This window comes from Acinetobacter sp. B51(2017) (genome assembly GCF_003711395.1).
GTDB lineage: Bacteria > Pseudomonadota > Gammaproteobacteria > Pseudomonadales > Moraxellaceae > Acinetobacter.
The window spans coordinates 111827-169080 of the sequence record NZ_PJRJ01000001.1 but is presented as its reverse complement, the minus strand read 5'-3'; the positions used below and the strand labels follow the sequence as shown (position 1 = coordinate 169080).

Annotated in this window: 61 protein-coding genes (2 of these 61 running past the window's edge); 48 read left to right on the top strand and 13 right to left on the bottom strand. The window is 41.7% G+C overall.

Annotation, left to right across the window (positions count from 1 at the left end; all coding sequences use genetic code 11):
• The 3 genes from CYK47_RS00945 to CYK47_RS00935 all read left to right on the top strand — a co-directional run.
• A protein-coding gene (locus CYK47_RS00945) for a DEAD/DEAH box helicase (RefSeq protein ID WP_122898021.1) crosses the window boundary here: on the top strand, window positions 1–228 show its final stretch. 1485 nt of this gene lie to the left of the window's left edge; 228 of the gene's 1713 nt are visible here — the last part of the coding sequence; the start codon falls outside the window, past its left edge; it ends in the stop codon at window positions 226–228.
• Between the two features lie 117 nt (window positions 229–345).
• The gene (locus CYK47_RS00940; protein WP_122898019.1) at window positions 346–1263 is read left to right on the top strand and encodes a LysR family transcriptional regulator; all 918 of its coding nucleotides are present in this window, start codon (window positions 346–348) and stop codon (window positions 1261–1263) included.
• Window positions 1264–1361: 98 nt separating this feature from the next.
• Window positions 1362–2537 carry an MFS transporter gene (locus tag CYK47_RS00935; protein WP_122898017.1) on the top strand — a complete coding sequence of 392 codons (1176 nt, stop codon included), beginning with the start codon at window positions 1362–1364 and terminating at the stop codon, window positions 2535–2537.
• Here the strand turns inward: CYK47_RS00935 and CYK47_RS00930 are convergent.
• On the bottom strand, window positions 2517–2972 hold the full coding sequence (locus CYK47_RS00930; protein ID WP_122898015.1) for a DUF441 domain-containing protein: 456 nt from the start codon (window positions 2970–2972) through the stop codon (window positions 2517–2519). The genes CYK47_RS00935 and CYK47_RS00930 overlap by 21 nt on opposite strands.
• 102 nt (window positions 2973–3074) lie before the next feature.
• Between CYK47_RS00930 and CYK47_RS00925 the strand changes: the two genes are divergently transcribed.
• Window positions 3075–3791 (top strand): pseudouridine synthase, encoded by a 717-nt coding sequence (locus tag CYK47_RS00925; RefSeq protein ID WP_122898013.1) that lies wholly within the window; start codon window positions 3075–3077, stop codon window positions 3789–3791.
• Here the strand turns inward: CYK47_RS00925 and CYK47_RS00920 are convergent.
• The 3 genes from CYK47_RS00920 to CYK47_RS00910 form a co-directional block, all read right to left on the bottom strand.
• Window positions 3783–4226 carry a GNAT family N-acetyltransferase gene (locus CYK47_RS00920; RefSeq protein ID WP_122898011.1) on the bottom strand — a complete coding sequence of 148 codons (444 nt, stop codon included), beginning with the start codon at window positions 4224–4226 and terminating at the stop codon, window positions 3783–3785. The two genes, CYK47_RS00925 and CYK47_RS00920, sit on opposite strands and share 9 nt — an antisense overlap.
• Before the next feature lie 74 nt (window positions 4227–4300).
• Window positions 4301–4600: a type II toxin-antitoxin system RelB/DinJ family antitoxin gene (locus tag CYK47_RS00915; RefSeq protein ID WP_122898009.1), complete on the bottom strand. Its 300-nt coding sequence runs from the start codon at window positions 4598–4600 to the stop codon at window positions 4301–4303.
• A 29-nt stretch (window positions 4601–4629) separates the two neighbouring features.
• The gene (locus CYK47_RS00910; protein ID WP_122898007.1) at window positions 4630–5556 is read right to left on the bottom strand and encodes a pseudouridine synthase; all 927 of its coding nucleotides are present in this window, start codon (window positions 5554–5556) and stop codon (window positions 4630–4632) included.
• Between the two features lie 101 nt (window positions 5557–5657).
• Between CYK47_RS00910 and tsaE the strand changes: the two genes are divergently transcribed.
• The 4 genes from tsaE (at window position 5658) to hfq (ending at window position 9641) form a co-directional block, all read left to right on the top strand.
• A complete protein-coding gene (tsaE, locus tag CYK47_RS00905) occupies window positions 5658–6134 on the top strand; it encodes a tRNA (adenosine(37)-N6)-threonylcarbamoyltransferase complex ATPase subunit type 1 TsaE (protein ID WP_122898142.1) in 477 nt (158 codons plus the stop codon).
• Entirely contained in the window at window positions 6127–8079 is a 1953-nt protein-coding gene (gene mutL, locus CYK47_RS00900) for a DNA mismatch repair endonuclease MutL (RefSeq protein ID WP_122898005.1), read from the top strand. Before tsaE ends, mutL begins: the two co-directional genes overlap by 8 nt.
• Before the next feature lie 5 nt (window positions 8080–8084).
• On the top strand, window positions 8085–9029 hold the full coding sequence (gene miaA / locus CYK47_RS00895; protein WP_122898003.1) for a tRNA (adenosine(37)-N6)-dimethylallyltransferase MiaA: 945 nt from the start codon (window positions 8085–8087) through the stop codon (window positions 9027–9029).
• A 96-nt stretch (window positions 9030–9125) separates the two neighbouring features.
• A complete protein-coding gene (gene hfq, locus CYK47_RS00890; RefSeq protein WP_122898001.1) occupies window positions 9126–9641 on the top strand; it encodes an RNA chaperone Hfq in 516 nt (171 codons plus the stop codon).
• An 86-nt stretch (window positions 9642–9727) separates the two neighbouring features.
• On the opposite strand, the gene CYK47_RS00885 is transcribed toward hfq, so the two are convergent.
• Complete coding sequence (locus tag CYK47_RS00885) at window positions 9728–11032, bottom strand: peptidylprolyl isomerase (protein ID WP_122897999.1); 1305 nt, start codon at window positions 11030–11032, stop codon at window positions 9728–9730.
• On the bottom strand, window positions 11032–13491 hold the full coding sequence (locus CYK47_RS00880; RefSeq protein WP_122898140.1) for an LPS-assembly protein LptD: 2460 nt from the start codon (window positions 13489–13491) through the stop codon (window positions 11032–11034). The genes CYK47_RS00885 and CYK47_RS00880 overlap by 1 nt, the downstream gene beginning before the upstream one ends.
• Window positions 13492–13611: 120 nt before the next feature.
• Between CYK47_RS00880 and CYK47_RS00875 the strand changes: the two genes are divergently transcribed.
• From CYK47_RS00875 to pyrF, 27 genes are all read left to right on the top strand, one after another.
• Entirely contained in the window at window positions 13612–14625 is a 1014-nt protein-coding gene (locus CYK47_RS00875) for an aminoglycoside phosphotransferase family protein (protein WP_122897997.1), read from the top strand.
• Window positions 14626–15315 (top strand): N-acetylmuramate alpha-1-phosphate uridylyltransferase MurU, encoded by a 690-nt coding sequence (murU, locus tag CYK47_RS00870; RefSeq protein WP_122897995.1) that lies wholly within the window; start codon window positions 14626–14628, stop codon window positions 15313–15315.
• 81 nt (window positions 15316–15396) lie between these two features.
• A complete protein-coding gene (rsmG, locus tag CYK47_RS00865; RefSeq protein WP_122897993.1) occupies window positions 15397–16029 on the top strand; it encodes a 16S rRNA (guanine(527)-N(7))-methyltransferase RsmG in 633 nt (210 codons plus the stop codon).
• A 25-nt stretch (window positions 16030–16054) separates the two neighbouring features.
• Window positions 16055–16831: a ParA family protein gene (locus tag CYK47_RS00860; RefSeq protein WP_122897991.1), complete on the top strand. Its 777-nt coding sequence runs from the start codon at window positions 16055–16057 to the stop codon at window positions 16829–16831.
• The gene (locus tag CYK47_RS00855; protein ID WP_122897990.1) at window positions 16828–17718 is read left to right on the top strand and encodes a ParB/RepB/Spo0J family partition protein; all 891 of its coding nucleotides are present in this window, start codon (window positions 16828–16830) and stop codon (window positions 17716–17718) included. The genes CYK47_RS00860 and CYK47_RS00855 overlap by 4 nt, the downstream gene beginning before the upstream one ends.
• A gap of 15 nt (window positions 17719–17733) precedes the next feature.
• On the top strand, window positions 17734–18342 hold the full coding sequence (locus CYK47_RS00850) for a MotA/TolQ/ExbB proton channel family protein (protein WP_122897988.1): 609 nt from the start codon (window positions 17734–17736) through the stop codon (window positions 18340–18342).
• Window positions 18342–18770 carry an ExbD/TolR family protein gene (locus CYK47_RS00845; protein WP_122897986.1) on the top strand — a complete coding sequence of 143 codons (429 nt, stop codon included), beginning with the start codon at window positions 18342–18344 and terminating at the stop codon, window positions 18768–18770. Before CYK47_RS00850 ends, CYK47_RS00845 begins: the two co-directional genes overlap by 1 nt.
• On the top strand, window positions 18767–20494 hold the full coding sequence (gene msbA / locus CYK47_RS00840; protein WP_122897984.1) for a lipid A export permease/ATP-binding protein MsbA: 1728 nt from the start codon (window positions 18767–18769) through the stop codon (window positions 20492–20494). Before CYK47_RS00845 ends, msbA begins: the two co-directional genes overlap by 4 nt.
• 3 nt (window positions 20495–20497) lie before the next feature.
• Window positions 20498–21505: a tetraacyldisaccharide 4'-kinase gene (gene lpxK / locus CYK47_RS00835; protein WP_122897982.1), complete on the top strand. Its 1008-nt coding sequence runs from the start codon at window positions 20498–20500 to the stop codon at window positions 21503–21505.
• Between the two features lie 3 nt (window positions 21506–21508).
• A complete protein-coding gene (gene kdsB, locus CYK47_RS00830) occupies window positions 21509–22267 on the top strand; it encodes a 3-deoxy-manno-octulosonate cytidylyltransferase (protein WP_122897980.1) in 759 nt (252 codons plus the stop codon).
• 10 nt (window positions 22268–22277) lie between these two features.
• Complete coding sequence (locus CYK47_RS00825; protein ID WP_122897979.1) at window positions 22278–23255, top strand: DNA polymerase III delta subunit-related protein; 978 nt, start codon at window positions 22278–22280, stop codon at window positions 23253–23255.
• An 11-nt stretch (window positions 23256–23266) separates the two neighbouring features.
• Entirely contained in the window at window positions 23267–23608 is a 342-nt protein-coding gene (locus tag CYK47_RS00820; RefSeq protein WP_122897977.1) for a PilZ domain-containing protein, read from the top strand.
• Between the two features lie 27 nt (window positions 23609–23635).
• Entirely contained in the window at window positions 23636–24409 is a 774-nt protein-coding gene (locus CYK47_RS00815; protein ID WP_122897975.1) for a TatD family hydrolase, read from the top strand.
• 34 nt (window positions 24410–24443) lie between these two features.
• Window positions 24444–25052: a TetR/AcrR family transcriptional regulator gene (locus CYK47_RS00810; protein WP_122897973.1), complete on the top strand. Its 609-nt coding sequence runs from the start codon at window positions 24444–24446 to the stop codon at window positions 25050–25052.
• Window positions 25052–25564: a prepilin-type N-terminal cleavage/methylation domain-containing protein gene (locus CYK47_RS00805; protein WP_122897971.1), complete on the top strand. Its 513-nt coding sequence runs from the start codon at window positions 25052–25054 to the stop codon at window positions 25562–25564. Before CYK47_RS00810 ends, CYK47_RS00805 begins: the two co-directional genes overlap by 1 nt.
• Entirely contained in the window at window positions 25554–25943 is a 390-nt protein-coding gene (gspI, locus tag CYK47_RS00800) for a type II secretion system minor pseudopilin GspI (protein ID WP_122897969.1), read from the top strand. The genes CYK47_RS00805 and gspI overlap by 11 nt, the downstream gene beginning before the upstream one ends.
• Window positions 25930–26523 (top strand): type II secretion system minor pseudopilin GspJ, encoded by a 594-nt coding sequence (gene gspJ / locus CYK47_RS00795; protein ID WP_122897967.1) that lies wholly within the window; start codon window positions 25930–25932, stop codon window positions 26521–26523. Before gspI ends, gspJ begins: the two co-directional genes overlap by 14 nt.
• Window positions 26523–27470: a type II secretion system minor pseudopilin GspK gene (gene gspK / locus CYK47_RS00790; protein ID WP_122897965.1), complete on the top strand. Its 948-nt coding sequence runs from the start codon at window positions 26523–26525 to the stop codon at window positions 27468–27470. Before gspJ ends, gspK begins: the two co-directional genes overlap by 1 nt.
• Window positions 27471–27572: 102 nt before the next feature.
• Window positions 27573–28169 (top strand): 6-pyruvoyl trahydropterin synthase family protein, encoded by a 597-nt coding sequence (locus CYK47_RS00785; protein WP_122897963.1) that lies wholly within the window; start codon window positions 27573–27575, stop codon window positions 28167–28169.
• A 27-nt stretch (window positions 28170–28196) separates the two neighbouring features.
• A complete protein-coding gene (ung, locus tag CYK47_RS00780) occupies window positions 28197–28910 on the top strand; it encodes a uracil-DNA glycosylase (RefSeq protein ID WP_122897961.1) in 714 nt (237 codons plus the stop codon).
• Entirely contained in the window at window positions 28907–30031 is a 1125-nt protein-coding gene (locus CYK47_RS00775) for an enoyl-CoA hydratase/isomerase family protein (protein ID WP_122897959.1), read from the top strand. Before ung ends, CYK47_RS00775 begins: the two co-directional genes overlap by 4 nt.
• Before the next feature lie 3 nt (window positions 30032–30034).
• Window positions 30035–30550: a tRNA adenosine(34) deaminase TadA gene (gene tadA / locus CYK47_RS00770; protein ID WP_122897957.1), complete on the top strand. Its 516-nt coding sequence runs from the start codon at window positions 30035–30037 to the stop codon at window positions 30548–30550.
• A gap of 86 nt (window positions 30551–30636) precedes the next feature.
• A complete protein-coding gene (gene cmk / locus CYK47_RS00765) occupies window positions 30637–31320 on the top strand; it encodes a (d)CMP kinase (RefSeq protein ID WP_122897955.1) in 684 nt (227 codons plus the stop codon).
• A gap of 109 nt (window positions 31321–31429) precedes the next feature.
• Complete coding sequence (gene rpsA / locus CYK47_RS00760) at window positions 31430–33106, top strand: 30S ribosomal protein S1 (protein ID WP_122897953.1); 1677 nt, start codon at window positions 31430–31432, stop codon at window positions 33104–33106.
• Between the two features lie 162 nt (window positions 33107–33268).
• On the top strand, window positions 33269–33574 hold the full coding sequence (locus CYK47_RS00755; protein ID WP_122897951.1) for an integration host factor subunit beta: 306 nt from the start codon (window positions 33269–33271) through the stop codon (window positions 33572–33574).
• Window positions 33575–33592: 18 nt separating this feature from the next.
• Window positions 33593–33952, top strand: a complete 360-nt coding sequence (locus tag CYK47_RS00750) for a lipopolysaccharide assembly protein LapA domain-containing protein (RefSeq protein WP_122897949.1) — start codon at window positions 33593–33595, stop codon at window positions 33950–33952.
• Between the two features lie 192 nt (window positions 33953–34144).
• On the top strand, window positions 34145–34825 hold the full coding sequence (gene pyrF / locus CYK47_RS00745; protein ID WP_122897947.1) for an orotidine-5'-phosphate decarboxylase: 681 nt from the start codon (window positions 34145–34147) through the stop codon (window positions 34823–34825).
• 74 nt (window positions 34826–34899) lie between these two features.
• Here pyrF and CYK47_RS00740 read toward each other — a convergent pair whose 3' ends face one another.
• On the bottom strand, window positions 34900–35808 hold the full coding sequence (locus tag CYK47_RS00740; protein ID WP_122897945.1) for a LysO family transporter: 909 nt from the start codon (window positions 35806–35808) through the stop codon (window positions 34900–34902).
• Window positions 35809–35976: 168 nt separating this feature from the next.
• On the opposite strand from CYK47_RS00740, the gene CYK47_RS00735 reads away from it, so the two are divergent.
• From CYK47_RS00735 to CYK47_RS00715, 5 genes are all read left to right on the top strand, one after another.
• Window positions 35977–36984, top strand: a complete 1008-nt coding sequence (locus CYK47_RS00735) for an AraC family transcriptional regulator (protein ID WP_122897943.1) — start codon at window positions 35977–35979, stop codon at window positions 36982–36984.
• A 69-nt stretch (window positions 36985–37053) separates the two neighbouring features.
• The gene (gene zapE, locus CYK47_RS00730) at window positions 37054–38190 is read left to right on the top strand and encodes a cell division protein ZapE (RefSeq protein ID WP_122897941.1); all 1137 of its coding nucleotides are present in this window, start codon (window positions 37054–37056) and stop codon (window positions 38188–38190) included.
• 284 nt (window positions 38191–38474) lie between these two features.
• On the top strand, window positions 38475–40640 hold the full coding sequence (locus CYK47_RS00725; protein WP_122897939.1) for a malate synthase G: 2166 nt from the start codon (window positions 38475–38477) through the stop codon (window positions 40638–40640).
• Between the two features lie 158 nt (window positions 40641–40798).
• Window positions 40799–42241, top strand: coding sequence for an aldehyde dehydrogenase family protein (locus CYK47_RS00720; protein ID WP_122897937.1), 1443 nt, complete (start codon window positions 40799–40801; stop codon window positions 42239–42241).
• A gap of 64 nt (window positions 42242–42305) precedes the next feature.
• Window positions 42306–42971, top strand: a complete 666-nt coding sequence (locus CYK47_RS00715) for an SOS response-associated peptidase family protein (protein ID WP_122897935.1) — start codon at window positions 42306–42308, stop codon at window positions 42969–42971.
• A gap of 10 nt (window positions 42972–42981) precedes the next feature.
• On the opposite strand, the gene CYK47_RS00710 is transcribed toward CYK47_RS00715, so the two are convergent.
• Window positions 42982–43446 (bottom strand): MarR family winged helix-turn-helix transcriptional regulator, encoded by a 465-nt coding sequence (locus CYK47_RS00710; protein WP_122897933.1) that lies wholly within the window; start codon window positions 43444–43446, stop codon window positions 42982–42984.
• A 428-nt stretch (window positions 43447–43874) separates the two neighbouring features.
• Between CYK47_RS00710 and CYK47_RS00705 the strand changes: the two genes are divergently transcribed.
• Window positions 43875–45398, top strand: a complete 1524-nt coding sequence (locus CYK47_RS00705; RefSeq protein ID WP_122897931.1) for a TerC family protein — start codon at window positions 43875–43877, stop codon at window positions 45396–45398.
• Between the two features lie 326 nt (window positions 45399–45724).
• Here CYK47_RS00705 and CYK47_RS00700 read toward each other — a convergent pair whose 3' ends face one another.
• Together CYK47_RS00700 and brnQ are read right to left on the bottom strand one after the other, a co-directional pair.
• The gene (locus CYK47_RS00700; protein WP_122897929.1) at window positions 45725–45952 is read right to left on the bottom strand and encodes a hypothetical protein; all 228 of its coding nucleotides are present in this window, start codon (window positions 45950–45952) and stop codon (window positions 45725–45727) included.
• A gap of 308 nt (window positions 45953–46260) precedes the next feature.
• Complete coding sequence (brnQ, locus tag CYK47_RS00695; protein WP_122897926.1) at window positions 46261–47553, bottom strand: branched-chain amino acid transport system II carrier protein; 1293 nt, start codon at window positions 47551–47553, stop codon at window positions 46261–46263.
• Between the two features lie 365 nt (window positions 47554–47918).
• On the opposite strand from brnQ, the gene map reads away from it, so the two are divergent.
• On the top strand, window positions 47919–48725 hold the full coding sequence (gene map / locus CYK47_RS00690; protein WP_122897924.1) for a type I methionyl aminopeptidase: 807 nt from the start codon (window positions 47919–47921) through the stop codon (window positions 48723–48725).
• 13 nt (window positions 48726–48738) lie between these two features.
• Here map and CYK47_RS00685 read toward each other — a convergent pair whose 3' ends face one another.
• Entirely contained in the window at window positions 48739–49650 is a 912-nt protein-coding gene (locus CYK47_RS00685) for a LysR family transcriptional regulator (RefSeq protein WP_122897922.1), read from the bottom strand.
• 191 nt (window positions 49651–49841) lie between these two features.
• Here CYK47_RS00685 and CYK47_RS00680 point away from each other — a divergent pair, with 191 nt between their 5' ends.
• Window positions 49842–50168, top strand: coding sequence for a hypothetical protein (locus CYK47_RS00680; protein ID WP_122897920.1), 327 nt, complete (start codon window positions 49842–49844; stop codon window positions 50166–50168).
• Between the two features lie 32 nt (window positions 50169–50200).
• Here CYK47_RS00680 and glnG read toward each other — a convergent pair whose 3' ends face one another.
• On the bottom strand, window positions 50201–51670 hold the full coding sequence (glnG, locus tag CYK47_RS00675) for a nitrogen regulation protein NR(I) (protein ID WP_122897918.1): 1470 nt from the start codon (window positions 51668–51670) through the stop codon (window positions 50201–50203).
• Window positions 51657–52766, bottom strand: coding sequence for a nitrogen regulation protein NR(II) (gene glnL / locus CYK47_RS00670; RefSeq protein WP_122897916.1), 1110 nt, complete (start codon window positions 52764–52766; stop codon window positions 51657–51659). The genes glnG and glnL overlap by 14 nt, the downstream gene beginning before the upstream one ends.
• A gap of 352 nt (window positions 52767–53118) precedes the next feature.
• On the opposite strand from glnL, the gene rimO reads away from it, so the two are divergent.
• The 5 genes from rimO to CYK47_RS00645 form a co-directional block, all read left to right on the top strand.
• Window positions 53119–54459, top strand: a complete 1341-nt coding sequence (rimO, locus tag CYK47_RS00665) for a 30S ribosomal protein S12 methylthiotransferase RimO (RefSeq protein WP_122897914.1) — start codon at window positions 53119–53121, stop codon at window positions 54457–54459.
• A 39-nt stretch (window positions 54460–54498) separates the two neighbouring features.
• A complete protein-coding gene (pyrH, locus tag CYK47_RS00660) occupies window positions 54499–55230 on the top strand; it encodes a UMP kinase (RefSeq protein WP_122897912.1) in 732 nt (243 codons plus the stop codon).
• A gap of 62 nt (window positions 55231–55292) precedes the next feature.
• Window positions 55293–55847: a ribosome recycling factor gene (gene frr / locus CYK47_RS00655; RefSeq protein ID WP_122897910.1), complete on the top strand. Its 555-nt coding sequence runs from the start codon at window positions 55293–55295 to the stop codon at window positions 55845–55847.
• A gap of 3 nt (window positions 55848–55850) precedes the next feature.
• Window positions 55851–56600 carry a polyprenyl diphosphate synthase gene (gene uppS / locus CYK47_RS00650; protein ID WP_122897908.1) on the top strand — a complete coding sequence of 250 codons (750 nt, stop codon included), beginning with the start codon at window positions 55851–55853 and terminating at the stop codon, window positions 56598–56600.
• Window positions 56601–56603: 3 nt separating this feature from the next.
• Window positions 56604–57254, top strand: partial view of a phosphatidate cytidylyltransferase gene (locus CYK47_RS00645; protein WP_122897906.1) — the 5' portion only. 177 nt of this gene lie beyond the right edge of the window; 651 of the gene's 828 nt are visible here — the first part of the coding sequence; the start codon lies at window positions 56604–56606; the stop codon falls past the right edge of the window.

Genomic DNA, 57254 nt, shown 5'->3' with positions numbered 1-57254 from the left:
ATTAATCATTTAGCCAAATTGCAAAAAGAAGGTTTGGATATTTCTGAGGCACATCCCGGAGATGATGTGGTTGAACAAGTCCGTAAAATCTATAAACGTTTAATCAAACGCCAAAATCCTGAACATTTTAGTGATGATGGCACAATTAAATTACGTCCTATTGTAGAAGCCACCAGTCCACGTTTGGGCTATGACCAAGTACGTTTGGCCTTATTATTTGTTGAATAGGGCTAATCCTTAGGCTGAATATGAATTTGTTTAAAATTTAAGCGATTGGCTTGTGCTGAATTTTAATCAATAATTTTTATGTTAAATTGAATTAAATTCACTGCTTGGTGGTCTGCTATGTTAGAAATTCGGCATTTAAAAACCTTATTGGCCTTACGTGAACATGGTTCATTGGTCGCTGCTGCCAATGATTTGTGTTTAACGCCTTCGGCGATTTCGCATCAGCTCAAAGAACTTGATCACTGGTATGGGGTCGAGGTGGTGAATCGTCGTAGCCGACCAGTTAGTTTTTCTAATGTAGGACAGCGTTTATTGAAACTGGCAGATGATGTCATTCCACAGATTCAAATTGCGCAAACTGATATTACCCGTATTGTCTATGGGCAAACTGGGCGGATTATTTTTTCCTCAGAATGTCATAGCTGTTTTGATTGGTTAATGCCTTTGCTGAATCAATATCGGCAGCAATATCCCGATGTTGACCTTGATTTTGCCTCGGGTTTTGAAGCCAATCCACATGAATTATTACAAAATTCAGAATTTGATTTATTGATTACCGCAGATCCAATTGCGTTAAAAGGGATCGAATACTTTCCCATCTTTGAATATGAATCACGTTTAGTCTTGGCGATTACCCATCCTTTGGCGCGCACCGAGCATATTACGGTGCAAGAGTTGGCTGAAGAAACCTTAATTACCTATCCTGTAGATAAACATCGTTTGGATATTATGTCCAAGTTATTTATTCCCGCCAATATTCAGCCCAAAAGCATCCGCACCACAGATTTAACCCAAATGCTGATTCAATTGGTGGCCAGTGGGCGTGGCGTGGCGGCGTTGCCTGATTGGGTGGTGAATGAATATGAGCAAAAAGGTTGGGTGACTTCACGTCGTTTAGATTGTGTGGCTAAGCAAGGTTTAAGACGTACCCTATATGCGGGCTACCGCAGCGATGATAAAGAAAAAAGTTATTTTGAAGGCTTTTTAAAACAACTCGAGAAATTCTCACAAAAACGTCAGCACTATTATCCTTAATCGTGTCTGCCTTAAGCTGGGTGGGATATAAGTTTGTCGCATAGAGCAAGCTTGAAAAATATGCTATACCCCTTGCCAGTCATGCAGAGGAGGACATTATGCAGCGTGATGGATGGATTATTGTCGCTGGATTTATGGCAGCAATTCATGTGGGAAAATTACCGCCCGCAGTTCCTGTATTACAACGAGAGCTAGGCATCTCTTTGGTTGAAGCGGGGATTTTATTGTCCTTAGTGCAAGGTGCAGGGATGTTGTTGGCACTGTTGTTGGGCAGTTATAGTGAAAAAATTGGCTTAAAACGTTGTATGCTGTTGGGCTTACTGCTGTTAGGCAGTGCCAGTAGTTTGGCAGCTTTCTCTTTGAACTTTAAGCTGTTATTGCTGCTGCGCGGCTTAGAGGGATTAGGCTTTTTATGTATTACCTTAACGGGTGCAGCTTATTTACGCCATTTGGTCGCAGCCGAACACTTACAAAAAAAGTTAGGGCTATGGAGTGCCTATATGGGCGGTGGGATGGGCATCGCTTTACTGATTACGCCATTTTTATTTACCTTGCTAAGTTGGCAACAGGTTTGGCTGTGCTATGGCGCACTGAGCTTTGCCCTCGCTCTGATTTTAAGCGTGTATCTTCCTGCACCACCGCCCCCATCAAACTGTACTAAGGTATTGAATGTATTGGTGCAAGTCTTAAAATATCCACCTGCATGGTTATTGGCGGTTATTTTTGCCTTATATGCGGGGCAATGGTTAGTGTTGGTGGGCTTTTTACCGACCATTTATCAGCAAAACCAAATTTCTTTAACCTTGGCTGGTAGTCTCACTGCATTGGTCGCCATCAGTAATGCAATAGGTACAGCGATTTGCGGACGTTTATTACAACGTGGCATTGCAGCATCTAGGCTGATACGTGTTGGCTTTGTGGTTATGCTTATCACGGCACTGAGTTTTTATAGCTTTTCTAGCAATTTACCTTTTATGTTGCAGTATGCTTGTGTCGTGGCATTTTCATTATTGGGCGGTTTAGTGCCTGCCAGTGTCTTTTCTCAAGCGATGCATGTCGCACCCCAACCGCAGTGTATTCCAGCCACCATTGGTTTAACTTTACAATGTTCAGCGTGTTTGCAATTTTTATTGCCACCTTTGGCAGCCACTTTAGTGGCATGGACGCACACATGGTTATGGTTAGGGGGAGCTATGTTGATCCTGTCACTGCTGGCTTTGCTGTTGGTACAATGGCTATTTCAATTGCAGCGTTTAAGATTGACCAATCAGTAAGGATAAAATCCCTGCGGCAATCAGTGGGCCAACAGGTACGCCACGCAGCACAGCGACGCCTGCCACTGTGCCAATCAATAAACCCGCCACAATATTGGGCTGATTGCTCATTAGACTCACGCCACGCGCACCCAGCCATGCCACAAACATGCCTACTGCGATCGCCATTAACGACTTCCAATGCAAAAATGATTTTAAAATGGCATCACCTGGGATTTTGCCACTCGCAATTGGCGTCAGTACGCCAATGGTTAAAATAATAATGCCAATATTTAAGCCATGCTGTTGTAGCAATGGAAAAAACTCTGACAGCGGTGTAATTTTAAATACAATTAAAACAGCCGCGGCAATGGTCACTGCGCTATTGTGACTAAAAATTCCTACCACAAGTAAGAGCAGCAAGACAATTAAATTTACATCAAGATGGGAAAGCATACTCAGACCACAATAAAAAGCGCAGGGCATTGTAAGCTGATCAGACAATTTCTACAATTTCAGTATAAAATGCGCCTTTACCGTGTAAGAAGTTTAAGCTGAATGTTGTTAGAAAAAATGTTGCAGTCGCAAGGCTTTGGTTCGCGTAAAGCCTGCCAACAGCTGATTAAAAATGGCGCTATTGCGATTCAAGGCGAAGTGCAAACCGACCCCAAATATAAACTCGATTTAAATGACTTAAACTTCTCGGTATATGGCGATGATTATCAATATCGTGAAAAAGTTTATATTGCGCTAAATAAACCGCAAGGCTATGAATGCTCGCATCAAGCCACACATCATTTTAGTGTTTTTGATTTATTTGATCCTGTGCTGTTAAATCGTGGTATTCAATGTGTAGGTCGTTTGGATCAAGACACCACCGGTTTATTATTACTTACCGATGATGGACAATTTTTACAAGCTTTAACTCACCCTAAAAAGCATGTGCCTAAAATCTATCAAATGCATACCGCTGATCCTGTGACCGACGAGCAGATTGAAGCTTTAAGCCAAGGCGTTGAGCTACGTAATGAAAAAGGCATTTTTGCTGCCACCGAAGTCATGCGTTTAGCGCCTCAATATTTACAAATGACGGTGCATCAGGGGGTTTATCACCAAGTCAAACGCATGTTGGCTGCGGTGGGCAATAAAGTCGAACGCTTGCATCGTCAGCAAATTGGCGCTTTTGCCTTACCGCAACATTTAGCCCAAGGTGAATGGATGTATCTGGATGCTGCGCAAATTGAACAAGCCAAACTGCGCAATGACTCACTTTAAAAAACAATGATAGGTTTGAAACTCATCATCTTTAACAAATCCCATGCTTTCATACAAGGTATGGGATTGGTAATTGGTTTTTTGAGTTTCTAAACTTAAACGTAAAGCATTTTCATGTTGGGCAAATAAAATAGCGGTATCAATCAGTTGCCGTGCCGACCCTTGCCGACGGTATAAAGGCGTCACATAGACATCATCTAAAATATAGTAGGTTGAGCAGGCCACCGAGGAAAAGCCTAAATAAAGCAAAATAAAACCTGTAATAACCTCATCTTTAACATGAATAAAAATCACACTTTCTTGATTTTCAAAACGTTGTTTTAGAAAATCATAGGATAATTCGAGCTGTGAAGAAGCACCGTAAAATTGACGGTATTCGTCAAAAAGCACAGCCAATTGTTGTAAATCGTCGGGTGTAGCGCGTCGTACAATCATGTGCTGTTCCTTATTATTTTTATCGCGTTTTAGCATACGAAATATTCAGCGCCATAGGGTGATCTTTTTGTGACTTAAGGTTGTTTACTTTGCGCCAGTAGAGCATTTAAAGTGGCAAAAAGTTCTGCATCTTGTTGTTCTAAGCGGTTTTCAGCCTGATCATTGCTAGAGGTTACAATGGCTGTAGAATTTTGTAACGATTTTTTAGCCCTTGGCTGTTCAATATGAAATGGGATAGATTGGGTAAGCACCACTTGCTTAAAGAATAAGCGAATCGCCTGGGCAGGGCTAATCCCCAGTTGTTCAAAGACTGCAAAGGCTTGTTGCTTTTCTTCACTGCCAATTCGAATTTGATAGACTTCCGTTTTGCGCATCAGGATATTACCGTTGTTAATACTAAGTTTTAAATGACATTGTCATTACAAGGTAATTGCAAGTCAAGCGTTGAACTGAATTGCATTCGCTTGCCGGTGATTGGATCTGTAAAACTGATCTCTTTTGCGAGTAGCTGTAATGGTGCACTAAAATCATCATCGGCTTTATGACACACCGTAGGATACAAAGAGTCATTTAAGATCGGAATGCCTAAATGATGCAGATGCACACGTAATTGATGTTGTTTACCGGTTTTTGGTTTTAGCTCATATTTAGCAAATGCATCATTACATTCAAGTACATGAATCAGCGTTTCGCTATTGGCGGGTCCTGCCATAACTTGCATGGTATAAAACGGCTGTCCTTTTTGCATATTGAGTTGTACAGTCTGTGGAAAATTTAACTCAGCATGATAAGGGGCAATAGCATGGTAAGTTTTTTGCACCACGCGTTCGGCAAACATTTGCTGATAAGCACCACGACTTGAAGATTTCTTGGAAAATAACACCACACCCGCAGTTTCACGGTCAAGGCGATGAATAGGGGTTAAATCTGGATTTTGCGTGCGTTTTTTAAGGCGTACCAGTAGAGTTTCTTGGACATAATTGCCGCTTGGACTCATCGTTAAAAAATGCGGTTTATCGACCACCAAGAGGTGTTCGTTTTCAAATAAAATCTGTTCTTGAAACGGCACATGAATTTCATGCGCTAAAAAACGATAATAAAATACATGCTGATTGGCACGATAGGCGCTGTGTTGGGTTAACTTTTCACCTGTTTGGCTGTACACCAAACCGTCATCAAAACGTTGCTGCCATTCTTGTACTGCAATATGGGCAAAATTTTCGCTTAAATAAGCAAAGATGCTGCGAGGTACAGGTTGAATGGACGGTAAAAACACTTTACTGGCGCTAACGCCATCGAGCATGGGAGGAGTAAATGCTGAGTCAATCATGCCAAGCCTTGCTAAAAAATATACAATTCCACTGCTGAACATGGGCATTGCAACAGGGCAATGTTATGATATTCGATCTTTCCCATCCTGTCGTGAGTATTATGCAGTATTCCTTCCAACTTCAATTGAATAATGAAAACGATACCCAAGCATTAGCAGAGGTGTTAGCTGCTCACTTTAAGCAAGGGATTGTCTATTTAATTGGTGATCTTGGGGCAGGTAAAACCACGCTCAGCCGTTATTTTTTACATAGTTTAGGTCATCAAGGTGCGGTGAAAAGCCCAACTTATACTTTGGTAGAGCCGTATCAAATCAAAGGGCAAGATGTTTTTCATTTTGACTTATATCGTTTAAGTGACCCCTATGAACTTGAACTGATGGGCATTCGTGACTATTTAGATACCCCAAATGCGCTATTTTTATTTGAATGGCCGTCTAAAGGTGGTGACGAAATTCCAGCTGCTGAACTGATCATCAATATTGAAAAATCAGCCGATGAAATGACCCGTATCGCTACTTTAAGCAGTAATCATGCCCCATTACAACACGCTTTGGAGACACGTTTTAACCATGAATAATGCTGTCAGTGTACGCCGTATTCAAACCTTAAATGCAGCACTTGCTAACCAAATTGCCGCAGGGGAAGTCATTGAACGCCCTGCATCCGTGGTCAAAGAACTACTGGAAAATGCCATTGATGCTGGGGCAACAGAGATTAGCATTCGTGTGGCACAAGGGGGCAGTACACTGATTGAACTGATTGACAATGGGCGTGGCATCCATCCTGATGATCTACCACTGGCGGTGATGCGTCATGCCACCAGTAAAATTTATCATGCCGATGAATTACACGCGATTGTTAGTTTAGGTTTTCGTGGTGAGGCTTTAGCCTCTATTGCTGCCGTGTCACGCTTAAGTCTGACCAGTAGCCAAGATGATCAAGGCATTGGTTATAGAGTCGAAGTCAATGGTACAGCATTTAATGGCGATGAGATACAAGCCGTTGCTGCGCAAAAAGGCACCCATATTCGGGTTCAAGACTTATTCTTTAATGTGCCAGCAAGACGTAAATTTTTAAAAAAGCCGGGCACAGAATTTGCGCATATTGAAGAAGTGGTGCGCCGCTTGGCGCTGATTCATTTTGATATTCGTTTTGTCTTAGAACATAACGAGCAAATACGTTTAAATCTACCTATTGCCGACAGCGGTGAATTGCGGATGCAGCGCGTGCAGCAGCTTTTGGGGAAACAGTTTAGTCAAAATGCCTATTGGATGGATGCTCAAGGGCAGCATCTACGTTTGTCGGGTTGGTTGGGGCATCCCTCAGATGCAAGATCACAAGCAGACTTGCAGTATGTATATGTCAATGGGCGAATTGTCAAAGACAAGACCATTAGCCATGCGTTAAAAATGGCCTACGAAGGCATTTTACATGGGCATCAATATGCTGGTTATTTATTATTTTTAGAAGTTGATCCACATGAAGTGGATGTCAATGTACATCCGACTAAACATGAGATCCGTTTTTTAAATCAACGTGAAGTGCATGAGTTTGTGCGTCATCATGCCAAAGCGACATTGGCACAATTTCAAACGGCAACAGCAGATTTGTCCGAGGCGATGAAGCCAGAGCCTATCGGTGTGGCATCTTTTGCAGCTCCACAGCCCACCCAGCAAGAACAATTGGCATTACATCGCCCAACAACCGCTGTGGTGGCGGACGCTGCGCCAGAGTATAGCGATAAGCCAAATTTTAGATCAGGGCAAAGCGTTGCTTATCAGCCACGTAGTCAGTATCAACCGTCACAGCAGCTTAATAACGCTATACAAAGCTATTTAGCGCCATTACGTGATGATCCACAACCTAATATGGCCACGCAAGACATCATTACTGAGTCTATGCCTGCTGCACCAATCCCTCAAGCTGTGGTCGATGAATTTCCTTTAGGTACAGCCATTGCTCAATTGCATGGCATTTACATTTTGGCGCAAAACCATGAAGGCTTGATTATTGTGGATATGCATGCCGCACATGAACGTATTGTATTGCAAAAAATGAAAGCCGCATGGGATCAGCCAGAGTTTTGGACTTCACAACAATTGTTAATTCCAAAAGTGGTGAGTATTAGTCGTATGCAAGCCTTGCGCGTCAATGAGTTAAAGCCACAGCTCATGCGTTTAGGTTTAGAGATTGACCAATATGGTGAAGACCAAGTCATTGTGCGCGGGGTGCCGGCGATTTTACAAAAAGCCGATTTTGCAGCCTTAGTGCCTGAATTGCTCAATGATTTAGATCCCAATGACCAAGCTGCGGCTTTATTACAAAAGCGTGATGAAATTTTAGCAGGCATGGCCTGTCACGGTGCCGTGCGTGCGCACCGTATGTTAAGTTTATCTGAAATGAATGCCTTATTGCGTCAGATGGAACACACTGAATTTGCCAGCCAATGTAACCACGGTCGCCCAACATGGCGCGCCTTTCCATTGGCACAGCTCGATAAACTTTTTGCTCGAGGAGAGTAGTTTTCATGTCAACACAACTGCCGGTCATCAATTTAATGGGACCTACTGCAAGTGGTAAAACCGCTTTGGCATGTGAACTGTATGAACAAGGTGGTTTTGAACTGATTTCAGTGGATTCTGCTTTAGTATTTAAAGATATGGATATTGGCACAGCCAAGCCCACCCAAGCTGAGCAGGCTCAATATCCGCATCATTTAATAGATATTATTAGCCCATGTGAAGTGTATTCCGCAGCCGAATTTGTCAGTGACGCCAGTTGTTTAATTGATGAGATTCATGCGCGTGGTAAAACCCCGATTTTGGTGGGGGGCACTATGCTGTATTTTAAAGCTCTACTTGAAGGTCTGGCCGATCATTTACCGAATGCTGACTATGATATTCGCCGTGCCATTGAAGCGAAAGGCGATACACAAGGTTGGGATACAGTATATGCAGAGCTGTGTGCGGTTGATCCTAAAGCGGGTGAAAAGTTTAAGCCGAGCGATAAACAGCGTATTATTCGCGCGCTCGAAGTTTATCAGTTAACAGGTAAGCCAATTAGCCAATTGCAAGCAGAACAGCCAAAAAACCTACCATATCGCTACAACTTTCATAATTTTGCTTTAATGCCAGATCGTGCAGAATTACATCAAAGAATCGCAAAACGCCTTGATATAATGTGGGAGATCGGATTTTTGCATGAGGTGGTTTCACTTATGGAAAAATACGATTTAAGTCCTGAAATGCCATCTATGCGCTGTGTTGGCTACCGTCAAGTATTAGATTTTCTACAAAAAGGTGATACAAGTCGCGAAAGTTTACAGGAAATGCAGGATAAAGCCCTATTTGCAACACGACAACTGGCCAAACGTCAATATACTTGGTTACGTTCTTTGCAAGAAGCGCATCAATTTCAAACATATTTAACCATAAAGCAAGCGCAAGAAGACTTGCGAAACCGTTACAGATAAAGCAAAATTTAATAGCTATCTTTTTTATAAATTTTAATTGAAAAATAAAGATAGATTTTTTGCGCTGATTTTTAAATTATTTTTTGGAGTTATAACATGTCTAAAGGTCAAACTTTACAAGATCCGTTCTTAAATTCTCTCCGTAAAGAACGTATTCCAGTGTCTATTTTCCTTGTGAATGGTATTAAATTACAAGGTCACATCGAATCTTTTGACCAATACGTTGTTCTATTAAAAAATACAGTAAGCCAAATGGTTTACAAACATGCAATTTCTACAGTAGTTCCTGCACGTAATCCACGTCCTGCGGGTGCGCCTGCGGGTGGCCAAGCTGCGGGTGGCTTTGGCGGTCAAGCTGCGGGTGGCTTCGGTGGTCAAGGTGGCTTCGGCGGTCAAGGCGGCTTCGGTGGTCAAGGTGGCTTCGGTGGTCAAGGTGGCTTCGGCGGTCAAGGTGGCTTTGGCGGTCAACCGAGTGGCGGTTTTGGCGGTCAAGGTGGTTTTGGTGGTCAAGGTGCTGGTGGCTTCGGTGGTCAAGGCGGTTTCGGTGGTCAAGGTGGCTTTGACAACGATGCAAAATTTGACGATGCACAAGAAGACGATAACAATCGTTAATTAGGCATAAAAAGAAAGCCTCGCATTTGCGAGGCTTTTTTTATGGCGCTTTATGAGCAAGTACTGATCACAGCCAGTGGCTAATTTTAAGATGGGTTTTTCTTGCTGTCTAAACGTGGATCTTTAATTTCGACATAAGCATTGTTACGCACTTCACGTAGCCAATTGTCGAGTTCGGTATTAAATTGACGTTCGGCCAGAATTTGGCGTGCCACACGTTGTTGGTATTCTTCGGTCATATCATGCTGACGTGTATCTGTTACTTGCAGGATATGCCAGCCAAATTGGCTTTCAAACGGTTGACTAATCTGACCGACTTGAGCGGCTTTCATTTGACTTTCAAACTCTGGCACCATCATGCCCAAATTCACCCAGCCTAAGCGCCCACCGTCACGTGCTGAGCCCGGATCATTCGAGAAGGTGGCGGCCAAAGTGGCAAAGTCTTCGCCATTTTTTAAGCGGCTATATAAATTGTCAATCATTTGCTTAGCCATATCTGGACTCACCACTTCTGAGGTTTTAATCAAAATGTGGCGGGTTTGGTACTGTGGCACAATGACTTTTTTCTCAGTCGACTTACGCTCAAGTAGTTTCATGACATGAATACCATCAGTGGATGGAATCAGCTCCGAAACTTGACCTGACGCAAGTGGGGCAATACGTGCCGAGAGTTCGGCAGGAATGTCGGATAAGGCACGAAACCCCATATCAGCACCTTGCACATCGCTACCATTTTGGCTAAAGCGTTTGGCAATCTCATTAACATCATTGCTGTTTTGTAAGGCAGCTTTCACTTGTTCTGCCACTGCTTGTGCATTTTGACCTGAGATACGCATATGTAAAACATGTGCTTGTGTGCCGAGTGCTGCTTGCCCTTGTGGAGTTTTTAAGAAGTTTGCCACGTCTTGATCACTAATTTTGATACGTGAGTTGACTTGTTGTTGACGTACGCGTTCTAAGCTTAAATCAGCGGCAATATTGGCACGTAAATTGGCATAGCTACCTTTTTGTTTGCTATCAATGCTTTTTTGGAAACTTTCTAAATCTTTAAAGCCATTTTGTTTAGCAATGGCCAAAGTTGCTTCATTTAAGGTTTTTTCATCTAAAGGCACGTTGTAGCGTTTGACTTGCTCAAGCTGTGCTTGACGATCAATAAGTTGTTCCAATGCCATTTGGGCGAAATACGGCTGTGGTGGTACTTCACGTTTTTGCGCAGCAAATTGTTGTTGCATTTGTGCCATGGCTTGCATGACATCACTGGCCAAAATCACGCTATTATCCACTACAGCCACAATTTCATTATTGCTTTGGGCAAAAGTTGGGATGCTGGTTGACATCAGCACAGCCAATGCAGTTGCTTTCATTAAATGTTTTAACTGTTTCGTCTTCATTAACGCTGTGTCCAAGATTGCTGAGTTTTATCAAAACCTAAAATACGGTTTTGCATTAAAGATACAAGTTTATTATTGAAACCGCCTAAGCCTTTTAAGCTAAATTCTGCCATTACGGCACGTTTGGCTTTGCTATCTGGTGAATTGACATCGTCTAGATCGTTATAATAAGAACGACCATAGACCGACACACCCCAACAGCACGATTCGTAGTTAATCCCGAGTAAGTATTCACGGCCAACATTGTTGTCAATGTCATATTGGGCATGACCTAAAATACGCCATTGCTCAGAGATTGGTTGGATAAACGATGCCACCACTTGATCATAGCTGTCTTGACGGTTGGCTAAGTTCTGACGATAGAAATAACCGACGTTATACAGTTGACCAAGGTCATTGGTGTAGAACATCTGTAGATCGCGCTGTGCGTTATCGCCATTTGACATCCATGCGCTATTGGCACTCACTAACACATTTTCTGACAATTGACTCGCCAAACTCAATACAGGTCCTGTACGACTTTCACGGTCAAATTCATCACTTTGGTTGTTTAATGTTACGCGGCGATCTTCAAAGAAAAAGCTTTGTCCAACGCTGGCTTTTAAACGCTCTAAACCGACATCATCAAATAAGCTGTAGCTTAAACCCAGCGATGCAAAGTTATTGTCTTCTAAACGGTCGTTGCCATAGAAGCGACGCGGACTAAACAATTGGTCATAGCTAATCGATGCATTCACCGAGTCAAAGTTTGGATAGCCTTGTTGTTCTTCATAAGGTGCATAGGCATAGAACACGCGCGGCGTTAAGGTCTGTAAGAAATGACCTTCTTTTTCAAAGGTTAAACCTGCATCTACACTGAACTGCGGTACAGTCACCGACTTATTTTTGCTGGATGAGTTGGTTTGGTTTTGCGCGTCGCGGGTATCTTGGTCAAAGAAGGTATTGACGTTACGTACCGATACTTCAGGCAAGATATATGACCATGGGGTACGGTAGTTATAACGCACTGCAAAATCATTATACAAACGTGTACCGCTTGGTTGCAGTGAGTCAGGATTATTGCTACTGAATAGATTTACATCTTTTTTAAAGTAAGCGGTGTCGTTGTTATATTCGTATTGTAAGCCTTGTGGATCACCGCCTTTATAGTTGAGTAAGAACTGCGGTAAACGCGCATAAGGACGGTCGACATCTGGAATGCTTTTATCTAGAGTTTGGAAATCTTCAACTTTGAGCTGCGCTTTTAAGCCAGGTACACCATTACGGTAATTGAGTTCCCAAGCGCGACGTAAATTCAGATCAGTTTTTGAGTTCGGGTTGTTGTCTAAATCAGTAAAGACATCTTTATCCGACGCATAGTTGTAATCTAGGCGGGTATTTAATTGATCGTTGATTTGCCAATCATGGTTAAAACGTAAGTGCTTACGATCTTCACCAGCATAGTCATCATCAGATGGTAAATAACCACCAAAGAGTTCACCTTGACCAAAGTTTTCGGTTAAGTAGCGGAATTCACCTTCTAACATCGCACCACGGCTGCCTAAGTAGCGTGGTGTCACGGTCGCATCAAAATTAGGTGCAAGGTTTAAGTAAATCGGCAGCGAAATTTCAGGGCCACCATCACTGGTATAACCAAAACTTGGCGTGAGTAAACCCGTGGTACGGCGATCATCAATTGGGAAGTTAAAGTACGGTACCGCTAAAACAGGGGTGTCTTTAATATACAGCTTGGTACCACGCGTTTCACCGCGACCCGTGTCACGATTCAGCTCAATTTCATCTGCCTGAATTTTCCAGGTTGGTTTTTGCTGCGGCGGACAGGTGCTGTAGGTGGCGTTATTTAACACCACCACATTGTCAGAGGTCTTGGCTATTTTTTCGGCATAACCATAAGCATGCTGCTGCTCTGCAATGTAATAGCTATTATTTAAATCGCCTTGTTGGGTTTTTAAATTGTAATTAATTTGGTCACTTTGTGACAGTAAACCGGCTTGCGACATTTGCACCCGACCTTCGGCGCTGGCGAAGGTTTGAGTTTGGTCAATGGTAATTTTATCGGCACGGATTTCACGCCCTGGCTGGCTAATCACCACGTTGCCTTCTAAAACAGAATCACCGCTTGGATTGTAGTGACCATAGTCTGCAGTTAAGGTTGACGTGGCATCGTTTGGGTCAACGGCTTTGACATCTGCCCCAATTGGAGTCACCCATGCACCTTGGCAATACGCAGCAGTTAAGGCTTGACCATGACGTTGCTGTGCCTCTGGACTGGATTTATCAACATAATACTGCTCAAAAAATGCCTGCCCTGGGTAGGTATCATTTAAACTTTGTTTTAGTTGTTGATTATCAAGCGCTGATGGCCCATCCATAGAATCAGCATAACTGGAAATTGAGCTACCACATAAAAGGGTAAAAATCGCAGTCGCTAAAGGATTAAATTTAAACTGATGCTTCATTTGTCTCATTAACCAAGAGTGCTTAATCGCAATTAATTATGGTTGCATCATAGAGAAAAAGTTGATAAGTAGCTACACTTAGCACTTTAAAAACTCAGCCTGTTTTAGAATTTATCGCAAATGAATACACAACGTGAACAATTGATACAAACATGGATTCAATCCGTACTCGGTTCAGATCAATTTGAAATTAATTTTCTGGCAGGCGATGCGAGCTTTCGGCGTTACGCACGAATTGGCTTTGATCATAAAACATTTATGTTGATGGATGCACCGCCTGAGAAAGAAGATTGTGCACCATTTATTAAAATTGACGAATTTTTTGCCGAAAATGGCGTGCGTGTGCCGCAAATTATTGCCAAAGACCTGACACAAGGCTTATTACTCTTAGAAGATTTTGGTGATGTGCTGCTTTCGACTTTATTAAACGATGACACCGTCGATGCATACTATGCACAAAGCTTTAAACAACTAGTTCAATTACAAAGCATTGATGGCACAGATGAGTTTCCTGAATACAGTTATGAAAAACTGATTTCTGAGATGGAGTTACTCACTGATTGGATGTTGCCATCACTCAATATTCAGCCAACTCAAGAACAAAGCGCCTTAATTAAACGCAGCTTTGCGATTTTAGCCAATGCAGCGTTGGCACAGCCACAAGTGATTGTGCATCGTGATTTCCATAGCCGTAATTTAATGCAAATTACCGGTGAAACGGATTTAGGCGTCATTGACTTCCAAGACGCCGTGATTGGTGCGGATACTTACGATTTAATTTCGATTACCCGTGATGCTTATGTGCAATGGAATCCTGAGCGTGTCTATACATGGTTTAAAGTGTTCTATGACTTGTTACCTGAAGCACAAAAACAAGATCGTGATTTTGCCCAATTTAAAAAAGATGCCGATATGATGGCGATTCAACGTCATATTAAAATCTTAGGGATCTTTGTGCGCTTATTTGAACGTGATGGTAAATCGGGTTACTTAAAAGATTTACCGCGTGTGATGTGGTATTTACGAGAAGAAAGTAAGCCGTATCCTGAACTTGAGTCATTGATGCAGTTTATCAATGATGTGGTCATGCCAAAATTTGCGGAAAAATATGGCACTTACGAGGTAGTTGCTTAAATGAAAGCCATGATTTTAGCAGCAGGTTTAGGCAATCGTATGCGTCCTTTGACGCTGCATACGCCTAAGCCTTTGCTGAGCGTTGCTGATAAGCCCTTAATTGTTTGGCACATCGAAAAGCTCAAACACATCGGCATTACACAGATCGTAATTAATACCGCATGGTTGGCTGATAAATTGGTAGAGGCTTTAGGCGATGGTGCTGCGCTTGGTGTGAACATTTTATGGTCACACGAAGGTGAGGGTTTAGAAACCGCAGGTGGCATTATCAATGCTTTGCCATTACTTGGTGATGAGCCGTTTATTTTAGTCAATGGTGATGTTTGGACCACGATGGACTTTGCGCCACTTTTAGATGTGCAGTTAAACGAAAATCTAGCGCATTTGGTCTTGGTGGAAAATCCAATCCAACATCCAAATGGCGATTTTACCTTAAGTGCAGGTCGTGCTTATACCTTTGAACAAGGTGTAGGTGGCGAGAATCTTACCTTTAGCGGTGTTTCTGTCATTCACCCTAAAATGTTTAGCGGTTTAGACGCAGGTAAACGCGCTTTGGCACCTTTACTTAAAGCGGCCATGTTAGACGGCAAGATTGCGGCATCAAAACTACAAGGGGATTGGGTAGATGTGGGTACGCCTGAACGTTTAACGCAATTAGATCAGCAAATTCGTGCCGGACACTACGCTTAATTGTGTGTTTGCTAAACAGTATTGAGCTGTGAGTTGATTGATAAATCGGTATACTGCCACTAATTTTTTTGGGATAACGTTATGCATCCGTTTTTTAAAGACCTGCAACAAGGCGCACAAGCATTAGGCTTAAACTTAAGCGAAGAGGCTTTAAATTTACTGCTCAAATATCAAGATGCACTGGTGCTTTGGAACAAAGCCTATAACTTAACGGCAATTCGTGAACCTAAAGAAATGCTAGTGAAGCATCTACTCGATAGTTTGAGTATTTTAAATGACTTACCTGAAGGTCGTTTGCTTGACATTGGTACAGGTGGCGGTATGCCGGGTATGATCATTGCGCTATGTCAACCTGAGCGCCAATGTGTATTACTGGATGCCAACGGCAAAAAAATTCGTTTCTTAAAACAATTTATTGCTGACTTAAAATTACAAAACGTCATTGCGGTACAAACGCGTGTCGAAAACACCGACAGTATTAACGAATTGGGTCAATTTGATGTAATTACCAGTCGTGCTTTTGCGTCATTAACAGACTTTGTGAATGCATCAAAACCGTATATGCATCAAGACAGTATTATTGCATCAATGAAAGGCTTGATTCCTGAAGAAGAAGTCGAAGCATTTAAAACCCAGTTTAAGATTGATATTGTGGCCTTAAAAGTGCCACGTCTTGATGAACAACGTCATCTCATTTTAATGAAACAACTTTAATTTTTTCTAAGGATTAGGATTTACCATGGCACACATTATTGCGATTGCGAACCAAAAAGGTGGCGTAGGTAAAACCACAACCGCAGTAAATTTGGCTGCCTCGCTTGCAGTATTAAAAAAACGCGTGTTATTGGTTGATATGGACTCTCAGGGCAACGCCACCATGGGTTCTGGGGTACAAAAAAACGATCTACTTTACTCTGTCACTGATGTGCTACTGGGTGAGGTGCCGATTGAAACCGCGATTACTAAAGCAGAAGTGGGCTATAAAGTTTTAGGGTCTAACCGTGATTTAGCTGGCGTTGAGCTGGCGATTGCTGAGCAAGACGGACGTGAGTTTATTTTGCGCGAAGCCTTAAAACAAGTAGAGCACAGTTATGATTTTATTATTATTGACTGCGCACCGAGTTTAAGCTTAATTACTATTAATGCCTTGGCTGCGGTCGAAGGGGTGATTATTCCGATGCAGTGTGAATATTATGCCTTAGAGGGTTTGGCTGATCTCACCCAAACCATTGATCGTATTCAACAAGCGGTAAATCCAAATCTAGAAATTATTGGTGTATTACGTACTATGTATGATGCACGTAATGCCTTGACCCGTGACGTTGCTGAAGAATTGCAACAATACTTTGGCAAAAAACTCTATGATACTGTGATTCCACGTAATGTGCGCTTAGCTGAAGCCCCTGCACATGGTTTACCTGTGATCTATTTTGAAAAGAGTTCAAAAGGTGCAGTAGCATACTTAAATTTTGCTGCTGAAGTCATTAAAAAAATTAAAACAGGAGCTAAAGCATGACCATTAAAAAACGCGGACTAGCTAAAGGTCGTGGTTTAGATGCCTTATTGGGTTCGATTCAAAAAGAAAAACTACAACTTGAAGCACAAAGCTTAGACCACGGTCAACTCAAACAGCTCAACGTGCATTTACTCAAACGTGGTGAATATCAGCCACGTCGTTCTATTAATGAACAAGACTTGCAAGAGCTTGCAGCATCCATTGAAAAACATGGCGTCATGCAACCGATTGTGGTACGCCCTGTAGAGGGTGATGAGCAGCGCCCGTATGAGATTATTGCTGGTGAACGTCGTTGGCGTGCAGCGCAATTGGCAGGTTTAACTGAAATTCCTGCGATTGTGCGCGATTTACCCGATCAAGTGGCCATTGCTTTAGCTTTAATTGAAAACATCCAACGTCAAGACTTAAATCCAATCGACCAAGCGATGGCGCTACAGCGTTTTCATGATGAATTTGGTTTAAGCCATCAAGAAATTGCCGAAACGGTCGGTAAAGCGCGTACCACTGTCAGTAACTTATTGCGTTTACTGACTTTAGCGGAACCCGTTAAAGATTTAATGCAGCAAGATTTATTGGATATGGGTCATGCACGCGCAATTTTGACGCTTAAGCCGAAAGAGCAAGTCAAGATTGCTGAATTAGTCATTGAAAAAAGTTTGTCTGTACGTCAAACCGAACAATTGGTACGCGATTTAAATACCCCAAAACAAGATCGTGTTAAACCTGAGCTTGCAGCAGATATTCAGCAATTAACCCAGCGTTTATCAGAACGCTTTAGTGCCGATGTCAAAATTGATTATAACAAGCATGGCAAAGGTAAATTGGTCATCCATTATCATTCTTTAGATGAATTAGATGGCATTTTAGATATCTGTTTAGCAGATTAAGAGGGAATTATAGGCATGTGGGAGTTGGTAAAAGCAGGCGGTTGGCTGATGTTGCCGTTAATGCTATGTTCTATCTTTATGTTGGCGATTAGCTTAGAACGCTTAATTCGCTTAAAACGTCAAACCATTCTCCCAAGTGCCTTATTGTTGCGCGGTGATGAAAATCCGCAAGTGGTCATGGATGCCTTGCATCAAAATGCCCAGCTGAAAGATTCAACTTTGGGTCGGATTTTTATGGCAGGCGAGCTTAGCCGTTTGCAAAGCCCTGAATATGCACGGGCGCAAATGGAAGCGGTGGCCTCAGAGGAAATTGGCTATCTAGAAAAAAATATTAATTTTCTAGGCACCTTAAGTGCAGTTGCACCGCTATTGGGTTTGTTGGGAACGGTACTTGGGATTATTGAATCTTTTTTAATTTTAGATTTAAGTAACCATAGTAATCCTACGTTAATGATTCCAGGGATTTCTAAAGCCTTAATTACGACTGCGGTGGGTATGTTGATTGCCGTGCCTGCCTTATTTGCCTATCGTTATTTTCAACGTTTAGTGCAAGAATATGTAGCTGTGCTTGAACAACAAGCCACGCTGTTTCATGCTGCTTACTTTTATCAAAAAGGTCAGTGATGAAGTTTCAGCGTCGCCAAATGACCGATGATATTCATATCAATCTCACCCCGATGATTGATTGCTTGTTGTTTATCTTAATTTTTTTACTGCTCTCGACCAGTTTTAATCAATATAGTCGTATGAATTTGACGTTGCCAGATGCCCAAGGCGTGCCGAGCAAGCAGTATGAACATAAAATTGAAGTGGTGGTCGATGCTAAAGGGCAATACACTTTAAATGGTCAAAGCTTAAATAGTCAGCATAGCCAAGATTTAAGTCATGCCATACAACATATTGCCAATCAACGCCGTGACTTGATGTTGATTATTGCCGCAGATGCCAAAGCCTCCCATCAAGATGTGATCCGTGTCATGGATGTCGCCGGTCAGCTGGGTTTTGTTAATATTAATATCAGTACCAAAGTGCCTGCTCGAGGTGATGAGTGAATCAAGATTTAAAGATCTATATGCGTTTGCTGGGTTATTTAAAACAGTATTGGGGCATAGCGATCTTAGTAGTGTTGGGTTTTACCATCAACGCCGCAACTGAAGTGTCTGTTGCAAAACTACTGGAATACATTATTACGGCCATCCAAGGCAAAGACCAAAGTTTTACCACCTTATTTCCAATTTTGGTGGTCTTGCTCATGTTTTTCCGTGGTTTAGGAACCTTTATGGGTGGTTATTTTACCGCGGTGATTTCACGTAATCTGATTTTTAATGTACGCCAAGAAGTGTTTGCTAAATTGCTGCGTTTACCGTCGCAATATTATTTAGACAATACCAGTGGGCATATTACTGCCAAAATCATGTATAACGTGGAGCAGCTCACGGCTGCCTCTACCGAATCTTTAAAAACCATTTTGCAACAAGGTTTGATTGCTTTAGGGTTAATGGGCTATTTGATTTACAGTAACTGGCGTTTGACCATCTGTATTTTAATTTTTGGGCCACTCATTGGGGTGATTATTCGCCAAGCTTCAAAGCGTATGCGTAAGTTGTCTAAGCAAGTGCAAAATACCATGGGTGATGTCAATCATGTGGTACAAGAAACCGTCAATGGGCATTTGGTGGTGAAAGGCTTTGGTGGTCAGACTTACGAGCAAGCACGTTTTCGTGACAGCTCTTTGGAAAACTTACGCCGTGGTTTAAAAATGGTGGCGGTGCAGCAGCTCAATAGCCCTGTAGTGCAGTTTATTATGTCACTGGCGATGAGTATTATTATTTGGATTGCGCTACGTCCAGAAATATTACGTGAAACTACGGCAGGTGAATTTGTGGCGTATATTACCGCCGCGGGTATGTTAGCAAAACCAATCAAAGCCTTAACCGATGTCAATGAAAAATTACAGCGTGGTATGGCAGCAGCGCATTCAGTGTTTGAATTATTAGATTTACCCGAAGAGCAAAATACAGGCACGCAAACCCCAGTCTTAAAAGGTCAGTTAAGCTTACAAAATGTCAATTTAGTTTATAGTGATGGCCATCATGCGATTCATGACTTTAATTTAGAGGTCAAAGCGGGACAAACTGTTGCATTGGTGGGGCGCAGCGGTGCGGGTAAAACCTCGTTGGTCAATTTATTGGTGCGCTATCAAGAACTCAGCAGTGGGCAAATTTTATTTGATCAATATCCAATTCAAGACATTGAAATGAATAGTTTGCGTACTCAAATCGCAATGGTCAATCAACAAGTGGTGCTGTTTAACCGCACGGTGCGCGAAAATATTGCCTATGGTCAGCTTGAAGGTGCAACTGATGATGAAATTATTGCCGCTGCCAAAGCCGCCTATGCACATGACTTTATTATGCAATTGCCACAAGGCTACGACACGGTGCTTGGGGCACAGGGTCTTAATCTGTCAGGTGGTCAACGCCAACGTATTGCGATTGCCCGTGCCATCTTAAAAAATGCACCGATTTTGATTTTAGATGAAGCCACCAGTGCCTTAGATAACGAATCAGAATACTTTATTCAACAGGCCTTTGATGCTGCGATGCAAGATCGTACCACGATTGTGATTGCGCATCGTTTATCGACCATTGAAAATGCTGATATTATTGTGGTGATGGATCAAGGGCGTATTGTTGAGCAAGGTACGCATGCAGCATTACTGGCCAAGCAAGGCGCGTATTATCAATTGCATCAACGCAATTTTGAGGAGCATTGATCGATGGCATTGGCACAGTTCATCCAACAGGCTTGGCAGACACAGGCAAAATGGCTTGTTGTTCTTCGACCATTGTCATGGCTGTACCGTGGCGGATTTTTGCTTAATCAAAGCTTGTATCAAAAAGGAATTAAAACGGCTTATCGCGCGCCAGTGCCAGTGATGGTGATTGGGAATATTACCGTGGGTGGTAGTGGTAAAACGCCATTGCTGATTCAATTGGTGAGTTATTTACAAAGCCAAGGCATCCGTGTTGGGGTGATTAGTCGTGGTTATGGTGGCCGTGGGCCATTTCCTGCGCTAGTCGACTTAGATTCAACGCCTGAATATGTGGGTGATGAACCATGTTTAATTGTGCAATCGACAGACGCACCGATGGCGGTCGGCCCTAATCGCCGTGAAAGTATTGAGCTGTTATTAAGCCGTTATGAACTGGATTTAATTATTAGTGATGATGGCTTACAGCACTTGGCTTTGGCGCGTGACATTGAATGGATTGTGTTGGATCAAAATCGAGGGCTGGGCAATGAGAAAATTTTGCCAGAGGGCTACTTACGCGAACCTAAAACACGTTTAGACACCGCCACTGTGATTGAACATAGCAGTCAGCCCACACGGCCAATGCATATGCATTTACACGCGGCAAAGCCCTATTTATTGCATGCTGCTACAGCAGAGCTATTTGATCCGAAACAAAATTTTTATGCGGTGGTCGGGATAGGTTTTCCACAGCGTTTTTACCAAACCTTAGAGTCGATGGGGATTTTACATTTCCAATGTCATGAATTTCCCGATCATTACGACTATGAATTGTCAGATTTAAGCTTTGACGATCATCAGCCGATTATTACCACCGAAAAAGACGCGGTCAAACTGCTGCCTTTACTTAAGCAACAGCCCAATTTTAAAAATAATATTTGGGTGGTGCCTGTTGAGGCAGTTTTATCTGATGTTTGTTACTCCACCTTAATGCAACAACTCAAGTTGTTGGGTGTTTCTTCAAAAGGTTAAGACATGAAACATATTGTGATTCCTGCACGCTTTGCCAGCTCACGTTTACCTGGTAAACCGCTGCTTGAGATTCATGGTCGCGCCATGATTTTACGTGTCGTCGATCAGGCTAAAAAAGTACAAGGCTTTGATGATGTCTGCGTGGCAACCGATGATGCACGTATCGCGCAAATTTGTCAGGCCGAAGGCATTGATGTGGTGATGACCTCGCCTAATCATCCATCGGGTACTGACCGCTTAAGCGAAGTGGCGCGTATTAAGGGTTGGGACAGTCAAGATATTATTGTCAATGTACAAGGTGATGAACCTTTATTGCCAGCTAAATTGGTGCAGCAAGTGGCTGATTTATTAGAAGCCAAACCAGATTGTTCGATGTCAACCTTATGCGAACCGATTCAAGCCTTAGGTGAATTTCAGCGTGATAGCATCGTTAAAGTGGTGATGTCAAAATTTAATCAAGCATTATATTTTAGCCGTGCCACGATTCCTTATGACCGTGATGGGTCAAAACTGTCTGAAAAACTACACGCTGCTGCGTACCGTCATTTAGGTTTATATGCGTATCGCGTGCAATTACTACAAGAATATGTAACTTGGGATATGGGCGTTTTAGAACAGCTCGAATCGTTAGAGCAATTACGGGTGCTCGAAAATGGGCATCGTATTGCCATTAGCATTGCTGAGGCAAACCTACCGCCTGGTGTCGATACGCAAGCAGACTTAGACCGTTTAAACGCCATGCCTATAGCTGCGTTTGAATAAAGGGACATATATGCAAGATGTCGCGCCGCAGGTGTATCCTTGGCAACAAGCACTTTGGCAGAATTTAACCAGCCGTTTTCCCAATATTGGGCACGGCTTATTGTTTTATGGTAAAACAGGTTCAGGTAAAGAAGCTTTTGCCAAACAATTTGTCGCTTGGGTGTTATGCCAAGCGCGACAACCGCAAGCAGCCTGTGGGCAATGCAGTAGCTGTCAATGGCTGGCTGCCAACACCCATCCCAACTATGTCTATGTGAGTACTGATGAAGAAAATAAGAAGCAAAACGCGCAAATTAAGATTGAAAAGATCCGCGACCTACTACCATTTGTACAACAAACCGGCGAAGGTTGGCGGGTTATTGTTATTCAGCCGGCTGAAGCGTTAAATCAGGCCTCAAGTAATGCTTTGCTTAAAACTTTAGAAGAACCTGGTGAGCAGGTTTTAATTATTCTGTTGGCACAGCATTACTTAAAATTACCCGCCACAATTCGTAGTCGTTTACAACATTTCGCTTTAGATCGGATTAATTCTGATCAAGCGCAAGACTATTTGAAGCAGCATTTACCCCAAGCCGGACAAAGCCAATATGATTTACTCATGAATTTGGCCAATCAAATGCCGATTCAAGCATTGGAATTGGCAGGCAATGAATGGTTAGGGCGCCGCGCGGAATTTGTACACGACTGGCTAAAATTGGTCAGTCAAAAAAATATGCCGCTGCAAATGGCCAACAAATGGAATAAAACCTTAGTGTTTGCCGACTTTTTAATGATGTTTGAATATTTATTGGCAGATTTAACCGCTTATAAATTGGGTCAAAACATTAAAAATATTGATTTGGATTTTAGTGCACTTGCACAACATTATCATTTAGAGTATCTATTTCAACTATATAGCGATTTACAACAAGCCAAACTATTGCTTAAACAAAATGTGCAAAGTCAGTTACTTGTCGATCAGCTATGTATCAAACTCATGCATGTTTAAAGGGGAAAATCATGCACGCACGTATGGGCGGGATTATTCAAGCCAACATTTCAGATAAAGAAACACTCTATGCCAGCTATATGCCATTTGTGGCAGGTGGTGGTTTATTTATTCCCTCTAAACTCCCAGTGAAATTGGGAGAAGAAGTGTTTGTGATTGCCACATTGCCAGATAACCCACAAAAAGTCCCATTAACGGGTAAAGTGGTGTGGATTTCACAGCGCCAGAACGGGATTAGCGTGCCAGGCTTTGGCATTCAATTGAGTGGTGAAAAAGGACTTTATTACAAATCCGAGGCAGAAAAACTGCTGGCAGGTATTAAGTCTGAAGGCAGGACTAGTTACACTATGTAATTGTTGATCATTACATAGGATAAGATTGTGTTTGTCGATACTCACTGTCATTTAACGCTGTTAGATTTAACACCATACCATGGTGATTTAGATGCAGCATTGGCCCAAGCGCGTGCTGCGGGCGTATCTAAATTTATGAGTATCTCAGTAGATCTTGATGATCATATTGCCCTAGCAGCGATTGCCGCACGTCATCCTGATGTCGGCTATACCGTTGGGGTACATCCCTGCGAAGACCCAAGCGTCATGGCGCGTGCCACCACTGAGCATTTAATAGAACTTGCCTCTAACGACAAAGTTTGGGCTTTAGGTGAAACAGGTTTAGATTATTTTCATAGCACTGACTTTATTGCAGAGCAAAAAGCCTGTTTCGCGCGGCATATTCATGCCTCACAAGCGCTGAAAAAACCCGTAGTCGTACATACCCGTTCAGCAAAGCATGACACAGTAGATATTATTCGTGCCGAAAAATCCACGCATGGTATTTTGCACTGCTTTACCGAAGATTGGGAAACAGCCAAAGCGGTTCTAGATTGCGGTTACTATGTGTCTTTCTCAGGGATTGTATCGTTTAAAAATGCGCAAGATTTACGTGACGTAGCAAAACAAGTCCCATTGGATCGTGTTTTAATTGAAACTGACAGTCCATATTTAGCACCTGTACCTTATCGTGGTAAAACAAATGAGCCCAAATATGTACCATTTGTAGCCAAAGCTCTAAGTGATGTATATGATAAATCGCTAGAGGAGATGGCAGAAATTACCATGCAGAACTTCAATAATCTCCTCGCGCAAAAGTAAATAAAAATTAACGAAAGAGAGAATCGCGGTGAAGATGGATCGTCAGGCACAATTTCGAGCACGTGAAGCGCTTATTTTTCAAGTCGCCGAGCAATTATTGCTCGAAAATGGCGAAGCAGGTATGACCTTAGATGCGTTGGCGGCAGAACTAGATTTGGCCAAAGGCACTTTATATAAGCATTTTCAAAGTAAAGATGAATTATATATGTTGCTGATTATTCGTAATGAACGTATGTTATTTGACATGATTCTTACGCCTCATCGGCAATTCCCTGAGCATCTGGGTTATTTTATGCTGCATCATCTTCACCATCCTGAACGCACGGTCTTGTTTCATCACATTGAAGAACGTCTATCCATGACTGGACAAGGCATTCAAAATTTATTTAGTGAATTGTATAAAATCCGTCGTCAGCGTTTACGCATTATTATTCCGATGACTGAGCAATATTTGCATGATGTCAGCAGTCGGATGTCGGGACGTGACTATTTGTCTGCAATTTGGGCCCTTACCCACGGTACAGCAGCCATTTTAAACTCAAGTTTTTATCAACGTTATTTGGGTTCACGCGATAGCCTGCGTATTGCCACGATTGAGCAGGCCTTACATTTACCGCAGCAAGTTGCAAGTGTGGTGCCTTAATGTCTGAACGTGGTTTTACCTTGATTGAAGTCATGGTGGTGATTGTAGTGATGGGCATTGTGGCGTCTTTAGTGGTGATGAATTTTTCAGGCTTAGATCGCCGTAAAGCCATGCAAGCACGTGAAGTGCTGATCTTAGATTTAAAACACATCCATCGACTGGCCAATGAGCAAGCCCAAGTGTTGGCTTTAGATTTTAAAGTGCAGCAGCAGGGCACTGTGTATCAAGTCTTGCAATATCAACCTGAAGCGAGTGAGCTTAAGGCAAAATGGCAACCTATGCAGGTCTTTCAGGCCAAAACTTTGCCTGATGCTGTGCGGGTTAAAGTCACGCCTATCGAGCAGTCCTACCAAAATGCGGGTAATTTAGAATTACTTGATGCAAAAGCACCTCAACTGATGTGGCTTGGGAATGGTGAAGTTAAGCCAGTACGCATACAACTGTATTTTGAAGAGCAGCCTTTAGGTCAAGAAATCGAAATTGATTATTTAGGAAAAGTGCATGAAAGTTAGGGGCTTTACCTTACTTGAGGTGATGGTGGCATTAGCGATCTTTGCCATTGCTGCCATGGCGCTGAGCAAGGTGGCCATGCAATATACGCAAGCCACCAGTCATGCCATCTTACGTAGCAAAGCTCAATTTGTCGCCATGAATGAAATTGCTCGCATGGAAATACAACGAGAGTGGTTAAGCGGCACTGCGTCTAATCAAATTCAGGAACAAGGCGAAACATGGCAAATTGACAAAAGCAGTCAAAGCACCATAAGCCCCAATGTACAGCGCATAGAAGTAAAGGTCAGTTTATATGACCCAGAAGCAGGCAAAGTCACTGGTCAAATTAGTCAGTTAAGTTTTTTTAATTATAGGCAAGGGCAAAATGGCAACTCGTAATGGTTTTACTTTGGTTGAGTTGTTACTTGCCATTGCAATTTTTGCGCTGCTCTCGGCATTAGGTTGGCAAGTCTTTGATTATTTAAATAAAGTAAAAACACGTAATGTCTCACATGAGGCAGCGTTAGAACAATTACAAGCTAGCTATCAACAGATCTTAAAAGACAGCACTCAAATTGTGCCTATTCCTGCCCATGTACAAGGTGAAATTCAACCTGCGCTGGTGTTGCAAAATGGTCGCTTTAATTTTAGTAAAACGGGGGTGACGGATCCGCTACAGCAGGGCATTGCCGCTCAAGAGCGCGTTGAATATCGCTTTGATGCCACAGAAAAAAAATTATATCGTTTAAAGTATCAGCATTTACATCAAGATGGTCAGTTACAACCCATTTCTAGTGAACTACTCGATCAAGTTGAAAGTTTTGAACTGCTGGTGCTTAATCCAGAGCCACTCAACACATGGCCACCAAGCCCCAACCAAAATGCTGAGTTGCCTCGCGGCATGGAAGTGCGCTTAAAGGTTCAAGGTACAGACTATTTGTGGCGATTTAGCCTTATGCCAAGCAAAGGAACAAGTTAATGCAACAGCAGCGTGGAATTGCTTTAATCACCATTTTAATGATGGTGGCCTTGGCAACAATTTTGGCCGCAGCAATTGCAAAGCAACAAGAAAACACGGCACAGGGCACGCAAATTTTGATGCAGCAAAATCAAGCCCTGCTGTATGCCAAAAGTGCCGAAGCGTTTTTTTCTGAATTATTGATTGACGATGATAAAAATGCCAGCCAAGTGGATCACTTACAAGAGACATGGGCGCAGCCGATGCCTCCATTTCCCGTTGAAGGGGGGATGGTTATGGGGCGTTTAGAGGATCAAAATGCCAAATTTAATCTCAATAGCCTGCTGCAAGCCAATGGCGATCAGGTCAATCCTGCTGCGCAAGCATGGTTGATGCGTATTTTACAACGGGCAAATTTGTCGCCAGAACTGGTGGAAGCACTCATCGATTGGCAAGATCAAGATGACCAAGTCAGCGGCACCATGGGTGCAGAAAGCCAGTATTATCAAAGTTTAGGGCAAGCGTATCTAGCCCCCAATCAGGCTTTAACAGATGTTGCTGAGCTAAAACAAATCCGTGGCTTTGATGCCAAGAGTTACCAATTGCTTAAACCCTATATTGCCGCCTATTCACGCGAACAGAAGGTGAATATCAATACTGCCTCTGCATGGTTACTCAGTACGCTTGACCCCACATTAAAACTCAGTGAAGTAGAAAACCTCTTAACTCAGCGTCGTGGTCAGTTGCAACATTGGCAAAACTTAAATGAATTTTGGCAAACGCCGCCTTTTGATCAAGTTGATCCTGCGATACAAACGCAAATGAACAGCTTACTTGCTGTGCAATCGAATAGCTTTTTAAGTCTGGTTGAAATTGAGTTTTCCGGCTATAAACGTTATATGCAAAGTCAACTGCAACGTGAGGGGCAACGTATTCACGTTGTATCGCGTAGTCTAGCGCCGTTTTAATAGCCTTTCCCGATGCAGGCGAACAGGAAAATAAATGCCCAGTGTGGTGGTTTTGCTTTATAATCTAAATAAATTCACAAATTTTGGATCCCATTACGACATATGTTAATTCGTAAATTATTTAAGTTCGAAAATGCCCATATTGTCCGTAATTGCACCTCGGATCGTTGCAAACGTTCAATTCATGGACATAGCTATAAAGTCGAATTATTGCTAAAAGCCTCGAAGCTCGACCATGGTCAAATGGTGTATGATTTTGGCTTACTTAAAGGCGTGATTAAAGACCTCTATGATGCTTTCGATCATGCCATTTGTTTTTGGCAACATGATGATGCCGAGTATATTCAAGCCTGCAAAACCTTTAGCGCACGTTGGGTGGCTTTACCTGTATCGCCATCAGCGGAACAGTTTTCCCGTATTTTCTTCTATTTAGCCCAGCAAGTACTGGCGTCAACCATTACCCAAAATGGTGAAGGAGATGTTGAAGTGTATTCGGTGATTGTGCATGAAACCGAAACTGGTTATGCACAAAGCTTTTTAGAAGATATTGAAAATGCACAAATGGGTGAATTACGTTTAGAAGATATTATTTTTTCTGAACAAATTCAAAGTGAATGGCATGACCCTGAGATGTATGAAAAACTCAAAGCAGGGCAACGCTTCGCCAACCCAACTGTTGAACTTCAAGTTAAACTTTAATTTTCCTGCCGATATATGGATAGCATCATGCCTTTGACTGAGCAACAACAAGCAAAATTGGACAAAGTTCAGTTAGATCAAAGCTGGAAAGCAGCACTGAGTGATTTTTTACTCAGTGCTAAAATGGATGAATTAAAACAATTTTTATTGCAGGAAAAACAGGCGGAAAAAACTATTTATCCACCTAGTTCACTGATTTTTAATGCATTAAATAGCACACCACTGGATCAAGTGAAAGTGGTGATTTTAGGACAAGATCCTTATCATGGCCCAAATCAAGCGCATGGTTTAAGTTTTTCTGTGCAAAGAGGGGTTGCAATACCGCCATCTTTGCGTAATATTTTCCATGAGTTACATGCAGATTTAGGAGTGGATATTCCTAAACATGGCAATTTAACTCAATGGGCTGAGCAAGGGGTATTGTTGTTAAATGCAGTACTTACCGTCGAGGCAGGACAGCCGACATCTCATCAAAAACGCGGTTGGGAAGATTTTACCGACCATGTGATTGATGTCTTGAATCAGCAGCGCGAGCATATTGTGTTTATTCTTTGGGGCGCATATGCACAGCGTAAGGGACAACGCATTCATTCTGATAAACATTTGGTGTTAAAAGCGGCACATCCGTCGCCATTAGCAGCCAACCGTGGTGGTTTTTTTGGATGTAAAGCGTTTTCAAAAACAAATAATTATTTAACACGACATGGCATTAAGCCGATCAATTGGCAGCTGGACGCATGACATATTCTCCCGTAACAAAAGATTATCATCCTGATTTAATTGTAGAACAGGCCGCAAATGGCTGGCGCATTGTACGTTTAAATCGTCCTAAATCCTTACATGCTTTGGATGAAAGCATTGCTTCAGCTTTATTGGCTGTATTTCAAGATTTACATCATGACAATAACGTTAAAGCCATTTGGTTAGATTCTACGACGCCAAAAGCATTTTGCGCTGGTGGTGACGTGCGTAAACTACGTCAGTTGGTCATTAATGATGAAGTTGAAGTTGCCAATAAATTCTTTGAACAAGAATACGCACTGGATGCTTTATTACATAACTATGCTAAACCCGTTTTGGTTTGGGGCGAAGGCTATGTCATGGGTGGTGGGTTAGGCTTATTTATGGCGGCGCCTTTTCGTTTGGTGACCCCGTATTCACGTCTTGCAATGCCTGAAATTAATATTGGTTTATATCCTGATGTTGGAGCAACACGCTTCTTGGCAGACCGTGGTGCGATTGGTCTATTCACTGGTTTAACGGGTTCAATCATGACTTCAGCAGGTGCCTATGGTATTGGCTGGGCAACGCATATTTGTGATGCGCATCGTGATAAAGTCTTAGATAAAATGGTCAATATTGACTGGGATCATTATCCAGCAGGTGACTTCCGTGCCATTGATGACACGTTAAATAGTATGCATCGTCCGGTCGGACCTGGACCATTACAAAATTCTTTAGATGTCATTCAAAGCGTCTGTCGCGGTGTGAACTTCGAGCATGACTATGAATCTATTATTGGATTAAGTGATGCGCGCAGCGATTGGTTGCGTCAAGCCAGCGAAAACCTACAAAAAGGCTCACCAGCCACCGCTGCATTAACATGGTTGTTATGGCAATGGGGTAAACAAGACCATTCTTGGACAGAAGTTTTTGAACTTGAACGTCAAATCTCAGCTTGGAAGATTCGTCATCCTGACTTTGTGGAAGGGGTGCGCGCGCGCCTAGTCGATAAAGACTTAGCACCAGAATGGAAAAAAGGCAGTGATTTATCACTCAAAGGTATTTTAAGTGATGATCCACCACTGACAGATATTCAAAGTTGGAATGATTTACTCAAACAATATGCTGTTATTGCCTAATTTATGTGTGATGTCATAAAAAGTGATGAAGATTGGATGCAGCTGGCTTACGAGCAGGCTGCCCATGCTGCAAGTATAGGGGAAATTCCAGTCGGTGCGGTTTTAGTGAGTCAAAACCAAGTTATTGGCTCAGGCTATAACACACCGATTGCAGCCAATGATCCCACCGCGCATGCTGAAATTCAGGCCCTTCGTATGGCTTGCCACAATATTCAAAATTATCGCTTACCCGAAGATGCGGTACTGTATGTGACATTAGAGCCGTGTACCATGTGTGTGGGGGCGCTCATTCATGCCCGTGTTGCGCGGGTGGTGTTTGGGGCGACAGAGCCTAAAGCTGGCTCACTGATCAGTGCACGTAACTTATTTGAAACGGGTTATTATAATCATGTTTTTTCGGTGGAATCTGGTTGCTTGGCTGAACAATGCTCCGCACAGCTGAGTGATTTCTTTAAAATGCGTCGTGAACAAAAACGTGAATTAAAACGTCAGCAAAAACAGTCTCCCGATTCAATTTAGCGTTATAATCTTCAGCCTAGATCAATCTATCCGCTTTAGCATCTGCATTGGTCTTTACTTTATTTAATTGGCAAAATGGAACAACCATGAGCGTTCAAATTATTACTATTGATGGTCCAAGTGGCTCAGGTAAAGGTACACTGGCCGCCAAACTTGCCGCCCATTATCAATTCCATTTGTTAGACTCTGGGGCTTTATATCGCCTGTTGGGTTTAGCTTTACAGCAAAAGCAATTAATTGATGCTTTAGATACACAGTTACAACAATGTATTGACATAGCAACTTCACTTAATATCGACTTTAAAACCACAACTCAAGGTATTCAAGTGCTGTTAAATGGCGAAGATGTGTCTCAGACGATTCGTACTGAACGTGTGGGAGAATTTGCTTCAAAAGTTGCGGCGATTCCTGAACTTAGAGCAGCACTTTTAACCCGCCAACATGCGTTTGCCCAAGCCCCAGGTTTGGTTGCAGATGGACGCGATATGGCAACCACGATTTTCCCACAGGCACAAGCCAAGATTTATTTGACAGCATCGGCTGAATCTCGTGCAGTGCGCCGTGTAAAACAGTTGCAGGCGATGGGGCTGGATGTTAAAATAAACGACATTTTAGCTAATATCATCGCCCGTGACAAACGAGATATGGAGCGCACGACTGCTCCGCTCAAACCTGCGGATGATGCATACATTATCGATAGCTCTAATTTAAGCATTGATGAGGTATTTGCACTGATGACCACTTATGTGGATCAGCGTTTAGCCAATTAACCTATTTGTTACAGCAGAAGCATAGCTTGATCAGTTTATACGGACTATGTAGACGCTTTATTAAACCGGCCTTGTCTGATCCAAGACCGCTGACTTTATCGGAAATATCATGACCGAATCTTTTGCAGCCCTCTTTGAAGAAAGCGAATTAAACCTCAACGTTGAAAAGGGTGCAGTCATCCAAGGCGTTGTAGTAAGCATCGACTCTGACTGGGTAACAGTTGACACTGGCCTTAAATCTGAAGGCATCGTTGACCGCGCTGAATTCTTAAACGACCAACGTGAACTTGAAGTTGCTGTTGGCGACACAGTTGACGTAGTTGTTGAAGCACTTGACAACGGTATGGGTCAAACTGTTCTTTCTCGCGAAAAAGCTAAACGCGCTGAGACTTGGACTAAACTTGAAAAAATCTTTGAAGACGGCGAAATCGTTACTGGTGTTATCTCTGGTAAAGTTAAAGGCGGTTTCACTGTTGACATCGGTCCAGTTCGCGCGTTCCTTCCAGGTTCTTTAGTTGACACTCGTCCTATTCGTGATACAACTCACTTAGAAGGCAAAGAGTTAGAATTCAAAGTAATCAAACTTGACGCTAAACGTAACAACGTTGTTGTTTCACGTCGTGCTGTTATGGAAGCTGAATCTTCAGCTGACCGTGAAGCGCTTCTTGCTCAGCTTGAAGAAGGTCAAACAGTTACTGGTACAATCAAAAACCTTACTGACTACGGCGCATTCGTTGACCTTGGCGGTATCGACGGTCTTCTTCACATCACTGATATGGCTTGGAAACGCATCAAGCACCCTTCAGAAGTTGTTGAAGTTGGTCAAGAAGTTACTGTTAAAGTACTTAAATTCGACCGCGAACGTAACCGCGTATCTTTAGGCCTTAAACAATTAGGCGAAGATCCATGGTTAGCGATCATGAGCCGTTACCCTAAAGGTTCTATCGTTAAAGCACGCGTAACTAACTTAACTGACTACGGCTGTTTCGCAGAAATCGCTGAAGGCGTTGAAGGTTTAGTACACGTTTCTGAAATGGACCACACAAACAAAAACATCCACCCATCTAAAGTAGTTCAGATTGGTGACGAAGTTGATGTTATGGTTCTTGAAGTTGACGAAGAACGTCGTCGTATTTCTCTTGGTATCAAACAAACTCGTGCTAACCCATGGGAAGAGTTTGCTAAAAACCATGACAAAGGCGAAAAAGTATCAGGTACAATCAAATCAATCACTGATTTCGGTATCTTCATCGGTTTACCAGGTGGTATCGATGGTCTAGTTCACTTGTCTGACATTTCTTGGAACGAACAAGGCGAAGAAGCAATTCGTCGTTACAAGAAAGGTGACACAGTTGAAGCGGTTATCCTTTCAGTTGACGCTGAAGGCAACCGTATCAGCCTTGGCATCAAGCAAATGAACAGCGATCCATTCAACGATTTCTTAGCTGCTAACGAACGCGGTGCGCTTGTTAAAGGTACTGTAACTGCTGTTGACGCTCGTGGTGCAACTGTTAAGTTAGCTGACGAAGTTGAAGCGACACTTAAAGCATCTGAAATCAACCGCGACCGCGTTGAAGATGCAACTAAGTTCCTTGAAGTTGGTCAAGAAGTTGAAGCTAAAATCATCAACGTAGATCGTAAATCTCGCTCTATCAACTTGTCTATCAAAGCGAAAGACGAAGCTGAAGAGAAAGAAGCTGTTGCTAACTTAAAAACTGCAACAACTGCTCAAGACAACGGTCCTAAGACGATCGGTGATTTGATCAAAGCTCAAATGAACCACTAAGGTGTATGGGTAAATTGTATTATTAATGTAATTTAAGTAATACTTTTTACACAAATACTATAAACGGTAGCGTAGTATTCACTTATTACGCTACCTTTTTGTATTTAAACAGGTTATTATCTTTTTAAGTTAAAAGTAGCTTGATAATTAAAGAGGTCGATGATGACTACAGAAGCACTTAATAAGTCTGACTTAATAGAGCGAATCTCTCTCAAAAATCCACACTTAGCTGAACCCCTAGTGGAAGAAGCGGTGAAAATTATGATTGACCAAATGATTGCAGCTTTATCAGCAGACAATCGTATTGAAATTCGTGGTTTTGGTAGCTTTGCCTTACATCACCGTGAACCTCGTGTGGGTCGTAATCCAAAAACGGGTAAATCGGTAGAAGTTGCAGCGAAAGCTGTACCACATTTTAAACCGGGTAAAGCATTACGTGATGCTGTAAATGAATCTGCCCGTCAATAAATTTTTTTAGGGGTGTTTATGCGTTACGTTTTGGTCGTTTTATTGCTGGTTATTTTTGGTTATTCCTTGGCGTTGGTATTGCAAAACAGTACTGAACTTTCAGTAGATTTATTATTTACTCAAGTTCCAGCAATGCGTTTAGGTTTGCTACTCCTGATCACTTTAGGCTTGGGCATTACTTTAGGTTTACTTATCGGTGTACAAGTATTTCGTGTATTCCAAAACAATTGGGAAATTAAACGATTACGTAAAGACATTGAACATCTCCGTAAAGAACAAATTCAAGTCGCTCAAGCTGCAGCCGCAGATGCTGCTGCACATACACGACATGAAAAAACAGTTTTAGATATTCATTCTGATGACCGTCCATCGGTATAAAGGATTCGCACTAAAATATTTTGCTTTGGTGAATCACCAAAAACAATAAAAGAATCACACTCTAAGGTGCAAACTTTAGAGTGTTTTTTTATAATTTTTTATAAAGCAATGAGATAATTTTGCCATGCCACTTGAGCTTGGCTTGATAATCTTTATAATGCGTCTAATTTGTTTTTTAAAAGGGTCAGTCTCTTGAGTATTATCGTTGCATTAGATGCTAAAAGCCAATATGACGCTTTAACTATTGCCGAACAACTTGACCCTGCTTTATGTCGTGTCAAAGTGGGGAAAGAGTTATTTACCCATGAAGGTCCAAGTGTGGTTAAAGCCTTACATAACCAAGGTTTTGATGTTTTCCTGGACCTTAAATTCCATGATATTCCAAATACGACTGCACAAGCTGTGTGTGCTGCTGCAGATATGGGTGTATGGATGGTCAATGTTCATGCCTCAGGTGGTCGTAAAATGATGGAAACCTGTGTAGAACGTTTACAAGCAGGCAACTACAAAACCCAATTGATTGCTGTGACTGTACTGACGTCGATGGGGCGTGAAGACCTCAAAGATTTAGGTTTAGATATTGAGCCATTTGAGCATGTTAAGCGCTTAGCAACGCTCACCAAAGACAGCGGTTTAGATGGTGTGGTATGTTCAGCGCAAGAAGCCAAAATGTTGCGTGAAACATTAGGGCAAGACTTTGCTTTAGTGACTCCAGGTATTCGTCCAGCGGGTGCTGCTGCAGATGACCAAAAACGTATTGTGACACCTAAGCAAGCGATGCTAGATGGTTCAACGCATTTGGTGATTGGGCGTCCAATTACCAAATCTGACAATATGCGTCAGACTTTAAAAGATATTTTGGCGACATTGTAATCCCTCCCGACCTCCCTTTTACTCAGGGAGGAGAGTCCCCCTTTTTTAAAGGGGGATTTAGAGGGATTAAAAAATTAAATCGCTGCTAATACACTCACAGCAATAGGTGCTAATACCGATAAGATAAAACCACTCACCATGGCATGTGGAATAAAGTCATTACCACAGGCTTGTTTGACCATGGGTAAAGTGACATCCATTGCGGTTGCCCCTGCAGATGAAATTGCTGCGCGTGGATAACGCCAGCCTAGACAATACATCAGTAGAATTGCAAAAATTTCTCTAAATAAATCATTAATTAAGGCAATGCTACCGAGTTCGGCCCCTTTTAATTCGCTAATCACAATTCCTGACATTGAGTAAAAGCCATAACCTTGTGAAAGTAATAAGGCTTCTTTAAAACTGATTTGCTTAAGCAGTATATAACTGATGTAGGCACCTAATATTGAACCGACAATACAGCCTAAAGGTACGAGTAAAATTTTCCAATTCAGCCATGAGCGATCCAGTGGAGCATAAGCCAAGTCTAAACCAATCAATAGCATAAAGATAAGCAACAGCCACCAGCTATTCATGTCTAAGCTGAAATTATAATACTGAGCAGCATAAGCTAATCCAAAACCGAGTATTAAAGCTAAACAAGCATAACTCATATTGAGGAGGGAGCTGAACACTAAGGCTAAACTCACCCGACCACTGCTATTTTGATAACCCAGCGCCTTAAATAATACATAACAACATAAAAACGCGCCAATCGATGTGCAGGCGGCTAAGGTAAGTGCAGGAACTAAAATGACAGTAAAATTGGTCATGTACTGTAGTGCTTGGAAAAACTCCATTGCAATTGCAATGAGCAAGACATAACTAAAGTAAGGCAGCACCTGAAAGGCGATGTGTTTTAGTGCAGTGGGTATTTTTTTGGCTAAAAAAAAACCTAAAGCTAAGCAAAAAAGTAGTTGGAAAATCAGCCACAAAGCATACATATAAAAGTGCAGAAAAAAAATCTTAAGCTATGATACTGAGCTTGAGCATTAGATTAAATAACTTTGTACGTAGATTAAACAGTTACACTTAAAAGTGATCATTTCGGCAATGTTCAAACAGCATAAAATAGCGTAAAAACGTAAGGGGTGTTTAGCTGTGGCAAAATTATGAAGAGATCGATTTTAGGGCTGATGTACTTGATTCAAGGCATGCGTAAGGTAGGTCTAGAGGTTGATCCTAAATTACATGCAGTGGGCTTAAGAGCAGAGTCCTTACAAAGTAGTGCGGTGATTCATCCCAGTTTAGAGTGGAATTTGCTGCAAGTGGTGGGTAGAAATGTGAATCCTGCTTTAGGTTTGTGGATTGGTCAACACTATAATCTGGTCGGTTATGGCCCGTTGTTGATGTTATTGGTGACCAGTGAACGAGTAGAAATTGCCTTAGAAAAAGCAGTTCAGTATCAGCGTTTAACCCATTTAACTGGTCAGTTGAGTTTACGTTTTGAAGCTGATCGTGTCGGGTTGTGTTATGTGCCTGAGCAGCTAGGTACAGATTTAGGCTTATTACGTGCCCATTGTGAAATCTCCAGTACCTTTAAGTTTTTATCTGATCTTTATAAAACCATGGGCTTAAAGGTGCCAAAATTTGCTATTGAATTACCATTTTTTGCCCCAGAAACCGATGAGCTCATGGAAAATTATGCCCGTGTTTATGGTGATCATTTAATTTTTGACCGTGGTGAAGCAGTTTTTTGGTGTGATTGTGCAGTTTTAGATAAAAAGATTCCCTCAGCAGATGCTATGACTTTTAAAGCTTATGAGCATAAATGTATGAGTGAGATGAATCGATTAAAAATTGATGAAAAAGAGCCAGTTCTATTACAACGTGTATATTATTATTTAGAACTACAGCAAGGCATGTTGCCTAGCATGGCGCAAACTGCACACGTATTGCAAATTCCAGAGCGGACTTTAAGACATCAGTTACAACAACTGGGTAGGAGTTATAAAGATATTCGTGAACAGATTATGAAAGGTAAAGCCTTAGAATTAATTGAATATAAAGAGTATTCGATTGAAATGATTGCTGAGCTGCTCGGTTATTCAGAACCTGCAGCTTTTAATCATGCGTTTAAACGTTGGTTTGGACAAAGTCCGCGCCAATACCATAAATAATCCAAAGTGTTATAGCGCCAAGCGCAATCTTGGTTATACTCCTGTTAGCTCAAAATAGTATGCAATGATATGTCTGACTTAACTTCAAACCCATTATCGCCCGCAGAGCGCTATGCCCAAGCTTTAGCGTCTGGGCAGTTTATGCCTGATGAGGCGCAAGCACAGGCTGTGCATGAGTTAGATCGTGTTTGGCAAGAACTGATTCAACGTTATAAAGCCGCCAAAAAACCATTTGCACGTTTTCGCCGTCAAACTGCACCACAAGGGGTGTATATGTGGGGCGGTGTAGGGCGTGGTAAAACTTGGCTGATGGATCAGTTTTATAATGCTGTGCCATTTCGTCGTAAAACCCGTATGCACTTCCATCACTTTATGCAATATGTGCATAAAGAACTGAACAAATTATCTGGTCAGCAAAACCCATTAGATATCGTGGCTGATCAAATTTATAAAGATGCGGTGATTATTTGTTTTGATGAATTTTTCGTGTCGAATGTCACAGATGCGATGATCTTAAGCGATTTATTCCAAAAATTATTTAAGCGTGGCATTACTTTGGTGGCAACCTCCAATATTGCCCCAGATGGTCTCTATAAAAATGGCATCCATCGTGATCGTTTTATGCCAACCATCGAAATGGTCAAGCAAAACTGTGTGATTTTAAATGTCGATGCCGGTGTAGATTATCGTTTACGCGTGCTAAAACAAGCGCAATTATTTAAATATCCACTAAATGCCGAACATGAAACTTGGATGCAAGATCGTTTTAATGCATTAACGCAGACCCAAGCCAAATCGAGCGATGATATTGTCATCAACAATCGTCAGGTGCAGACCATCGCGCATACCGAAGACGTATTATGGTGTGACTTTGCTGATTTATGTTTAAAACCACGTAGCCCAGCTGATTTTATTGAAATTGCCAATATTTATAATACCGTTTTGGTGAGCAATATTCCGCATTTGACCGATTATTTGGCCGATGGTACACGTCGCTTTATTTATTTAGTCGATGAGTTTTATGACCGTGGTGTGAAATTATTGCTGACCTCAGAAGATAATATTATTGATATTTATTCAGGTGAAAAACTCGCCTTTGAAATTGAACGTACCCGTTCACGTTTACTCGAAATGCAGTCCGATGACTATTTAAATGCGGCACATCGTCAGATTCAAGACAGTAATCCTGAAAAAGCTGAAATTTAAAATTAAGCGCCTACGGGCGCTTTTTTTTACTTATAACATATAAATAAATCTAAAAAATTGCGTTATCGATGGTTTTTTAAACGAAAATCTGAACTTAAGTCTAATTTAGACATTTCAAAAACTTTATACACTATAAAAGAGCATTCATTCTGATGATGTTAATAAACGAATACTGTGTTTAAAAAATGCCCATTATTTTGTTTATTAATAATCCTATTCAGAACAGTATAAATGGGTATACTCGGAAGCTCTTGGAATAAAAAATAGCAATATCAGGAAAGACAATGACTGCACGTATTCAAAAAGGCAAGTTAGCGATTGCTAAAGAACTTTACGATTTCATCGAAAATGAAGCACTACCAGGTTCAGGTCTCGACAGCGAGACTTATTGGAGCAACTTCGAACAAGTCGTTGTCGATCTTAGTCCAAAAAACACAGCACTCTTGGCTAAGCGTGACCAAATTCAAGCACAAATTGATGAGTGGCACCGTAATAACACATTTGAATTAGAAGCTTACAAAGCTTTCTTAACTGAAATTGGCTACTTATTACCAGAAGTAGAAGATTTCCAAATTACGACAGAAAATGTCGACGAAGAAATTGCGACTATTGCAGGCCCACAGCTGGTTGTACCTGTACGTAATGCGCGTTACTGCTTAAATGCAGCCAATGCACGTTGGGGCTCTTTATACGACGCACTTTACGGTTTTGATGTGATCTCGGAAGAAGATGGCGCAGAAAAGTCTAAAGGCTATAACCCGAAACGTGGTGAAAAAGTAATTGCCTTTGCAAAAAACTATTTAGACGAAACTTTCCCATTGGCAAATGGTTCACATGCCGATGCAACAAAATATGCTGTTGAAGGCAATGCACTTGTTGTTACTTTAAAAGATGGCTCAACCACAACCGTTGCTGATGCAGCTAAATTTGTGGGCTTTAACGGCGAAGCTACTGCACCAACAGAAGTTGTGCTTAAAAACAACGGTCTACATGCGATTATTCAAATTGACGCAACAAGTGCAATTGGTCAAACAGACGCGGCTGGTGTAAAAGACGTTGTTTTAGAAGCAGCGGTTACGACCATTCAAGACTTAGAAGACTCTGTTGCTGCGGTTGATGCTGAAGAGAAAGTGGAAGGCTACCGTAACTGGTTAGGCTTAATGCGCGGTACGCTTGAAGAATCAATTGAGAAAAATGGTAAAACAGTAACGCGTAAACTCAATGCTGACCGTACTTTCAAAAATCTTGAGGGTGGTGAAACTAAAGTTCACGGTCGTTCATTGATGTTGCTGCGTAACGTGGGTCACTTGATGACCAATCCTGCGATCCTTGTAGATGGTCAAGAAATCTATGAAGGGATTATGGATGCGTTAGTAACACCGTTATTAACTATTGCGGATATCCGTGGTGAAAACACGATTAAGAACTCGCGTAAAGGTTCAATGTATATCGTGAAGCCAAAAATGCATGGTCCTGAAGAAGTGGCATTTGCGGTTGAATTATTTGAACGTGCCGAACAAGCGCTGGGTCTACCTGCGAAAACTTTAAAAATCGGTATCATGGATGAAGAGCGTCGCACATCTGTAAACTTAAAGAATTGTATTGCGCAGGCGAAAGATCGTACCATCTTCATTAATACAGGTTTCATGGACCGTACTGGTGATGAAATTCATACCTTTATGGAAGCAGGTCCATTCGTACGCAAAGGCGAAATCAAAGGTCAAATTTGGTTCCCAGCCTACGAAAACCGCAACGTGATGGTGGGTCTACAAACAGGTCTACGTGGTAAAGCGCAAATTGGTAAAGGCATGTGGCCAAAACCAGACATGCTGCTTGACATGTACAAAACCAAAACTGAACATCCTGAAGCAGGCGCAAGCTGTGCATGGGTACCATCACCAACAGGTGCGGTGATTCACGCGATTCACTACCACCAAATCAATGTAGCAAATCGTCAACAAGAATTGCTTGCCACTGAAGCACTTCCACTAGATGATTTGTTAACGCCGCCACTTGCCAAAGACACCAATTGGACAGAAGAAGAAAAGCTCAAAGAGCTAGAAAACAACTGCCAAGGGATCTTAGGTTATGTGGTGCGTTGGGTAGATTTAGGTGTAGGTTGTTCAAAAGTACCTGACATCAACGATGTAGGCTTAATGGAAGACCGTGCAACATTACGTATTTCTTCTCAGCACGTTGCTAACTGGTTACGTCACGGTATCGTAACGCGTGCACAAGTTGACGATGTCATGGCGCGTATGGCAAAAATCGTGGATGAGCAAAATGCCAATGATCCACTTTACACGCCAATGTCTGCTGACCTTGCCAATAATATTGCCTTCCAAGCAGCATCTGATTTGATCTTTAAAGGCGGTGAACAACCTGCTGGTTACACAGAGCCATTACTACACGCCGCGCGTTTAAAATTAAAAGGTTATACAGGTGACTAAACCTATGTAATTAAAAAAGCCTCTTCGGAGGCTTTTTTTTATGCCTTGCGTATCACTGTTTAGCAATATGTATAAACAAGTAATAAATCGTGGCAGAGATACGCAGTTTTTGGTGCTTCTGTTAAAGTGAATAGAGATAAAAGCTAAGGAAGATCACAATGCAGGCTTACCATAATTTAAATCAACAATTTATTGCTGGCGAATGGCAAATTGGCAACTCAACTCATCATATTGATAATATTAATCCTTATCAGCAAACTCAGATTTTTAAATTTCAATGTGCCAATAGTGATGATGTGGATACAGCCTATACCGCTGCGTCATTGACATTTCGTCAAGGGGTATTAAACAGCACAGTGACGCGAGTCAAAATCATTGAGAATTTAGCCCAAATTATTCAAAAACGCCGTGAAGAGATTGTGCAATGGTTGATTAATGAATCGGGTAGCACACGTATGAAAGCCAATATTGAAGTCGATGCAGCATTGGGCATCATTCAATATAGCGCGCAATTTCCAGATTGGTTTAAGCAAGAACGTTTAAGCAGCCAAGACCCAAGCCGTCAAAGTTATGTCCTACGTAAACCTTTAGGCGTTATTGCGGTGATTAGCCCATGGAATTTCCCATTTCATTTGTCTATGCGTTCAGTGGTGACAGCAATTGCCTGTGGCAATACCGTGGTGCTAAAACCGGCCAGTGATACCCCTGTCACTGGCGGCACATTATTGGCAAAATTATTTGAAGAAGCTGGTGCGCCAAGTGGGGTGCTCAATGTGGTAGTGGGAAGTGGCCGTGAAATTGGTGACTATTTTGTCGAGCATCCTACGCCTAAACTGATCTCTTTTACTGGTTCTACCGAAGTAGGGCAAGGTGTAGGCAGCAAAGCGCTCGCCAGTTCGCGGATTAAACGCTTGGCTTTGGAACTTGGTGGTAATGCGCCTTTGGTTATTTTAGATGATGCAGATCTTGATTTAGCGGTTGAGTTAACGGTCATGGGGCGTTTTATGCACCAAGGCCAAATTTGTATGAGTACTAATCGCGTGATTGTGGATGAAAAGCTTCATGATGCATATGTGGAAAAGCTGCTTGAGGCTGTGGCCAAGATTCCAGTGGGGGATCCAAATTTAGCAGACACTGTGATTGGTCCGATTATCAATCAATCTCAAGTGAGTAAGCATCAAGCGATCATTCAACATGCTCAGAACTTAGGTGCTGAATTAGTTTATGAAGGGGGTATTCACGGCAATGTTGTTGCCCCACATGTCTTTACCCATGTGGATCCATACTTTGAGATTGCGCAGCAAGAAAGCTTTGGCCCCATCTTACCGATTATAAAAGCCACAAATGAACAACATGCGCTAGATTTAGCCAACAATACTGAATTTGGTTTGTCGAGTGCTGTATGCAGCCAAAACATTCAACGTGCTCAAATGTTTGCTGAAAAAATTGATGCAGGAATGACCCATATTAATGGCATTACGGTGGCTGATCATGCTAATGCACCCTTTGGTGGTGAAAAAAATTCAGGGCTGGGGCGTTTTAATGGACGTTGGATTTTTGAAGAATTTACCCGTACCCATTGGCTGACCATACCACAATAAAAAAGCCTAAGCCTATACAACACTTCAGGTTATAATAAGGCAAGTGTTGTATAGGTGTTTGAAGATGTGTGCCAACTTTAAACCATTAACTCGCGCCCAACAGCGTGAGCTGAATTTACCAGACATTCCATTTGAATACCTAGATGAGGTATACCCTCATTATGCCTTACCCTTGCTGTTTAAATCTGCGCAAGGTTTAGAATGGCGTGAAGTTAATTTTGGCTTAATTCCTAAATGGGCTGAAGATAAAACGATTGCCACACGGACCTATAATGCGCGTAACGAAACCTTATTACAAAAACCTAGCTTTGCTGAAGCCGCAGCCAAATGCAAATTTGGCGTGATTCCGGTACATGAGTTTTATGAGTCTAAATATATCGATGGCAAGCCGCAGCGTTGGGGAGTACGCCGTCGTGATAGCAGAGGTTTTTATATTGCTGCGCTGTATGAGATTTGCAAATTAGGGGATGAAATCGTGCGTTCAACCAGCATGATCACGATGGATGCGATTGACCATCCAATGATGAAAGACTTTCATGAACCTGGTCCAATTAAACGTTCAGTGATCATCATTCCTGAAGCGCGCTTAGATGAATGGTTGAGCTTAAAGCAGCCCAATTTAAGCCATTTTGTGCTGGGTTTTCCCGTGGAAGAGTTTGAGTGTTCACATGTACCTAAAGCAAAAATCGAAAAAGTGAGTCCGCAACTCAACTTTTTCGATGCACTATAAAAGAAAAAGATTAATGGGCTAAGTTTTTAAAGATCTGTTTTAAGCTGTCCATCATCTTTTCAATTTGTAATGGCGTTAAGCCATCAAAAGATTGTTCCAGTACAATACCCGTTAAGTCATTGACTTTCTCTGTCATCTCTAAGCCTTTTTGGGTTAAAACTACACGCGTAATTCGTGCATCATCTTCGCAAGAGTAGGTGTCGACTAGACCTTCATCTTTTAAGCGATAAATGATTTTAGTGGTAGTCGACATTTTTGACACCACCATTTGCGATAAATCGGAGACGCTGGCATTAGGTTTACTTTGCAGCGCCACTAAAATACGACGACGTGAATTGTCTAAGCCATATTTTTTTAGAGTATGATCGACATTGTTAACATATTGTGCATGAACTTGCATGATCCAATAAAAAGGAAAATCCTCAAAATTTGTATTATGCGAGGAAGGTAAAAATTTGGCGTATTTTTTAGTCATGTGATGTTATTCCTGTTACCGGTATTTTAATTTTAATTGCGTCACAATTATTTGTTATTTTATGTGAAAACTCAAGTTGCCATATAGATTTTTTTGCATTTAAAGGCGAAATACGCAGCTTAGTGCTACCCAGCTTGGGCGAGAGATTTGAGTATACAAGCTTGTGCTTGCAGATGTGATCCCTTGTTTAAGGGGTTTCTAGATAAATCAATTAAAAATAAGCGCTTTTTAGAGCAAAAATACGTGGCTTAGCGTGTAATAGATCACACATTTAAATAAAAAATATAAAAAATATAATTACAACAGCGGCAGTTTATGCATAATGAAATTATCTTTAGTTGCAAAGGTCATTATTGAATGGATCCGTCGCCGGGAGCATGTTTGCCCACACTTACGATTTCAGCTTATCAAACTGGAGTTCTTGACTAATGGAATTTTTATTAGATCCGGGAATTTGGGTTGGCTTAATAACTTTAATTATATTAGAAATCGTTTTAGGTATTGACAACCTTGTCTTTATTGCCATTTTGGCAGATAAACTTCCTCCAGAACAACGTGACAAAGCGCGTGTGTTAGGTTTAACTCTCGCATTAGTGATGCGTTTGGGTCTTTTGTTCGCTATTTCTTGGTTGGTGACCTTAACTCAACCGCTGATTACTCTCTTCGAACATAGTTTCTCTGGCCGAGACCTGATTTTATTAGGTGGTGGCTTATTCTTGCTGTATAAAGCTGTTTCCGAATTGCATGAAATGATGGAAGGCAAGCCAGAAGTGAAAAGTAACACCAACAAAGTGGTGTACGCTGGTTTTGCGGCTGTAGTGGCACAAATTGTGGTGCTCGATGCGGTATTTTCCCTAGATTCGGTGATTACTGCCATTGGGATGGTCGATGACATCCGTATTATGATGGTGGCTATGGTTGTCGCGATGGTGGTGATGTTGGTTGCTTCTAAACCATTAACTACATTTGTAAACCGTCATCCAACAGTCGTGATCTTATGTTTAAGCTTCCTGTTGTTAATCGGAATTAGCTTGATTGCCGAAGGTTTTGGTTTCCATATTCCAAAAGGCTATATTTATTCGGGTATTGGTGTTGCCATCTTAATGGAAGGTTTTAACCAATATCGTTTACGTAATACGGCAAAACATGCAGCGAAAATCCCATTACGTCATCGTACTGCTGACTCCATTTTAAAATTAATGGGCGGTAAAATTGAAACTCAGGACGAAGCACATCCTTCACAAGCGCAAGAAGCATTTGCTGATGAAGAGCGTTATATGATTGGTGGGGTATTAACCCTTGCTGAACGTTCTGTTGCGTCTATTATGACACCACGTAGTCAAATTTCATGGGTGGACTTAAATGACTCGCCAGAAATGATTCGTGAAAAGATTTTATCGGTTCCGCACAGTTTATTCCCTGTGTGCCGTGGTAGCTTAGATAAAGTCTTGAGTATTGTACGTGCCAAAGAGTTATTGGATGTGCTTGATGATGAAGAGCAAATGAAAGCCCTGATTCGTTTACATCGTCCGATTCATATCTTTGAAACCATGAAAGTAATTGATGCTATTAATACTTTACGTACCTCAAAAGGCTCTTTGGTCTTAGTGAGCGATGAATTTGGTAACGTACAAGGCTTGATTTCACCTCTTGATGTATTTGAAGCAATTGCGGGTGAATTCCCAGATGCAGACGAACAGCTAGATTTAATTAAGCTAGAAGACGGTAAGTGGAAAGCCACGGGGATGTTAGATTTATACCAATTAGAGCTTGAATTGGGAATGCTAGATTTAGTCGAAGACGATGCAAGCTATATTAGTGTTGCAGGCTTAATTCTGGATCAAACTCAAGGTGAAGTGAAAGTGGGTACTGAACTTGAATATAAAGGCGTGCATTTTAGCGTCACAGAGCTTGATGGCAATCGCATCAAGACGGTCATGATTCAGCATTAACCCAAAAAAAAGCCTCACAGATGTGGGGCTTTTTTACAGCACTCATGTGTGAGCAACAATAAGCCATACATTAAACATCTATATATGCCCAATGGATGGCTGTTAATCATGCTGCGACTGTAGCAGGGGCAATTAAAATGGGGCAGGAATGTTCTTGAGCTTGAGGCAGATAAAATTGTCTCGCGAGTGGATAACTATCTTAGGCATAAAATAAAAATTTTCTTTAAATATAAAAGCGCAAAATTATTATTGTTTGATGCGACAATTACTGTCATAGATGCAGTTTTGCGCCTAGGATCAAAGATGGATGCAATGCATCCATCTTGTTATTCAGGCTCTTGACGATATTTATGCTCAATGATCGCCCAAATGAAAAATACCAGTGAGACCATTAAACCATAAACGAAATATTCGGCTTTTAAGTTGCCTTGAATACTGCCATAGATGGCCAGTGTTAAAATAAGTGCAAAGGTGGTGCTCAAGTAGATGATGCTATTGCTGTTCTGCTTGAGAGCATTATGGAAGAATGATTTATTAAAGTGTTGAACTGACATCTCCACGCCTCCTTGTTGGATAAACCCTATTGTTTTAGTTGGTTGGTTTATATTGTTGTACGTGTATTTTTTTTAAATAGCAAGTGCTATGTCATAAAACTGACATAATTTTGTGATTTTTTCGACTATTTTTCATCAGGCTAGCAAAGTAGGATGTAACACAGCGCCTTGCAGCGGATGCTAACTACATATAAGGTGTAGCAATCGTGTGGAAACAATAAAAGTCTGTTTGGGTAAAACTTGACATTTATTGCTTAATATCAAAATTGTGTTTGGGTAAAACCGCAATTTTAATCATCGAAAAAATCTTATTTTTTCGCTTTATCCACGATAATACAGACTACTAGCACCACTAAAGATGGGATTAACCATGCTAAGTTTTGTGCGCTTAATGGTAAATGTGTTAAGGCAGTAGGTAAAAATTGTTCGAAACCTGCAACTTTAATGCCATCTATCACACCAAAGATAAATGCGACAGCGGTTACAGGTGCAATCACGCGTGAAGGTTGTTTAAAGAAACCCCAGCAGAAACCCAGTAAAATCACCACAATTGCAGGTGGATAAATTGCACTTAAAACAGGTACAGACACGGCAATCAGTTTAGTTAAACCTAAGTTAGAAATGACAAAAGCAAAACCAACTAAGATAAATACCCATGCTTTATAACCAATTTTGGTAATTTGCGAGAAGTATTCAGCACAAGCACAAGTTAGGCCAATTGCAGTTACCATACAGGCAATGAAGATCATGGCGGCTAAGAACAATGAACCAAAATCACCAAAAGCATGTTGTACATAAGCATGTAAAATCATGGCACCATTGGTTGCATTGGCAGCAACATCATGGCTTCCTAGACCCAATTTAAACAGGCTTAAATAGACTAAAGTTAAACCAATCCCTGAAATCAGGCTGGCAATTACGGCATATTTGGTAATTAACTTGGTATCTGTTACACCGCGTGAACGAATGGCATTAATAATCACAATACCAAATACCAATGCACCTAAGGTATCCATGGTTAAGTAACCATTGACAAAACCTTCTGAGATTGGGCTGTTAATGTAATTGCCTACAGGTTCTGCAATATAGCTAGCTGGAATCACAACTGCGGCTACACCTAAGATCACCAGACCTAAGATCTTAAGTGGCGACAGTACGTAGCCTACAGTATCTAAAATCTTATTTGGATAGAGTGAAACTAAAGTGACAAAGGCAAAATAAATCGCGCTATAGATCAATAAGCTAGATGCTGATGTACCAAAATAAGATGAAAAACCGATCTCATAAGAGACAGTTGCGGTACGTGGGGTGGCAAATAAAGGCCCAACGGCTAAGTAACACACCACAGTCAGAATCAGACTGGCAACTTTACCTAAAGGAGAGCTTAATAATTGAATTGAACCTTCCACGCGGGATAAGGCAACAATGGTAATTACAGGTAAACCCACTGCTGTGATTAAAAAGCCAAAAGCAGCAAGCCAAACATGGTCGCCAGCTTGTTGGGCAACGATAGGAGGGAAAATGATATTGCCCGCACCAATAAACAGTGCAAAGGTCATAAAACCTAGAGCAATAATATCCCGGGTACGTAAACTCGTCATAATGGGAGAACAACTAGGTGAAACAAAAGAAAGCAATTTTAGTGCAAAGCATGTTCTTTTGGTAATTAAATTTATATAAATGATGAATTGTTTTTATATAAGTCGTTTGGCTTTTGATCAAGTTGTAAAAAATGGTTTGATTTATACACTTGATTCTAAGATAAAAATCATAAAACTTGCCATTTAAGTCGCTGGGTTTTAAACATATGTGTCTTTTAGAAATATGTTATGCTGCATTTTTTAAATGCTTAATAATTCAACAAACACATCAATAAAAATCAGCATTATTCTGTTTTATAGACCCTGCACAGCATCGGGCTGAAAAAAGGTCTATACTACGGACACGCTTAAAGAGGATAAAATTCATGCGAGCTCCTGCCATTACCATTAAAACTGCGCAAGATTTAGAACATTTACGTATTTCTGGCCGTTTGGCTGCACAAGTTTTAGAAATGATTGGCCCGCATGTCAAACCCGGTGTCACGACCGAATATTTAGATGACTTATGCTATGACTTTATTGTCAATACTTTAAAAGTCACACCTGCTAACATTGGCTATTATGGTTATACCAAAACCACTTGTATTTCACCCAATGAAGTGGTGTGTCACGGGATTCCAGCGGCCAATATTGAACTTAAAGATGGCGACATTATTAATATTGATGTGGCGATTATCAAAGATGGTTATTTTGGTGATACGAGTCGCATGTACTATGTGGGTACGATTCAACCTGAGGCCAAACGCTTAGTGGATACCACTTATACGGCAATGCTGGCCGGTATTCATGCGGTTAAACCGGGCGCGACTTTAGGTGATGTTGGCTATGCCATTCAGCGCGTCGCCGAAAGTGAAGGTTATAGTATTGTGCGTGAATATTGCGGGCATGGTATTGGTAAGGTCTATCATGAACAACCGAATGTGGTGCACTATGGTCAACCAGGGCAGGGTTTAAAATTAGAGGTAGGTATGGTGTTTACCATTGAACCGATGGTTAATGCTGGTGGTGCCAGTGTCAAAGAACTTAAAGATGGTTGGACGGTGGTGACGGTCGATGGTGGGTGGTCGGCACAGTGGGAACATATGGTAGCAGTGACCGAAACTGGCTTTGAGGTGTTATCGCCATGGCCTGAAGGTACAGGCAGCTATGCGCCCATTGCAGTAGTCGAATAACATAAAAAGCTGATCATAGATCAGCTTTTTTTTCGGTGAGATGTTCGACTAAATAGTCGATAAAAACTCGTACCGCAGGCAATTGACCACGCCGTGATGGATAAACTGCATGGAAAATACCATGCGCGGCGCGCCAATCAGGTAATACCCGCACTAACTCACCAGACTTTAAATAATCTTGCACAATGCTATCTGGCAATAGTGCAATGCCGCAGTTTTGACAAGTTAATTGTGCCAGCAGCATCAAATCAGAGCCCATTACAGTGGGATTGACCTTGATTTTTTTCTGCTGCATGTGTTGATTATGCACCATAATATATTGATCTAAGTGCTCATCGGACATACTTAAAATATGGTGTTGGCTTAAATCTTCGGGTGTTTTTAAATCCCCAAATTGGTTTAAATAAGCTTGACTGGCAAATAAATGCTGCTCGATATGCGCAAACTGACGAATAATTAAATTGGGGTCGCTGTCTAAACTCGAACGCACACGCAGAGCCACATCAATGCCTTCATTGATCAAATCTACGCGGCGATTGCTGACCAAAAGTTGCACTTTAATTTCAGGATACAGCTTTAAAAATTGCGGTAAGATTTTGGCAATTTCATTTTGCGCAATAGATACTGGTAAACTGACTTTAATGACACCGCGTGGCTGAATACTTAAGTGATCGACCAAATCATGGGCAGCTTGTGCGGCATTAATCATCACTTGCGCATGACGATAGACGTTAAGTCCAATTTCAGTGACTGCAAAATGCCGTGAACTGCGTTGAATCAAACGCACGCCTAAACGTTCTTCAAGTTGATACACGCGGCGGCTTAATTTAGATTTAGGAATATCAGTCGCACGTTCGGCAGCACTAAAGCCACCATGTTCGACCACTTGCGCAAAACAGTAAAAATCATCCAGATCCGACAACATATCCTATGCCAATTATGCAACGATAACGTTATTACATTGCTATTGTTGCATATTGTCAATGCAATTTTAGTTCATTTAAAATAGCCTAAGTAAAAATACCCGTCACTTGGGATGCTGTTGCATAATAATTTATTTTGCATGTTGAAATATTAATTTTTACACTACAGCATGTTTTTATTTGAGTCCTTTATATGGCCTATCAACTGATTCAACTTGAACACCAAGCCACCGACTGCATCGCTTGTCCACATTGTGGTCACTGGGTGATTGATTGGCAACAAGAACAATATGTACAACCGTGCCAGCATACTTTGTTTATCGCTATGGATATTGGCTTTGAATATATCACCGATGCTTTTGAAGAGACTATGCCGCATACAGTGGATGAGCTACATGCCAATGATGACCAAATGAATATGTTTGCTGCGATTGATCAAGCGACTTATCCTGAATTTTTAATTTTAAAAGCCGATTTAGGCATGCAAGGCTATTCACGTTACTTAGGGTTTAGCATGTAGCATTAAAAAAGCACCCGAGGGTGCTTTTTATTTTAGCCTTCAACTTCTTCTTCAATATCATCGTCGGCAGTATCCATACCGAGTTCTTTGAGTTTACGGGTCAGGGTATTACGTCCCCAACCGAGTAGCTCAGCGGCATGACGTTTACGACCACGGGTTTGTTGCAGGGCAGCATTAATTAAAGTGCGTTCAAACATGGGCGTGGCAATGTCTAAAATTTTCATTTCGCCATTTTTAAGCTTTTGCACAGCCCATTGACCTAAAAGTTCATCCCAGTGATGAATCGCTAAACGATCTAAGGCTGCTTGACCATCAGCTAATTTTTCAATTGGAATTTGTTTGAGTTCAGACGGTAAATCTTCAGGATAAACCTCACGACCTGTGATCATGACCGTGAGCCAACGACAGGTGTTTTCTAATTGACGCACGTTACCTTGCCAAGGCAATTGTTGCATGTATTCTTGGGTTTCAGGGCGTAAGATTTTTGGACTGACGCCCAATTCCTTACCTGCACGGGCCAAGAAATGTTGCGCCAGCATTGGGATATCTTCGGCACGATGCGCTAATTTGGGAATATGGATCCGAATCACGTTGAGGCGGTGGTATAAATCTTCACGGAAACGACCATCATGCACCAGTTTTTCAAGATCCTGATGGGTGGCTGCAACAATCCGCACATCAACTTTCACTGGAATATGACCACCCACGCGGTAAAACTCACCATCTGCCAAGACACGTAGTAAACGCGTTTGGGTTTCAAAAGGCATATCACCAATTTCATCTAAAAACAGTGTACCGCCATTGGCTTGTTCAAAACGTCCTTGGCGCTGAGTGTTGGCACCAGTAAACGCCCCTTTTTCATGACCAAAGAGTTCAGTTTCAATCAAGTCTTTGGGAATTGCCGCCATGTTTAAAGCAATAAATGGCTTGGCACTACGTGGTGAATGGCGATGCAAGGCATGAGCCACCAGTTCTTTACCGGTACCTGATTCACCATTAATTAAAACCGTGATGTGAGATTGCGACAAACGTCCAATAGCACGGAACACTTCCTGCATCGCAGGCGATTCACCAATAATTTCAGTCGATTGAATCGGAGGTGCAGTTTTTGCTGATTCTTGCTGCTGTAGCTTGGTGATATGTAAAATGGCACGATTGACTAAGGCCAATGCTTCATCAATATCAAAGGGCTTAGGCAAATATTCAAATGCACCGGTTTGATAACTTGACACCGCAGATTCTAAATCTGAATGTGCAGTCATAATGATCACGGGTAAGTCAGGATAATTGCTTTTGACTTTGCCTAAAAAGGTCAGACCGTCAATGCCTGGCATACGGATGTCGGTTAAAATGACATCTGGTGCATCAAGGCTCAGTTGATCCAGCGCCGATTGTGCTTCTTCAAAGCTGGTAACCTCAAAACCTTCTTCTTTAAAGGTCTTTTCCAGTACCCAGCGCATGGCGCGATCATCATCAATTACCCAAATTTTATTTCGCGACATGACTCGCCTCCCAAGGTAAATATAAGCTAAATATGGTTTTGCCTGGCACCGATTGGCACTCAATCATTCCCTGATGTTGGTGCATAATATTTTGTGCAATGCTTAAGCCTAGACCTGTGCCCTTGGCACGGCCGGTCACCAGTGGATAAAAAACCGATTCGATAATATCTTCAGGCACGCCCGGTCCATTATCTTCAATATCAATACGCACCATTGAGCGGTGAATCACGCCATTAATGGTGACTAAACGTTGAATACGGGTTCTTAAAATCAGTTGTGGTTGTTCATCCACAAAGAAATCTTTATTTTCATTCATGGCTTGTACCGCGTTGACGCTGATATTGAGCATCACTTGAATCAATTGGTCGCGGTCTGCCAAAACATCTGGCAGTGATAAATCGTAATCACGAATCAACTGCACGCGTTTTTTGGTTTGATTGGCGATTAATGAGCGCACACGTTCTAAAGGTTCATGCACATTGACTGCTTGATAACTTGGCAATTGCCGCGAACCGAGCATGGTGTCGGCTAAATTACGTAAACGATCGACTTCACTAATAATAATATCGGTAAATTCTGCATATTCTGGATCATTTAAGCTGCGTGCTAAGAGTTGGGTTGCACCGCGAATGCCTGCCAGCGGATTTTTAATTTCATGCGCCACCCCACGAATCAATTGGCGTGCCACTTGATGTTGTTGAATAAAGTTTTCTTCCTTAGAAATTTTCAGCATGCGATCGCGCGGATTCAGCTCAATAATCAATAAAGGATGATAAGGTTTATCATAATTTAACGCAGATACGGTATAATCAACATGAATGTCTTTAAAGTTAACACTAATGGTCGCTTCACGGCGCGTATATGGTTGGCCTGTGCTGAGAGTATTTCTAAGTGCGTCTTGAGTGTTAAATTCATCATTTGGCATATGCAGTAAGTTGAGTACAGGTTGCCCAGAGGCACGCAACAAACTCACATCAAATAAGGCTTCACAAGCAGAATTTAAGTAAAAAACATTAAGATCACGATCGGCTAATAAAATCGCTGTGGTCATATTGTCCACCAAAAGACGATAGTCGATCAGATTGGGTTGATCCATTATTGGTAACGTCCTGTATTAAAATAGCGCAGCGGCAGCGTCATAAAGCCCGTCATCTTGATATAAAAGTTCTGAATTGAGGCAATTTAAGCAAGATATACGCCAACTTGGAAAAATGCTGCAAATTGGTCAGTTTTAAATAGGGTGCTGCGCTTAAATTGTTCTGAAATAAAAAAGGTATACCCAATTCATGGGGGACAGTAAAGTATTTTTGAACCAAAATGGTGCATTGATGTTTATATTGCTTAAATTATGGTTGTATTTTGGTGCATTATGCAAAGAGTGGCCTAAGCAACTATTTTTATAGACAGAAAAGACATACAATACGCCCATTCTAGTGGAGCGCAGATTCATGAAATCCCCCAAAGTCGGTTTTGTTTCTTTAGGTTGTCCTAAGGCATTGGTCGATTCTGAACGAATTCTAACTCAGTTAAAGACTGAAGGTTATGATGTAGCATCAGATTATGACGGTGCTGATTTAGTCGTTGTTAATACCTGTGGTTTTATTGAATCTGCAGTACAAGAGTCTTTAGACGCAATTGGCGAAGCCATGAGCGCAAATGGTCGTGTGATCGTAACAGGTTGTTTGGGTAAAGACGAAGACAAAATTCGTCAAATGCACCCCAATGTCTTGAAAGTCACTGGCGCAGCTGCTTATGAAGAAGTCATGGATGCGGTACACGAGTACGTGCCTGAACCGCCAAAACACAATCCATTTATTGACTTAGTGCCTGAACAAGGTATTCGTTTAACGCCAAAACATTATGCTTATTTAAAAATTTCAGAAGGTTGTAACCACCGTTGTACTTTCTGTATTATCCCAAGCATGCGTGGCGATTTAGTCTCTCGTCCTGTAGGTTCGGTGCTGTCAGAAGCACAAGCATTAAAAAATGCCGGTGTAAAAGAAGTTTTAGTCATCTCCCAAGACACTTCTGCATACGGTGTTGACACCAAATACAAACTGGATTTCTGGAACGGTCAACCAGTCAAAACCAAATTCTTTGACATGTGTGAAGCATTAGGTCAACTCGGTATTTGGGTACGTTTACATTATGTTTATCCATATCCACATGTGGATGCGGTGATTGACTTAATGGCACAAGGCAAAATTTTGCCATATTTAGACATTCCATTCCAACACGCCAGTCCGCGCATCTTAAAGCTGATGAAGCGTCCTGCACACAGCGAAAATACCCTAGAGCGTTTAAAAGTATGGCGTGAGAAATGTCCTGATCTTGTCATTCGTTCAACCTTTGTGGTGGGCTTCCCCGGCGAAACTGAAGAAGATTTCCAAATGTTACTCGATTGGCTTAAAGAAGCTGATTTAGATCGTGTGGGTTGCTTCACCTATTCACCAGTTGAAGGTGCAACCGCTAACGACTTACCAGATCATGTGCCAGAAGAGATTAAGCAAGAGCGCTATGAGCGTTTTATGCAAGTACAGCAAGAAATCTCTGCGGCAAAATTGCAAAAGCGTATTGGTCAAACTATGACCGTGCTGGTGGATGACTTAGAAGACGAGTTCCCAGTGGCTGTGGCACGCTCATATGCGGATGCACCAGAAATTGACGGTAACGTTTTTGTCGAAGATATCGATAAGAGCTTAATTAAAGCAGGCGATCTCCTTGAAGTAGAAATCACCGACGCTGATGAATATGACTTATATGCGAAACTGATTCGTATTAAAGCCTAACCGATACCGATAACAAGATTGAGTTTGGAGTTTATTAACATGGTAACTGATTCTAAAAATCCACGTTATGGCCGTATTTTGCTAAAACTTTCAGGTGAAGCATTAGCGGGCAACAAAGACATGGGGATTGATGCACAAGTGCTTGATCAAATGTCTCTTGCGATTGCACACCTTGTAGGTTTAGGCGTACAAGTGGGTATTGTTGTCGGTGGTGGTAACTTATACCGCGGTAGCCAATTACAAAAAGACGGTTTAGTGGGCCGTGTAACAGGCGATCAAATGGGCATGCTGGCAACTGTTATGAACGGTTTAGCGATGCGTGATGCCTTGGTGCGTCGTAACATTAAAACCCGTTTAATGTCAGCTTTACCGATTGGCACAGTAGTTGAGTCATACTCAAGCCGTGATGCAATTCGTCATTTAACCCAAGGCGAAGTGTGCGTATTTGTCGCAGGTACAGGTAATCCATTCTTTACCACAGATACCGCAGCATGCTTACGTGGTATCGAAATTGAAGCGAATTTGATTTTAAAAGCCACTAAAGTAGATGGCGTATACAATAAAGATCCAAGCAAACACGAAGATGCAGTGAAATATGACACCTTAACATTTGACCAAGTGTTAGATGAAAAACTCGGTGTAATGGATTTAACCGCAATTTGCTTATGCCGTGACCACAATGTACCTCTACAAGTATTTGATATGAATAAATCAGGTGCTTTATTGTCTGTGGTGATGGGCGAGAAAGAAGGCACACACGTTACCAATTAATGACGTGTGCATGAAAGCACTTTATACTACTCTTTAATTTAGAATTAACTAAGGAAGATCATATGATTAACGATCTTAAAAAAGACGCTGAAGTTCGTATGCAGAAGTCTTTGGAATCTTTAGAACAAGGTTTTAACAAAGTCCGTACTGGTCGTGCACATCCATCGATTTTAAATGGTGTGATGGTACCTTATTACGGTTCTGACGTGCCTTTAAACCAAGTGGCGAACGTCGGTGTTGAAGATTCACGTACTTTATTAGTACAACCATTTGAACGTTCAATGGTATCTGCTATTGATAAAGCAATCCGTGAATCTGATTTAGGTCTTAACCCAATCACTGCTGATGCAATTCGTGTACCGATGGCAGCATTGACTGAAGAAACACGTAAAGACATGCAAAAAGTGGCACGTTCAGAAGCTGAAAACGCTAAAGTTGCGATTCGTAACATCCGTCGTGACGTATTAGGCGATATCAAAGCATTATTAAAAGAAAAAGAAATTTCTGAAGATGATGAGCGTCGTGCAAGTGATGATATCCAAAAAATCACTGACAAACACATTGCAGAAGTAGACAAGCGTTTAGCTGCGAAAGAAGCTGAATTGATGAAGGTCTAATCAATGACCGCTGAAGACATCACACATCTTCCGAAACATGTTGCCATCATTATGGATGGCAACAATCGTTTTGCCAAAAAAAATCAGATGCAAAAAGGCGATGGCCATCGTGAAGGGAAAACTGTTCTCGATCCGATTGTCGAATATTGCCGTCAAGAAAAAATTCGTGCTTTAACAGTCTTTGCTTTTTCAAGCGAAAATTGGAATCGTCCGCAATTTGAAGTTGACTTGCTGATGAAACTGCTTGAAGACACGATTCACGAACAAATTCCACGTATGGAAAGATTTGAAATTTCTTTACGTTTTATTGGAGATCGTTCGCGTCTTTCGCCACATTTACGTGAGTTAATGTTGCATGCAGAACAAAGGACTGCTAAGTTCACTGAAATGACACTGTGTATTGCAGTCAGTTACGGTGGTATGTGGGATATGGCACAAGCTGCAAAACAACTCGCTGCTGATGTTGTAGCCAATAAATTGGCTGTAGATGACATTAATACCGAATGTTTTGCCAATTATATTAGTATGTCAGATTTACCACCTGTGGATCTTTTGATCCGTACTGGGGGAGATTTTCGATTATCTAATTTCTTGCTTTGGCAAGCCGCCTATGCAGAATTGTATTTTACTCAGACACTTTGGCCTGAGTTTACAGTGGAAGAGGTAGAAGATGCGTTTAACGTGTTTGCAGGACGCGAACGTCGTTTTGGTAAGACTTCTGAGCAAATCCAACAAGAGAAAAATGAGAATTAATCAATGTTAGAGCGGATCATTACCGCATTGGTATTGGTCGCAATTGTACTTTGCTGCATGTTTGCGACAACTTCACCATATCCAATGTTAGCCTTAATGACGATTGCTGCGGGGGTGGCAGGCTATGAGTGGTATAAACTCATTCCAAAAACAGCCGATCGTTTGATCAACACACCTTTGGCCTATGGATATGGCATTTTAACTGCAGCACTCTCTGCTTTAGCACTTTATTTTAACGATATTGTTATTTTACTTTGGTCTGCTTCGATTTTGTCGTGGTGCTTAAGTATTTACTGGGTCAAATCTTACCCAGATTATGATGCATGGTATAACCCAAGTTTGAAAGTCATTGGTGTCGTGCTGGTCGCTGCGGCAATTACCGCCATCTTTAGCCTGTGGAGCAGTTCTCCGTGGTGGTTGATGTACCTGTTCTTATTGGTCTGGGGTGCAGACAGTGGAGCTTATTTTGTAGGGCGTAAGCTTGGCAAAAATAAACTGGCACCTTCGGTGAGTCCAAATAAATCCTTAGAGGGTTTATATGGCGGAGTGATCACAGCCATGCTGATCGTGGTGGTGGTTGAGGTGGTGTATTTAGACCTGAGCCTCAGTCAACATATTCTATTTTTAGGGCTATCTGTGGTTACGGTGTTTAGT

Bases quoted from the DNA above. Each gene is read 5' to 3' on its own strand.
- CYK47_RS00755 (WP_122897951.1), top strand. From the start codon at position 33,269: ATGACTACAGAAGCACTTAATAAGTCTGACTTAATAGAGCGAATCTCT.
- gspI (WP_122897969.1), top strand. From the start codon at position 25,554: ATGAAAGTTAGGGGCTTTACCTTACTTGAGGTGATGGTGGCATTAGCG.
- murU (WP_122897995.1), top strand. From the start codon at position 14,626: ATGAAAGCCATGATTTTAGCAGCAGGTTTAGGCAATCGTATGCGTCCT.
- CYK47_RS00775 (WP_122897959.1), top strand. From the start codon at position 28,907: ATGACATATTCTCCCGTAACAAAAGATTATCATCCTGATTTAATTGTA.
- miaA (WP_122898003.1), top strand. From the start codon at position 8,085: ATGTCAACACAACTGCCGGTCATCAATTTAATGGGACCTACTGCAAGT.
- CYK47_RS00925 (WP_122898013.1), top strand. From the start codon at position 3,075: ATGTTGTTAGAAAAAATGTTGCAGTCGCAAGGCTTTGGTTCGCGTAAA.
- glnG (WP_122897918.1), bottom strand. From the start codon at position 51,670: ATGTCGCGAAATAAAATTTGGGTAATTGATGATGATCGCGCCATGCGC.
- uppS (WP_122897908.1), top strand. From the start codon at position 55,851: ATGACCGCTGAAGACATCACACATCTTCCGAAACATGTTGCCATCATT.
- ung (WP_122897961.1), top strand. From the start codon at position 28,197: ATGCCTTTGACTGAGCAACAACAAGCAAAATTGGACAAAGTTCAGTTA.
- kdsB (WP_122897980.1), top strand. From the start codon at position 21,509: ATGAAACATATTGTGATTCCTGCACGCTTTGCCAGCTCACGTTTACCT.
- mutL (WP_122898005.1), top strand. From the start codon at position 6,127: ATGAATAATGCTGTCAGTGTACGCCGTATTCAAACCTTAAATGCAGCA.
- CYK47_RS00820 (WP_122897977.1), top strand. From the start codon at position 23,267: ATGCACGCACGTATGGGCGGGATTATTCAAGCCAACATTTCAGATAAA.
- CYK47_RS00705 (WP_122897931.1), top strand. From the start codon at position 43,875: ATGGAATTTTTATTAGATCCGGGAATTTGGGTTGGCTTAATAACTTTA.
- cmk (WP_122897955.1), top strand. From the start codon at position 30,637: ATGAGCGTTCAAATTATTACTATTGATGGTCCAAGTGGCTCAGGTAAA.
- CYK47_RS00710 (WP_122897933.1), bottom strand. From the start codon at position 43,446: ATGACTAAAAAATACGCCAAATTTTTACCTTCCTCGCATAATACAAAT.
- CYK47_RS00750 (WP_122897949.1), top strand. From the start codon at position 33,593: ATGCGTTACGTTTTGGTCGTTTTATTGCTGGTTATTTTTGGTTATTCC.
- lpxK (WP_122897982.1), top strand. From the start codon at position 20,498: ATGGCATTGGCACAGTTCATCCAACAGGCTTGGCAGACACAGGCAAAA.
- CYK47_RS00915 (WP_122898009.1), bottom strand. From the start codon at position 4,600: ATGCGCAAAACGGAAGTCTATCAAATTCGAATTGGCAGTGAAGAAAAG.
- rimO (WP_122897914.1), top strand. From the start codon at position 53,119: ATGAAATCCCCCAAAGTCGGTTTTGTTTCTTTAGGTTGTCCTAAGGCA.
- brnQ (WP_122897926.1), bottom strand. From the start codon at position 47,553: ATGACGAGTTTACGTACCCGGGATATTATTGCTCTAGGTTTTATGACC.
- CYK47_RS00910 (WP_122898007.1), bottom strand. From the start codon at position 5,556: ATGATTGACTCAGCATTTACTCCTCCCATGCTCGATGGCGTTAGCGCC.
- CYK47_RS00740 (WP_122897945.1), bottom strand. From the start codon at position 35,808: ATGTATGCTTTGTGGCTGATTTTCCAACTACTTTTTTGCTTAGCTTTA.
- pyrH (WP_122897912.1), top strand. From the start codon at position 54,499: ATGGTAACTGATTCTAAAAATCCACGTTATGGCCGTATTTTGCTAAAA.
- CYK47_RS00860 (WP_122897991.1), top strand. From the start codon at position 16,055: ATGGCACACATTATTGCGATTGCGAACCAAAAAGGTGGCGTAGGTAAA.
- CYK47_RS00935 (WP_122898017.1), top strand. From the start codon at position 1,362: ATGCAGCGTGATGGATGGATTATTGTCGCTGGATTTATGGCAGCAATT.
- CYK47_RS00715 (WP_122897935.1), top strand. From the start codon at position 42,306: ATGTGTGCCAACTTTAAACCATTAACTCGCGCCCAACAGCGTGAGCTG.
- CYK47_RS00720 (WP_122897937.1), top strand. From the start codon at position 40,799: ATGCAGGCTTACCATAATTTAAATCAACAATTTATTGCTGGCGAATGG.
- hfq (WP_122898001.1), top strand. From the start codon at position 9,126: ATGTCTAAAGGTCAAACTTTACAAGATCCGTTCTTAAATTCTCTCCGT.
- CYK47_RS00805 (WP_122897971.1), top strand. From the start codon at position 25,052: ATGTCTGAACGTGGTTTTACCTTGATTGAAGTCATGGTGGTGATTGTA.
- glnL (WP_122897916.1), bottom strand. From the start codon at position 52,766: ATGGATCAACCCAATCTGATCGACTATCGTCTTTTGGTGGACAATATG.
- CYK47_RS00920 (WP_122898011.1), bottom strand. From the start codon at position 4,226: ATGATTGTACGACGCGCTACACCCGACGATTTACAACAATTGGCTGTG.
- gspK (WP_122897965.1), top strand. From the start codon at position 26,523: ATGCAACAGCAGCGTGGAATTGCTTTAATCACCATTTTAATGATGGTG.
- CYK47_RS00875 (WP_122897997.1), top strand. From the start codon at position 13,612: ATGAATACACAACGTGAACAATTGATACAAACATGGATTCAATCCGTA.
- rsmG (WP_122897993.1), top strand. From the start codon at position 15,397: ATGCATCCGTTTTTTAAAGACCTGCAACAAGGCGCACAAGCATTAGGC.
- CYK47_RS00725 (WP_122897939.1), top strand. From the start codon at position 38,475: ATGACTGCACGTATTCAAAAAGGCAAGTTAGCGATTGCTAAAGAACTT.
- map (WP_122897924.1), top strand. From the start codon at position 47,919: ATGCGAGCTCCTGCCATTACCATTAAAACTGCGCAAGATTTAGAACAT.
- CYK47_RS00930 (WP_122898015.1), bottom strand. From the start codon at position 2,972: ATGCTTTCCCATCTTGATGTAAATTTAATTGTCTTGCTGCTCTTACTT.
- CYK47_RS00785 (WP_122897963.1), top strand. From the start codon at position 27,573: ATGTTAATTCGTAAATTATTTAAGTTCGAAAATGCCCATATTGTCCGT.
- CYK47_RS00825 (WP_122897979.1), top strand. From the start codon at position 22,278: ATGCAAGATGTCGCGCCGCAGGTGTATCCTTGGCAACAAGCACTTTGG.
- CYK47_RS00735 (WP_122897943.1), top strand. From the start codon at position 35,977: ATGAAGAGATCGATTTTAGGGCTGATGTACTTGATTCAAGGCATGCGT.
- tsaE (WP_122898142.1), top strand. From the start codon at position 5,658: ATGCAGTATTCCTTCCAACTTCAATTGAATAATGAAAACGATACCCAA.
- CYK47_RS00685 (WP_122897922.1), bottom strand. From the start codon at position 49,650: ATGTTGTCGGATCTGGATGATTTTTACTGTTTTGCGCAAGTGGTCGAA.
- CYK47_RS00845 (WP_122897986.1), top strand. From the start codon at position 18,342: ATGAAGTTTCAGCGTCGCCAAATGACCGATGATATTCATATCAATCTC.
- CYK47_RS00700 (WP_122897929.1), bottom strand. From the start codon at position 45,952: ATGTCAGTTCAACACTTTAATAAATCATTCTTCCATAATGCTCTCAAG.
- CYK47_RS00850 (WP_122897988.1), top strand. From the start codon at position 17,734: ATGTGGGAGTTGGTAAAAGCAGGCGGTTGGCTGATGTTGCCGTTAATG.
- rpsA (WP_122897953.1), top strand. From the start codon at position 31,430: ATGACCGAATCTTTTGCAGCCCTCTTTGAAGAAAGCGAATTAAACCTC.
- CYK47_RS00880 (WP_122898140.1), bottom strand. From the start codon at position 13,491: ATGAAGCATCAGTTTAAATTTAATCCTTTAGCGACTGCGATTTTTACC.
- gspJ (WP_122897967.1), top strand. From the start codon at position 25,930: ATGGCAACTCGTAATGGTTTTACTTTGGTTGAGTTGTTACTTGCCATT.
- tadA (WP_122897957.1), top strand. From the start codon at position 30,035: ATGTGTGATGTCATAAAAAGTGATGAAGATTGGATGCAGCTGGCTTAC.
- CYK47_RS00810 (WP_122897973.1), top strand. From the start codon at position 24,444: ATGGATCGTCAGGCACAATTTCGAGCACGTGAAGCGCTTATTTTTCAA.
- CYK47_RS00885 (WP_122897999.1), bottom strand. From the start codon at position 11,032: ATGAAGACGAAACAGTTAAAACATTTAATGAAAGCAACTGCATTGGCT.
- CYK47_RS00680 (WP_122897920.1), top strand. From the start codon at position 49,842: ATGGCCTATCAACTGATTCAACTTGAACACCAAGCCACCGACTGCATC.
- frr (WP_122897910.1), top strand. From the start codon at position 55,293: ATGATTAACGATCTTAAAAAAGACGCTGAAGTTCGTATGCAGAAGTCT.
- CYK47_RS00940 (WP_122898019.1), top strand. From the start codon at position 346: ATGTTAGAAATTCGGCATTTAAAAACCTTATTGGCCTTACGTGAACAT.
- CYK47_RS00855 (WP_122897990.1), top strand. From the start codon at position 16,828: ATGACCATTAAAAAACGCGGACTAGCTAAAGGTCGTGGTTTAGATGCC.
- zapE (WP_122897941.1), top strand. From the start codon at position 37,054: ATGTCTGACTTAACTTCAAACCCATTATCGCCCGCAGAGCGCTATGCC.